Genomic DNA, 45,851 nt, shown 5'->3' on the forward strand with positions numbered 1-45,851 from the left:
AGAGCCTCGGTGTAGAAGCGGATCGCCTCGTCGTAGTCGCCGACGACGAGGGTGACCAGGGCGACGCGTCGCATGGGGGCCTTTCGGTGGAGCGGTTAGCGGAAGAGGTTATACGTAAAACTCGCAGGACGCCAGCCGGCCTTTCCCACGGGCGGCTTTCCGGAAAGTGCGCCGAGCGGGGCGCCCGGACGGAGGGACGGGGAGCTGCGCGGCCGGCCACACCGCACCCGCATCCGACGAACGGCCGCTCCCCTACCGCTCGGCTTCCCCCTGCGCGACCTCCACCCGGTGATGGAAGTCGACCACCCCGGTCGCGGAGGCGACACACGACACCGCGGCGCAGGCCACCAGCACCACCGCGACCCATCCCCCGGCCCGCCGCCCCCGCGGCGCCAGCAGCGCCTCGACCCGCTGCGGCACCGGCCCGGACGCGGCGCCCGACACGAACGCCGGCCGCTCGGCGACGCCGCCCTGCCCCGCCAGCGCGGCCCTGGCGATCGCGCGGGCCGTCAGCCGGCGGTCCCCCACCGCGCGCGCCGCGGCCTCGTCGGCGGCCCGCTCCACGGCCAGCCGGACGACGTCCCGGACCCGCCGCAGTGCCGGGTGGCAGTGCGCGGCGAGTTCCGCCGCGGCGAGGAAGAAGTGGTGGCCGCCCGTGTTGTGCGCCCGTTCGTGGGCGAACAGTGCCTCCCGCTCGGCGCCGTCGAGGCTGCGCAGCATTCCGGTGGTGACGACGATCCGGTGCGGACGTCCGGGCAGGGCGTACGCGTCCGGGCACGGCGAGTCGACCACGCACAGGTCGCCCGCGGCAGGCCGGCGCCCCGCCTCCGTGCGGGCCGCGCGGAAGGCGCGGGCCTGCCGGAGCACCGACCGCGCGAGCGTCCAGGCGCACCCGGCGAGGCCGCCGGCCGAGAGGGCGGCGAGCGGCAGCACGAACCGGTCGGGGGCGGTGTGCAGGGGCTGGACCAGCTCACCGAGCGCGGCGAAGTACGGCAGCCTGAGGAGCCCGGCGAGGAAGCACGCGCCGAGCGCGGCCAGGGAACAGCCCGCGAGGGCGACGGCCGAGGACGTGATCACCCAGAGCGCGGTGCGCGGCGCCAGCCGGTCGAGGGCCCGTCGGGACAGCGCCGGCAGCGCGAACGGCACCAGCAGGGGCAGGAGCAGCAGCGCGGTCATGACGGACCGGGTTGTTCGCCGGGTTCGAGGAGGGTCCGCAGCACACGTTCGTCGTCGGGACTGAGCTGGGCGACGAACCGGGCGAGCACGGTCTCCCGGTCGCTGTCGCGGTCGAGTTCGGTGTGCATCCGCTTCGCTGTGAGGCCCTGTGCGTCCTGGACGGGGACGTAGGCGTAGCCGCGCCCCTGGCGGTGCCGCCCGACCACACCCTTGTCGTGCAGCCGGGTCAGGATCGTGGTCACCGTCGTGCGGGCCAGGTCGGTGCCGAGGCTGCGCTGCACCTGTCCGGGGGTCTGGGGCGCACCCGCGGCCCAGAGAGCCGCCATGACGCTCGCCTCCAGTTCGCCGGCGGGCCGGCGTTCGTCCTTCCCGTCGGCCATGGAAGGTTCCTCACCCCTCACTTCGTCCGCGGCCAGCAGACCGTCTACGGCAGTGTAGTCAGCCGGGTGACGGCCGGCACCCGTGAACCCATTATGCGAAGCCCCTTCCGGGAGAGGTTCCGTCGCCGGCCGGGGAATCGCCCGGGACCCGGGTACCGGCACCCCGGGACCCGGGCCGGGCGGAAAGTCAGCCGGCCTTGGCGTGGAGGGCGTTCAGCCGGGTCAGCTCGTCCTCGGTGAGCCGGATGGCACCGGCCGCCACGTTCTCGGCCAGGTGGTCCGGGTTGCCGGTGCCGGGGATGGCGAGGACGTGCGGGCCCTGGTGCAGGGTCCAGGCGAGGCGGATCTGGGCGGGGGTGGCGCCGTGGGCGCGGGCGACGGCCAGAACCTCGTCGTCGTGGCTCGCGGTGGCGCCGAGCGCCCCGGCGTCGCCCGCGACGGCGAAGAACGGCACGAAGGCGATGCCGCGCTCGCCGCAGAGGCGCACGACCTCGTCGGTGGCCGGGTTCGCCGCGTCGAGTCCCCACCGGTTCTGCACGCACACCACGGGCGCGATGGCCAGCGCCTCGTCGAGATGGCGCGGTTCGACGTCGGAGACGCCGAGGTGCCGGATCAGCCCGGCCTCGCGGAGTTCGGCGAGGGCGCCGAAGTGCTCGGCGATCGACTCCTGGCGCATCCGGCGCAGGTTGACGACGTCGAGGTGGTCGCGGCCGAGCTGGCGCAGGTTCTCCTCGACGTGCCCGCGCAGCTGGTCGGGGCGGGCGGAGGTGCCCCATTCCCCGGAGTAGTCGCGGTAGGGGCCGACCTTGGTGACGATGACCAGGTCGTCGGGGTACGGGGAGAGCGCGGTGTTGATGAGTTCGTTGGCCGAGCGCAGGGCGGAGAAGTAGAAGGCCGCCGTGTCGATGTGGTTCACGCCGAGCTCGACGGCCTTGCGCAGGACGGCGATCGAGCGGGCGCGGTCGCTCGGGGTGCCGTGGTGGAAGGCGGCGCTGCCCGTCAGCCGCATCGCGCCGAAGCCGAGGCGGTGGACGGGCAGGTCGCCGAGTTTCCAGGTGCCGGAGGCGTCCGCGGTGATCGTTTCGGAGGTCATCGACGGAGTCTGGCACACGATCCTGACGGCGGGGTCAGCAGTAGAGGTTGGCGCCGGCCGGGACGCCGAGGATCTGGGTGAACCTCTGGTAGGCGCTGACCCGGCTCTGCACCTGCGCCGGGTTCTTGCCGTCGCACTCCAGGGAGCCGTTGATGGAGCGGATGGTCTGGCCGAAACCGGCACCGTTGACCATGGCGTTGTGGCCGGTCATGGTGCCGGGGCCCTTCTGGGTGTTCCAGTACCACAGGCCGGTCTTCCAGGCCACGGCAGAGTTATTCCGCACCTGCCGGGAGTTGTCGAGGAGGTCGATGCCGAGCGCGTCGCCCGCCGCCTTGTAGTTGAAGTTCCAGCTGAGCTGGATGGGGCCGCGCCCGTAGTAGGCGGACTGGCCCGCGGGACAGCCGTAGGACTGGCTCCGGTCGCAGTAGTGCGAGCGCAGCCGGCGGAGCCTGCCGGTGCGCCACTCGAGGGGCTTGGTGCGGCCGGTGCGGAAGGTGGCGCGCAGCCGGGCCGCGATGTCGGCGGGCTGCTCGAGATCACACCTGGTCAGCCGGTGAGTTCGTCCCGCCGCCGTGCGAGGTGTGTCCGTTCGGGCAGGCGGCAGGTGAGCGCGATGGCCGCGTCGTACTCCGCCGCCGCCTCGCGGTCCCGGCCGAGCCGGCGCAGCAGGTCGGCGCGGACGGCGTGCAGCACGTGGTATCCGGGCAGGTCGAGGGCGTCGACCAGCTCCAGGGCCGCGGCCGGCCCCTGGACCTCGGCCACCGCGACCGCCCGGTTCAGCGCCACCACCGGACTCGGGGCGGCCGACATGAGCTGGTCGTACAGGGCCAGGATCTGACCCCAGTCGGTGGCATCCGCGTTCGGTGCGTCGCTGTGCACGGCGTTGATCGCGGCCTGGATCTGGTACGGGCCGGGCCGGTTGCGCCGCAGGCAGCGCCGGACGAGGTCCTGCCCCTCCGAGATCAGCTGCCGGTCCCAGCGCCCGCGGTCCTGCTCGGGCAGCGGCACCAGTTCGCCGTCCGCCGGCTCCCGGGCGGGCCGCCGGGCCTCCACGAGCAGCATGAGCCCGAGAAGCCCGGCCACCTCCGGCTCGTCCGGCATCAGTTCGTACAGCAGCCGGCCCAGGCGTACGGCTTCGGCGCAGAGCGCGGGATCGCCGCCGTAGCCCTCGTTGAAGACGAGGTAGACGACGGCCAGCACCCCGTTCAGCCGGTCGGGGAGGTCGGCGTCCTTCGGCACCCGGTACGGGATGCCCGCGTCGCGGATCTTGGCCTTGGCGCGTACCAGGCGCTGGGCGAGGGTGGGCTCGGGGACCAGGAAGGCGCGGGCGATCCGGGCCGTGCTGAGCCCGCAGAGCAGGCGCAGGGTCAGGGCCACCCGGGACCGGAGGGCGAGGGCGGGGTGGCAGCAGGTGAAGATCAGCCGGAGCCGTTCGTCGCGCACGGGGCCCTCCTCGGCCGGTGCGTCGGGCGCGTACAGCCGGGCGGCCTCGGCGTGCCGGGCGGCCCTGGTGGACTCGCGGCGCAGCCGGTCGATCGCGCGGTTGCGGGCGGCGGTGATGATCCAGCCGGCCGGGCTCGGCGGCACCCCGGTGCGCGGCCAGCTGTCCAGCGCGGTGGTGAAGGCGTCCTGGACCGCCTCCTCGGCGAGGTCGATGTCGCCGAGGAAGCGGACGAGGACCGAGACCGCGCGCCCGTACTCGGTACGGAAGGCGGCCTCGACGTCGGCGGGCTCCGCCATCAGTGCTGGTCCACGAAGGGCCGTACCTCGATCGGGAGGGTGGTGGCGAGAGCTGCCCTGCGGCCCCACTCCAGGGCCGCGTCGAGATCCTCGGCGCGGATGAGGCAGAGGCCGCCGAGGTACTCCTTGCCCTCGGCGTAGGGACCGTCGGTGATCAGTACGTCGCCGTCCTTGGGCCGCAGTGTCGTGGCGGTCTCCGGGCCGTGCAGTCCGCCGGCGAAGACCCAGGCGCCTGCCGCACGCAGTTCGTCGTTGAAGGCCTCGACGTCGCGCATGATCGTGGCGAGCGCGTCGGGCGCGGGCGGGGTGCCGTCCGCCGGCTGGACCACGCTGAGCAGGTAGTGCTTCATGAGGTTCTCCTCGGTCGTCGTGAGGTGTGCGTCGTGAGGTGTGCGCCGCGACGGTGTGCGTCGCGGGGGTGTTCTCGCCTTCTACACGAACGGCAGGCCCCCGGATCGACACCTCGCACCGCGGAACCGAAAGAATCCTCTCCATGACCATCGCCGTGCATCCGCTCGTCGCCCGCGCCCGGGAACTCGCCGACGGCCTCCTCTCCCCCGCCGCCGAGCGTGTCGACCAGGAGGGCGTGCCCGCGAGCCACATCGAGGCGGTCAAACGGTCGGGCCTGCTGGGACTGAACGCCCCGGTGGCGTACGGGGGCTCGGCGGCACCCGCGGCCGTGGTGCGGGAGACGGCGGAGATCCTGGCCGGGGCATGCTGCTCGACCTGGTTCGTGCAGACGCAGCACCACACGCCGGTGCTGACCCTGGCCGGGTCCGGTCTGCCGGTGCGGGAGCGCCTGCTGGGTCCGCTGGCGCGGGGTGAGCTGCTGTCCGGGGTGGCGTACGCGCATCTGCGGTCGTACCCGAGGGTCCCCGTGCGGGTCAGGCGGGAGGCGGGCGGATGGCTGTTCTCCGGCACCGTGCCCTGGTACACCGGCTGGGGGCTGAACGACGTGCTGCTGCTGGCCGGGGTGACCGAGGACGACGAGGTGCTGTTCGCGTTCACCGAGGCACGGGAGCAGCCGGGTCTGCGGCCGTCGGAGCCGATGCGCCTGGCCGCGCTCACCGCGGCCCGGACGGTGTCCCTGGACCTGGACGATCTGCGGGTCCCCGACGAGGCGGTCGCGCTCCGGACGCCGTTCGAGGAGTGGGCGACGACGGACCGCCCGCGGCCCCGCAACGCCAGTCCGGCGGTCTTCGGGATCGCGGAGGCGGCGCTCGCACTGGTGGCGGAGGAGTACGCGGCCGGCCTGCGGGGCAGCCTGGCCGAGATCCGCAGCCGCGCCTACGCCCTGGCGGACCATCCGGTGCCGTACGAACACGCGGAGGAGCGGCTGGCGCTGCGGGCGGAGGCGTTCACGCTGATGCGGGCGGCCACGACGGCGGCCGTGGTGGCGGGCGGCGGCCGGGCGATGTCGCTGGACCACCGCGCCCAACGGCTGGCCAGAGAGGGCCTGTTCCTGCTGGTCCAGGGCCAGACGAGCGAGTCGCGCACGGCGCATCTGAAAGCCCTCGCAAAGCGGCACGGATCCGGCGGCCGGTGACGGGTCCAGCCCGCAGGCGTGTTGCACATCGTAGAGAGTGGTGCGCCAGATAGAACGCGACCTCTTGACCCGTCACCCCCCTTGGCTGGACGATGTTGCGTATCACTCACGTCGTTGCGCGATGCGCACCAGGAGGGTGTCATGTCTCCTCGACCGCAGCCCGGCCGCGAGTTCGTCCTCACCCTGTCCTGTCCCGACCGGGCGGGTCTGGTCCACGCCGTCACCGGGTTCCTGGTCGGCCACGGCGGCAACATCCTGGAGAGCCAGCAGTTCGACGACCGGCTCCAGGACCGCTTCTTCATGCGGGTGCACTTCGACGTCCCGGACGACGCCGCCGCCCTGGAGGAACTGCGCACCGGTTTCGTCCCGGTCGCCGAAGAGCACCGCATCACCTGGCGGCTGACCGACGCGTCGACCCCGACCCGCACCCTCATCATGGTGTCGAAGTTCGGTCACTGCCTGAACGACCTGCTGTTCCGCAGGTCCACGGGCGCGCTCAACATCGAGATCCCGGCGATCGTCTCCAACCACCGCGACTTCGAGCCGCTGGCGCGGACGTACGGCATCCCCTTCCACCACATCCCGGTGACGCCCGACACCAAGGCGGAGGCGGAGGCCCGGCTGCTGCGGCTCGTCGCCGGGCTGGACGTCGACCTGGTGGTGCTCGCCCGCTACATGCAGATCCTCTCCGACGACCTGTGCAAGCAACTCGACGGCCGGGCCATCAACATCCACCACTCGTTCCTGCCGAGCTTCAAGGGGGCCAGGCCGTACGTCCAGGCGCACCGGCGGGGCGTCAAGCTGGTGGGTGCCACCGCGCACTACGTGACGCCCGACCTGGACGAGGGCCCGATCATCGAGCAGGACGTCGTCCGGGTGAGCCATGCGCACGCCCCGGACGAGCTCGTCGCGCTGGGCCGTGACGTGGAGGCCCAGGTGCTCGCCCGCGCCGTGCGGTGGCACAGCGAGAGCCGGGTCCTGGTCAACGGCCGCTGCACGGTGGTCTTCCGCTGACACCGACCACCGGATGCGGGCCGCCCCCTTCTCGGTGGCGGCCCGCTCTCAGTGGTGCCTCACGCGTGTTCCACGGCCGCGTCCAGCAGCCAGTCCGCCAGGTAGCCGGCGAAGGAGGAGCGCACCAGGACCCAGAAGCCCGCCCTGGTCTCCTCGCGCGCGACCAGGACGACCTGGGTGCGGGCCAGCATGGTCTGGGCGCAGCGGCCCGGGCCGAAAGCGCGGGGGTGCAGGTCCAGGGCGCAGCCGTGGGCGAGCAGGTCGCGGGCGCGCGGGCCGCCGACGAGGAGGGTGGTGCGCTGGGCGGAGACGTCCGTGACGGCGACGGCGCCCGGTGCGTCCCCGGCGGCCGCGCGGATCCGGCTCTCCAGGTCCCGCTCGGTGCCCGGCCGGCCCACCACCAGCCATTCGTCGGGGCCGAGCCAGACCGCGGTCACCTCCCCCGCGTGCACCACGGTGCCGGGTTCCAGGGGCAGTGGGAGTCCCAGGGTCAGTCCGACGGCGTCCGCCGCCGGGCTCTTGGCGTCGAGGCGGACGTTCACCTGGGCCAGGAAGGGCAGTTCGGCAAGCCGGAGTGCGCCCCGGGAGGAACGGGTCACCGCGGCCAGGCGGGGCGCGGCGTCGGCCAGGGGGCTGCGCCGGGATGCGGTGGAAGCGGTGTCAGCCATCGCGGCGGGCTCCCTCGGGGTCGTAGAGGACGGGGCTTGCGACGGTCACCGGCAGGAGCTGTTCGCCCACCGGGGCGTAGAGACGTTCGCCGATGCGGTCCCGGCCGCCCTTGACCAGGGCGAGCGCGAAGGTCCGGCCGAGCGCGGCGCTGCGGTAGCTGGAAGTGACGTGGCCGAGCATCGGCACGGGCGGGGCGGGCAGTTCGCCGTCGGCGACCAGCTGCGTGCCCTCGGGGAGGAGGGCGGCGGGGTCGTCGGTGAGCAGGGCGACGAGATGCTTGCGGTCGGGGCGCACGGTGTCGGCCCGCGCGTAGGAGCGCTTGCCGAGGAAGTCGGGCTTCTTCTTCGAGACCGCCCAGCCCATGCCGAGGTCCTGCGGGGTGACGGTGCCGTCGGTGTCCTGGCCGACGATCGGGTAGCCCTTCTCGGCGCGCAGCACGTGCATGGTCTCGGTGCCGTACGGGGTGATGCCGTACGGGGCGCCCGCCTCGTACAGCGCGTCCCAGAGCGTCACCGCGTGCCACGGCGACACGTTGATCTCGTAGGCGAGTTCGCCGGAGAAGCTGATCCGGCACACGCGGGCGTCGAGGCCCGCGACGATGGTGTCCCGCCAGGCCATGAACGGGAAGTCGTCGTTGGAGAGGGCCAGTCCGGGCGCGAGCGAGCCGAGGACCGCGCGGGAGGCGGGGCCGACCAGGGCGACCGTCGCCCAGTGCTCGGTGACCGAGGTGCAGTGCACCCGCAGGTCGGGCCACTCGGTCTGCAGCCACTCCTCCATCCAGTCCAGGACGGCGGCCGCGTTGCCGGTCGTGGTGGTGACCAGGAACCGGTCGGGGGCGAGCCGGATGACCGTGCCGTCGTCGAACACCATGCCGTCCGGGCGGCACATCACGCCGTAGCGGATCATGCCGGCCTTCAGGGTGCTCATCATGTTCGTGTAGAGCAGGTCCAGGAAGTGTGCGGCGTCCGGGCCCTGGACGTCGATCTTGCCGAGCGTGGAGGCGTCCATGAAGGCCACGCCCTCACGGGCGGCGCGGCACTCGCGGAGCACGGCGGTCGCCATGTCCTCGCCGTCCCGCGGGTAGTACCAGGGCCGCTTCCACTGCCCGACGTTCTCGAACAGCGCGCCGTGCCCGACGTGCCGGCCGTGCAGGGCGGTGGTGCGGACCGGGTCGTGCAGAGCGCCCCGGTTGCGCCCGGCGAGGGCCGCGAAGGAGACGGGGGTGTACGGCGGCCGGAAGGTGGGCAGGCCGAGCGCCGAGACGTCCACGCCGAGGAGTTCGGCGACGACGCCGCTCGCCAGGAGACCACCGGTCTTGCCCTGGTCGTTGGCGGTGCCGGCGGTGGTGTAGCGCTTGGTGTGCTCCACCGAACGCAGGCCCGCGCCGGTCGCGCGGGTCAGGTCGGCCACGGTGACGTCGCGTTGGAGGTCGACGAAGCGGGGGGCCTCGCCGGGGACGGTGAAGACCGCCATGGGCGGGGTGTACGGCTGTGGGGCCACGGCGGGGAGGGTGGGGCTCTCGGCGGTGCAGCCCTCCGCCTCCACCGCGCGGGTGCCGGCCGCCGTGCCCTGCACGAGGGCCGTGGCCAGGTCGAACGCCCCGTTCGCGGCGCCCACGACCGCCACCGCCTGTCGGCAGCCGTCGGGCACGAACGTGCCCAGTGCCTCGTCGTGGCGGAGCCTGCCGCCCGCCTGGCTGAACAGGTGGGCGACGGGGTTCCAGCCGCCGGAGACGAGGAGAAGGTCGGCGGCGAACTCCTGCTGTGCGCCGGTGCCTTCGTACGGGGCGACGGTCACGGCGGTGAGACGCTCGCGACCCGCCGTGCCGGTGACCGCGTGGCCGGGCAGCACCTCGATCCCGGCGGACCGGGCCCGCTCGGCCCAAGTGCCCGGTTCGGGCCGGGTGTCGACGATCGCGGCGATGCCGACTCCGGCCGCCGCGAGGTCGAGGGCGGCGGCGTAGGCACTGTCGTTGGTGGTGAACACGACGGCGCGGCGGCCGGGCAGGACGGCGTAGCGGTGGAGGTACGTGCGGGCCGCGGCGGCCAGCATCACGCCGGGGCGGTCGTTGTCGCCGAAGGCGAGGGAACGCTCGTGGGCGCCGGTGGCGAGGACGACGTGCCGGGCGCGGATCCGCCAGACGCGTTCGCGGGAGACGTGCGGTGGGGCGTCGGCGCCGAGGTGATGGGTGCGGCGCTCCACGGCGAGGAGGTGGTTGTCGTCGTAGTGGCCGAAGACGGTGGTGCGGGGCAGGACCCGTACCTCGGGGGCGGCCTCGAGGCGGGCGCGGGTCGCCGCGACCCAGTCGAGGTGCTCCCCGGTGCCGAGGAGGCTGCCGCCGGGCTCGGGCTGGTCGTCGGCGAGGATGACGCGGGCGCCGGTGGTGGCCGCGGCCGCGGCTGCCGCGAGGCCGGCCGGGCCCGCGCCGACCACCAGCAGGTCGCAGTGGGCGTGCACGGCGTCGTAGCGGGCCGGGTCGGGGGTGGTGGCGAGGCGGCCCTGGCCGGGGAGGCTGCTCGCCACCAGTCCGTCGTGGAGTTCGACGGTGGTGGCGGGGAGCATCGGTTCGGGGAAGGGGGCCTCGATCTGGACGACCGCGTTGGGTTCCTCGACGCCGGCGGAGAAGATGCCGCGGGGGCGGCCGAGCCTGATGCTGGTGGCGGCCTGGATGACGCCGTTGGCGAGCAGGGCGGAGGCGAGGGTGTCGCCTCGGTAGCCCTGGTATTCGGTGCCGTCGAAGGTGAAGGTGAGGGGGGTGGTGCGGTCGATTCGGCCGCCGGTGGGGGTGCGGTAGGGGTGGTCGCCCCCGCCGCCCCTGCCCGTCCCGTCCCGAAGGGGCGCCGCCCCTTCCACCCCGCTGGGGGCTGCGCCCCCAGACCCCCCTTCGGCCTGAACGGCCTCGTCCTCAAAAGCCGGACGGGCCGGAAGGGGCGGAGTCGGCACAGAAGTCCCCGCCGGACGCGGTTCGCCCGTCCTGTACACCGTCAGGATCTCGTTCGTCGACGTGTCGCGTACCGCGTTGAACCACCGCCGGCACCCTGCCGCGTGGCTCCAGCGCTCCGCGAACGGGCCCTTGGGGTTGTCGCGGAAGAACAGGTACCGCGCCCACTCCGCGTCGGTCAGGGACGCCGGGTCCTCCGGGTACGGCACGTGGGCCTGGCCGCCGTAGTGGAACTCGGTCTCGTCGCGGGGCCCGCACCACGGGCAGGGGATGAGCAGCATGGGTGGGCTCCCTAGTGGGCCACCGCGGCCGCGCCGTGCTCGTCGACGAGCGCGCCGGTGGTGAAACGGTCGAGCGAGAAGGGGGCGTTGAGGTGATGGGGGCTGTCGTGGGCGATGGTGTGGGCGTAGACCCAGCCGACCCCCGGTGTGGCCTTGAAACCGCCGGTTCCCCAGCCGCAGTTGAGGTAGAGGCCGGTCACCGGGGTGAGGCCGACGATCGGCGAGGCGTCGGGGCTGACGTCGACGATGCCGCCCCAGGTGCGCAGCACGTGGGCGCGGGCGAAGACCGGGAAGAGTTCGAGGGCGGCGGCCATCTGCTCCTCGATGACGTGGAACGCGCCGCGCTGGGTGTAGGAGTTGTACGCGTCGATGCCCGCGCCCATCACCAGTTCGCCCTTGTGCGCCTGGCTGACGTAGACGTGCACCGCGTTGGACATGACGACGGTCGGGTGGACGGGCTCCAGGAGTTCGGAGACCAGGGCCTGGAGCGGGTGGCTCTGGAGGGGGAGTTCGATGCCGGCCATCGCGGCGAGGACGGAGGTGTGCCCGGCCGAGCACAGGGCCACCTTGCCGGCGGCGATCGGGCCGAGGGTCGTCCGCACGCCGACGACCCGGCCGCCCACCACGTCCAGCCCGGTGACCTCGCAGTTCTGGATGATGTCGATGCCGGCGGCGTCCGCCGAGCGGGCGAAGCCCCAGGCGACGTAGTCGTGTTTGGCGATGCCGGCGCGGGGCTGGTAGGTGCCGCCGAGGACCGGGTAGCGCACGTCGGGTGAGGTGTTGACGATCGGGCAGACGTCTTTGACGCCGCCCGCGTCGAGCCACTCGGCGTCGACGCCGTTGAGGCGGTTGGCCTCGACCCGGCGGACGCTGTCGCGGACGTCCTGGAGGCTGTGGGCGAGGTTCAGGACGCCGCGCTGGGAGAAGAGGATCGGGTAGTCGAGTTCCTCCTCCAGCCCCTCCCAGAGTTTCAGCGCGTGTTCGTAGATGCCGGCGCTCTCGTCCCACAGGTAGTTGGAGCGGATGATCGTGGTGTTGCGGGCCATGTTGCCGCCCGCGAGCCAGCCCTTCTCCAGGACGGCCACGTTGGTGATGCCGTGGTTCCTGGCCAGGTAGTGGGCGGTGGCGAGACCGTGCCCGCCGCCACCGACGATGACGACGTCGTACGACCGCCCGGGCTCGGGGGTGCGCCAGAGGAAGTCCGGGTGGTCGGGGAGGTCGGCGCCTGGGGTGCGGGGGCTCATCGGACGTCTCCGTGGTGCGAGAGGTGCGGGTAGAGCGGGTGTTTGGCGGCGAGCGCCTCGGTGCGGGCGCGCAGGGCGGCGAGGTCGGGCTCGGGCTGGAGGGCGCGTGCGATGACGTCGGCCACCTCGGCGAAGTCCTCCGCGGTGAAGCCCCTGGCGGCCAGTGCGGGGGTGCCGATGCGCAGGCCGGAGGTGACCATCGGCGGGCGCGGGTCGAAGGGGACGGCGTTGCGGTTGACGGTGATGCCGATCTCGTGGAGCAGGTCCTCCGCCTGGCGGCCGTCCAGCGGGGACTCCCGCAGGTCGACCAGGACCAGGTGGACGTCCGTGCCGCCGGTCAGCACCTGCACGCCGGCCGCGGCCGCGTCCGGCCGGGTCAGGCGCTCGGCGAGGATGCGGGCGCCGGCCAGGGTGCGGGCCTGGCGCTCGGCGAACTCGGGCGATGCCGCGACCTTGAAGGAGACGGCCTTCGCGGCGATGACGTGCTCCAGCGGGCCGCCCTGCATGCCGGGGAACACGGCCGAGTTGATCCGCTTGGCGAGGTCGGCGTCGTTGGTGAGGATGACCCCGCCGCGCGGGCCGCCGAGGGTCTTGTGCGTCGTGGTGGTGACCACGTGCGCGTGCGGGACCGGGCTCGGGTGCAGCCCCGCCGCCACCAGGCCCGCGAAGTGCGCCATGTCGACCATGAGCAGGGCGCCCACCTCGTCGGCGATCCGGCGGAAGGCCGCGAAGTCCAGCTGCCTGGGGTACGCCGACCAGCCCGCGATGATCATCTTCGGGCGGTGTTCCTTGGCCAGCCGCTCCACCTCGTCCAGGTCGACGAGGTTGTCGGTCTCGGAGACGTGGTAGGGCACGACGTTCAGCATCTTGCCGCTGTAGTTGAGACGCATGCCGTGGGTGAGGTGGCCGCCGTGCGCGAGGTCGAGACCGAGGATCGTGTCGCCCGGCTGGAGCAGGGCGAAGAAGACGGCGGTGTTGGCCTGGGCACCCGAGTGCGGCTGCACGTTGGCGAACCCCGCCCCGAAGAGGGACTTGACCCGTTCGATCGCCAACCGCTCGGTGACGTCGACGTGTTCGCAGCCGCCGTAGTAGCGGCGGCCGGGATAGCCCTCCGCGTACTTGTTCGTCGCCACCGATCCTTGCGCCTCCATCACGGCGACGGGCGCGAAGTTCTCGGAGGCGATCATCTCCAGGGTGGACTGCTGCCGGTCCAGCTCGGCACCGAGCGCGGCATGGACCTCGGGGTCCAGCTCGGCCAGGGGTGTGTTCAGCGCGTTCATGCTGGTTCCGCGATCCTTTCGACGACCTCAGCGCCCCGAAGGGGCGCGGGGAACTGCGCGACCAGCCACGACGAGCCCGCAGCCGACCCACGACACCACACGAATTGCTCACCCACGGAGCCGGCTCATCCCCGGGTCGAACAACGGCTCCTCGGCCACCACCGCCTCGACGCGCTGGTCGAAGTACCCGATCTGGACGCCGGTCCCCGGCACCGCCAGCTCCGCCGGCAGCCACGCGTAGGCGATCCCCCTGCCGATCGTGTAGCCGTAGGCCGCGCTGGTCACGTAACCCACCGCGCGCTCACCGTCGTACACCGGCTCCTTGCCCATCACGACGGCCCGCGGGTCGTCGATCGTGAGGCAGCTCAGCCGGCGCCGCACCTCGGCCTTGCGCCGCTCCAGCGCGGCCTTCCCGACGAAGTCGCCCTTGTCGAGCTTGACGGCGAAGCCGACGCCGGCCTCGTAGGGGTCGTGCTCGTAGGTCATGTCGGTGCCGAAGGAGCGGTAACCCTTCTCCAGGCGGAGGCTGTTGAAGGCGCCACGCCCTGCGACGATCCCGCCGAGCGGCTCGGCCGCCCGCCAGAGGGTGTCCCAGAGTTTCTGCCCCTGGTCGGCGGTGGTGTACAGCTCCCAGCCGAGTTCGCCGACGTACGACAGCCGCATCGCCGTGACCGGCACCGAACCGACGTAGGCGCGCTTGGCGCGGAAGTACTTCAGGCCCTCGTTCGAGAAGTCGGCGTCGGTGAGCGGCTGGATGACCTCGCGGGCAAGGGGGCCCCACAGGCCGATGCAGCAGGTGCCGGGGGTGATGTCGCGGACCTGGACCGTGCCTGCGGCGGGCAGGTGGCGGGTGAACCAGTCGAGGTCGAGATTGCCGTTGGCGCCGACCTGGAAGAGGTCCGGGGCGAGGCGGGCCACGGTGATGTCGCTGCGGATGCCGCCGTCGTGGTCGAGCAGCAGCGTGTACGTCACCGAGCCGACGGACTTGGCGACCTTGCCGGTGACCAGGCTCTCAAGGAAGTCCGCAGAGCCAGGGCCGCTGACCTCCAGACGCTTGAGGGCGGTCATGTCGTACATCGCGACGGTCTCGCGGGTGACCTGGGCCTCGGCTCCGACGATCGGCGACCAGTAGCGGGCGGCCCAGTCGTTGGGGGTGGGGATCGAGCGGTCTTCCAGCAGGCTCGCGTTCGCCTCGTACCACTGCGGGCGCTCCCAGCCGTTCGCCTCCAGGAAGAACGCGCCGTGTTCCTGCTGGCGGGCGTGGAAGGGGCTGGTGCGGATCGGGCGCGGCTTCCCGGCCGGCTGGAGGGGGTGCAGGATGTCGTAGACCTCGACGAAGTTCTGGCAGTCGCGGGCCAGGACGTACTCCGGGGCGAGCTGGTGCGGTTCGAAGCGGTTGACGTCGCACTCGTGCAGGTCGAAGGACGAGCAGTGGCCGTCGACCAGCCACTCGGCGACCGCGCGGCCGACGCCCGCGGAGTGGGTGACCCAGACGGCCTCGGCGACCCAGAAGCCCTTGACGTCCGGGGACTCGCCGAGCAGCGGGTAGCCGTCGGTGGTGAAGGAGAACAGGCCGTTGATGCCCTCCTCGATCTTGGCCTCGCGGGTCGCGGGGAGCAGGGACCGGGTCTCGGTCCAGGCGTCCTCGAAGTCCTCCTCGGTGAACTTCAGGACGGAGGGCATCTGGTCGGCCTCGTCGACGGAGAGGATGTCGTCGGCGGAGACCGGCATCGGGCGGTGGCCGTAGGAGCCGATGCCGAGGGTGTCGAAGCGGTCGCGGTAGTAGAGGTCGGCGTCCTGGTGACGCAGGATCGGGCGGACCGCCTCCTCGGTCTGGCCGGCCAGGGCGGGGACCGGGCCGGTCCAGGCGAGCTGGTGGGCGAGCGGGGTGAGCGGGAGGTTCATCCCGACCATGCGGGCGATCCTCGGGCCCCAGATGCCGGCGCAGCAGACGACGATGTCGGCGGGGAGTTCGCCCTGGTCGGTCAGGACGCCGGTGACGCGGCCCTCGCTCCGCAGCACGTCCAGGACCTCGTGGCGGGCGAGGAAGCGGACGCCTCGCTCGGTGGCGCGGCGGATCTGGGCCTCGACGGCGAGGACGGCCTTGGCGAGGCCGTCGGTGGGGACGTGCAGGCCACCGAGGACCCGGTCGGGGTTGACCAGCGGGTGCAGCTCGACGCACTCCTCGGGGGTGAGGATCCGCGCCTCGACGCCCCAGGCGGTGATCCAGCCGTGCCGGCGGTGGAGTTCGGCGAGCCGCTCCGGGGTGGTGGCCACTTCGAGTCCGCCGACCTGGAGGAAGCAGGGCCGGCCGTCGACGTCGAGGGAGCAGAACTTCTCGACGGTGTAGCGGGCCAGCTCCGTCATGGTCTTCGAGGGGTTCGTCTGGAAGACCAGTCCCGGGGCGTGCGAGGAGGAGCCGCCGGTGGCCGGGAGGGGGCCCTGGTCGACCACGGTCACCTCGGTCCAGCCGCGTGCGGAGATCTCGTCCGCGAGGGCCGCTCCCACGACGCCCGCTCCGATGATGACCACTCGGGGTCCCGCCATCGCCCAACCTCCGAACTTGAGACCGGTGCAGTTGCTTTGTGCGCAACGTGATTCAGGCTGCGCAACTCAATGTGCCCGCCGCCGATGAGGGGTGTCAAGGGGGTGGCGACCCGGCGCAACGGCCCGCGCGGCAGCCTCGGGAACGGTCCCGGCGAGGGCCGGAGAACGGCAACGCCCGGCGGACGGCGCGCACAGCTGCGCACCGCCCGCCGGGCGTCCCGGAACGGCTCCTCCCGCGGCCTTCGCTACTGCAACCAGGCCTTCACCTTGTCGGGATTGGCCTCGACCCACTTCTTCGCCGCCGCGTCGTCCGACATCTTGTCCACGGCGATGTACCTGGCCACGGTGTTCTGGTCGTCGTTGGTCCAGTGGAACTTCTTCACCAGGTCGTACGCCGGGCTGCCGGACTTGGCGAAGCTCGCGCTGACGATCTTGTCGAGGTCGTAGACGGGGTAGTCGCAGGCCACCTTCGCCGCGTCGGCGTCGCAACCCGTCGTGTACTTGGGCAGGTTGACCTTGACCAGCGGCACCTCGGACAGGAACCACTGCGGTTCGTAGAAGTAGCCGATCAGCCACTGCTTGTTCTTCTCGGCCGTTCTGAAGGCCTGGATGAGCGCGGTCTCGCTGCCCGCGTACACCACCTTGAAGTTCAGCTTCAGGTTTTTCACCAGCGCGGCGTCGTTGGTGACGTACGACGGGTCGCCGTCGAGGAGCTGGCCCTTGCCGCCGGACTCCGAGGTCTTGAAGCCCGCGGCGTACTTGTTGAGGTTCTGCCAGTCGGTGATGTCCGGGTGCGCCTTGGCCAGCCACGGCGGCACGTACCAGCCGATGATGCCCTTGTTGCCGGTCGAGCCCGCCTCGACGGCCGTCTTCTGGCCGGTGATGTACTTCTTCTTCAGATCGTCGTGGCCCCAGTTCTCCAGGACGGCGTCGACCTCGCCGGTCCCGAAGCCCTGCCAGGCGATCTCCTCCTTGAGGTCCTTCTTGTCGACCGTACAGCCGAGGTCGTGCTGCGCGACGTACGCGACGACCGCCGCGTCCGCCTCATAGCCCACCCAGGGGTTGACGGCGAGGTTGAAGGTGCCGCACTTGCCGCCCGAGGACGTCGAGCCGGCGGAACTGCTGCCGACCTTCGCGCCGCCGCAGGCCGTGAGGGTGAGGCCGAGGACGGCCAGGCCGGCCGCGCCGGCTCGCCAGTGTTGTGCCATGGTGTCGAGCTCCTTATGCCCTGGTGCGTCGTGCCGCAGCCTGAGTGATCCGGTCGAACATGACTCCGAGCAGTACGATGGCGAGCCCTGCCGCCAGCCCCTTGCCGTACAGCTCGCCCTGCGAGAAACCGGCCACGACGTCGTAGCCGAGGGCGCCGGCCCCTACCAGGCCGCCCACCACAACCATCGACAGCACGTAGATCAGCCCCTGGTTGGTCGCGAGGGTCAGGGCGCTGCGTGCCATCGGCAGCTGGACCTTGGTGATGATCTGCCAGGTGTTGCACCCGGCCGAGGTGGCCGCCTCCACGGTGGGTGCGGACACGTTCCGCACCCCGTCCGCGATGATCTTGACGGCGACGGGTGCCGCGTAGACGACGGCGGCGACGATCGCGGTGAAGCGGGTGGCGCCGAAGAGCGCCAGGAACGGCACCAGATAGACGAACGGCGGCATGACCTGCGCCGCGTCCAGGGTGGGCCGGACCAGCCGGTCCACCAGCGTGCTGCGGCCCATCCAGACGCCGAAGACGACGCCGACCAGCATCACCAGGACGGTGGCCACGGCGGTCGAGGCGAGGGTGGTCATGCTGTCCGACCACAGACCCGTGCCGACCAGCAGCCCGACGCACACCGCCGCCGTCACCCCGGCCCGCCAGCCGCCGAGGACCGCGCCGAGCCCGGCCAGGACGGCGCCGACCAGCCACCACGGGGAGTCGGTGAGCAGGGTCTGGAACGGGTTGAGCAGGCCGTTGGTGAGGGCGTCCCGCAGGGCGTTGGTGAGCCCGGAGAGGTGGTCCTGCAGCCAGGTGGTCGCGGTGTCGGCGGCGCTCGCGATGTGGCTGCCGACGGTACCGTCGCCGGGGAACTCGGCCGCCCAGACATAGGTGTGGGAGAGGTAGGCCAGGACGACGGCCGCGATCCCGCCGGCTCCGAGCAGCGGGCGGCGCCACGTCGCGAACCGCCCGTCCGTGCGGCGGGTCTCGGTGCGGGCGGCGGCCGCCGTGGTGACCCGGTCGAGCACGATCGCCATGACGACGATGGCGAGCCCTGCGTTGAAGGCGGTGCCGACGTCGAGCGACTGGAGGGCCTGGACGACGGTCTTGCCGAGGCCGGGCGCGTCGATCAGGGCGGCAATGGTGACCATGGCCAGGGCGGCCATGATGGTCTGGTTGACGCCCATGACGACCGTGCGCTTCGACATCGGCAGCAGCACCTTCACCAGTTGCTGGGTGCGGGTGGTGCCCATCGAGTCCGCGGCCTCGACGGTGGTCTCGGGGACCGAACGGATGGCGTGCGCGGTGATGCGGATCGCGGGCGGGGCCGCGTAGATGACGGTGGTGATGACGGCCGAGGCGCCCCCGATCAGGAAGATCAGGGTCAGCGGGGCGAGGTAGACGAAGGTCGGCATCGTCTGCATGAAGTCCAGGAAGGGCGTCATGATCCGGTCGACCCGGTCGGAGAGCCCCGCCCACACGCCGAGCGGGATGCCGATGAGCAGGGCCACCAGGACCGCCGACAGGGTCAGCGCCAGGGTGTCCATGCTCTCCTGCCACAGGCCCTGGAGCCCGAAGAAGGTGAACCCGGCGACGGCCAGCAGGGCGACCCGCCAGTTGCCGACGGCCCAGGAGACGTAGCCGGCGAGGCCGACGACGCCGAGCCAGCCGATCTGCGGCACCGGGCGGCCGCCGGTGGGCTGGGAGATCAGCGACTGGACGAAGGTGACCAGGTTGTCGATGGCCAGCCGGATCTCGTTGAAGAAGTACAGGAAGACCGGGTTGGAGTTGCGGTTGGCGCCGATGCTGTCGTTGACGTCGTTCAGCCAGCGGTGCAGGCCGGTGAGGTCGGCGGCGGCCAGGGTCAGCGTCTGGCGGCCCCGGAACGCGGCGAAGAGCACCAGCCAGAGGACCAGGATCGCCGCCACCACCACGGGGCGGCCGACCTTCCTGCGGAGCGTCGCGACCGGTGCGGTCGCGTCGGCGACGGCGGCCATCAGGCGCCGCCGTCCTGTCCGGCGACCACGGCGAGGATCTCCTCGTCGCCGACGATGCCGAGCAGCTTGCCGTTCTCGACGACCTTGACCGGCCTGTCGGCGGCGAGCACCGCGCGGGTCGCCTCGCGTACCACGACGTCCGGGCCCAGCTCCGGCCCGTCCAGGGCGTCGTCGGGCGCGGCGGGCCGCATGATCCAGCGCAGGGTGAGGACGTCGCCGCGCGGCACGTCCTTGACGAAGTCCCGCACGTAGTCGTCCGCCGGGGCGCCGACGAGTTCGTCGCCGGTGCCGCACTGGACCGTCTTGCCGTCCCGCATGATCAGGATGCGGTCGCCGAGCTTGAGCGCCTCGGAGAGGTCGTGGGTGATGAAGACCATGGTCTTGCCGACCTCGTGGTGCAGGCGGACGACCTCGCTCTGCATGTCGCGGCGGATCAGCGGGTCGAGTGCGGAGAACGGCTCGTCGAAGAGGAGGACGTCGGGGTCGCCGGCCAGCGCCCTGGCCAGGCCCACCCGTTGCTGCATACCGCCGGAGAGCTGGTCGGGGTAGGAGTGCTCGTAACCGGCGAGGCCGACGAGTTCGACGGTCTCCATCGCGCGTTTCACGCGTTCGGCCCTGCCCATGCCGCGGATCTCCAGCCCGAACGCCACGTTGTCGACGACCTTGCGGTGCGGCAGCAGGCCGAAGTGCTGGAACACCATGGAGAACTTGCTGCGCCGCAGCTCCCGCAGTCGCCGGGCGTCGGCGTCCCGGATGTCCTCGCCCTCGAAGACGATCTCGCCCGCGGTGGGTTCGATCAGCCGGGTCAGACATCGCACCAGGGTGGACTTGCCGGACCCGGACAGGCCCATGACGACGAAGACCTCGCCGGGCGACACCTCGAAGCTGACGTCCCGCACGGCGGCGGTGCAGCCGGTGCGGTCCATCAGCTCGCGGCGGGTGAGCCCGCACAGCTCCTCCGAGCCCGGCACCTCGTCGGCCCTGGGCCCGAACACCTTCCACAGCCGGCGCACGGAGATGACCGGGGTGCGGTCCCGGGGTTCCTCGGACGTGTCGCGCCGCTGCGACGCCTCGGTCTGGGCTGGGGGCATGGTGGGGACCTCTCTTCGGCGTCAGCCGCGGAACCAGTGCTGCGGCCGGGGTTGGATGTTCTGCCAGACGTGCTTGGGCTCTCGGTACTCGTCCAGGCCGGTCGGTCCCAGCTCGCGGCCCACGCCCGAGTGCCCGAAGCCACCCCATTCCGCCTGCGGCACATAGGGGTGGTAGTCGTTGATCCACACGGTGCCGTGCCGCAGCCTGCGGGCGACCCGCTGGGCCTTGCCCGCGTCCTGCGTCCAGACGGCCCCCGCGAGGCCGTACTCCGTGTCGTTGGCGATGCGGACGGCGTCGTCCTCGTCCCGGAAGCGCTCGACGGTGAGCACGGGCCCGAAGGACTCCTCGTGCACCACGCGCATGTCCTGGCGGCACTCGTCGAGGACGGTGGGCGGGTAGTAGAAGCCGTTCGCGAGCGCGGGGTCGCCGGGGCGGCTGCCGCCGCAGCGCAGTACGGCGCCCTCGGCGAGGCCTGCGGCGACGTACGCCTCGACCTTCTCGCGGTGCTGCGCGGAGATGAGCGCACCGGTGTCGGCCTCGGGGTCGAACGGGTCGCCCAGGCGGATGAGTCGGGCCCTGCGCACGACCTCGTCGACGAAGGCGTCGTGGAGGGAGTCCTCGACGATCAGCCGCGCCCCGGCCGAGCAGACCTGCCCCGAGTGCAGGAAGACGGCGGTGAGCGCGAAGTCGACGGCGGTGTCGAAGTCGGCGTCGGCGAAGACCACGTTGGGGTTCTTGCCGCCGAGTTCGAGGGCGACCTTCTTCACGGTCGCCGCGGCGGTGGCCATGATCCGCTTGCCGGTCTCCAGACCGCCGGTGAAGGAGACCATGTCGACGGCGGGGTCCTCGGAGAGCGCGGCTCCGGCCTCGGGTCCGGCGCCCAGCACGAGGTTGCCGGCACCCGGCGGGAGTCCGGCCTCCTCCAGGGCCCTCATCAGCAGGACCGCGGTCGAGGGAGTCAGCTCGCTGGGCTTGAGGACGAACGTGTTGCCCGCGACCAGGGCGGGTGCGACCTTCCAACTGGCCTGCAGCAGCGGATAGTTCCACGGAGTGATCAGTCCGCACACGCCGACCGGCTCGTACCCGACGCGGCTGACGGCGTCCGCACGTCCCGTGTCGATCACCCGGCCGGCGTCGGTGCCCGCGATGCCGCCGTAGTAGCGGAGGCAGGAGACGACGTCGGCGATGTCGTACTCGCTCTCCACCAGGCGTTTGCCGGTGTCCAGGGACTCGGCGCGGGCGAACTCCTTGGCGTCGCGTTCGATGATGTCGGCGGTGCGGAGCAGCAGGGCGCCGCGCTCGCGCTCGGGGGTGTGCGGCCAGGGTCCCTCGTCGAACGCCCGCCGGGCGGCGGCGATCGCGGCCTCCGTGTCGGGGCGGGTCGCCTCGCAGACCGTCGCGACGAGGGTGCCGTCCGCCGGACAGCGGATCTCGCGGCGGCCGCCGGCCACTGCCGCGCGCCATTTCCCATCCACATACAGATCTGCCACGGCCGCGCCCTTCGAGCCCGAATTCGTTGCGCATTGTGCATTGGATTGCTTTTGGTGGAACACCCTGACCGAATGTACTGACAGCCGTCAAGGTCTCCGCGTATCCCGATTCGGCCGCGAAAGCGGCGCCCTCGGGGGCCGGTCAGCCGCCCAGCCGGTCCAGCAGCGCGCGGCGCCACCGCTCGGTCTCGGCAACCTGGTTGAAGGTGAACAGGTGGAGGCCCGCCACGCCCGCCGACGGCGCGGTGAACGCCCCCGCGCCGCGGGTGAGCAGCCGCTCGGGGTCGTAGCCGCCGGGTGCGGCGAGGCGCAGGAACCAGGAGGCGTGCCCGGTGAGGAAGCGCGTCGACTCCCCCACCCCGATCTTCGTGGCCATCGTCAGCAGCTTGGCCCGCTGCACCGGTCCGGCGACGCCGACGTACACGGGCAGGGTGACGTCACGGCGCCGGATCCGGGTGAGCCAGTCGCCGAGCACACGCGGGTCGAAGCAGAGGTTGCTGACGATGTAGGTGGCGTGCGCGCGCTTGTCCCACATCGCCTGGACGGTGAGGTCGTCGTGGATGAGGGGATGGCTCTCCGGGTAGCCGGTGATCCCCATCTCCGTGAAGGGCCTGCCCAGTTCGGTCAGCCGGCGCAGCACCGGCAGGGCTCCCTCGTACGTCCCGGCGGGCGGATCGGCGTCGCCCGCCGGGACGAAGAGGTCGTCGACGCCCGCCGCGCGCAGCCGCTCGACGACGTCCTTGAGGTGCGTGTCGTCGCGGAGCAGGCGCGCGGGCACGTGCGGGACGACCCGGTAGCCGTGCGCCGCGAGCCGCTCGGTGAGGCCGAGGGTCGGTTCCAGGCCCTTGACCGGCGACGCCGTGACCGTGACCGCGATGTCGCTCGGTACGTGGGCGAGGACCTTCTCCTCGGTCGCCCGTGCCGGCAGCACCTCGTAGCGGACACGGACGAGCAGCGCCCGCAGCGCCTCGGCGTCCACGGCGGTCTACCCGGCCTGCTGCTGGGCGTCGCGGAGCCGGTAGTACACGGCCTTGGACGGCGGCAGCGGCTCCTTGCCGAGGATGAGGTCGGCCGCCTTCTCGGCGATCATCATCACGGGGGCGTAGATGTTGCCGTTGGTGACGTACGGCATCACCGAGGCGTCCACCACCCGCAGTCCCTCCACGCCGTGCACCCGCATGCTGGTCGGGTCGACGACGGACATCTCGTCGGTGCCCATCTTGCAGGTGCAGGACGGGTGCAAGGCGGTCTCGCCGTCCTTGGCGACCCAGTCGAGGATCTCCTCGTCGGTCGCCACGGACGGGCCCGGTGAGATCTCCCCGTCGTTGTAGGGGGCGAGGGCGGGCTGGTTGAGGAGGTTGCGGGCGACTCTGACCGCCTCGACCCACTCGCGCCGGTCCTGCTCGGTGGAGAGGTAGTTGAAGCGGAGCGCCGGGTGTTCGCCGGGGTCCTTGCTGCGGATCTTCACCGAGCCGAGGGCGTCGGAGTACATGGGGCCGACGTGGACCTGGTAGCCGTGGCCGCCCGCGGGCACCGAGCCGTCGTAGCGGACCGCGACGGGCAGGAAGTGGAACATCAGGTTGGGGTAGTCCACGTCGTCGTTGCTGCGGCAGAAGCCGCCGGCCTCGAAGTGGTTCGTGGCGGCCGGGCCCTTGCGGAAGAGCCACTGCAGGCCGATGAAGGGAGCCCGCCACTTGGCGAGGTACGGCTGCACGGAGACGGGCTGCTTGCAGGCGTACTGGATGTACACCTCCAGGTGGTCCTGGAGGTTCTCGCCGACGCCGGGCAGGTCGTGGACGACGTCGATACCGAGGGCGCTCAGCTCCTTCGCGTTGCCGACGCCGGAGAGCTGGAGCAGTTGCGGGGAGTTGATCGCACCGCCGCAGAGGATGACCTCCTTGGCCCGGACCTGCTGGAGGGCGCCCCTGCCGCGCCGGTACTCGACGCCGACGGCCGTCGTGCCCTCGAAGAGGACGCGGGTGACCAGGGCCCGGGTCTTCACCGTGAGGTTGGGGCGCTTCCTGGCGGGCTTGAGGTACGCCTTGGACGCGGAGAGGCGGCGACCGCGGTGGACGTTGCGGTCGAACTTGGCGAAGCCCTCCTGCCGGTAGCCGTTGACGTCGTCGGTGGGTGCGTGACCGGCCTCCTCGGCGGCCTTGAGGAAGGCGGAGAACAGCGGGTTGGTGGCCGGGCCGCGCTCCAGGACCAGGGGGCCGTCGTGGCCGCGGAACTCGTCGTCCGGGTCGGCGGCGAGGCAGTTCTCCATCCGGCGGAAGTACGGCAGGCAGTGGGCGTAGTCCCAGCTCTCCATGCCGGGGTCGGCGGCCCAGCGCTCGTAGTCCATCGGGTTGCCGCGCTGGAAGATCATCCCGTTGATGCTGCTGGACCCGCCGAGCACCTTGCCGCGGGCGTGGTAGATCCGGCGGCCGCCCATGTGGGGCTCGGGCTCGGACTCGTACTTCCAGTCGTAGAAACGGCTGCCGATGGGATACGTGAGCGCCGCGGGCATGTGGATGAAGACGTCCCACGGATAGTCGGGGCGGCCTGCCTCCAGGACGAGCACCCGGTTGCCGGGGTCGGCCGAGAGCCGGTTCGCCAGCGCGCTGCCGGCCGAGCCGCCGCCGACGATGACGAAGTCGTACTGCAAGGGAGCCATGGTGCCTCGTCTCGCTCGCGCCGTCGATTGCGCGGCATGCTAGTACGGGTATCGCTATACGCACCAGGTTGCGAACAACGCAACTTGTAAGATCTTTGTTCACATCGCGTTACTTGGAGTGCGTTGTTTACTGCGCGTATAGTTTCGCTATGAGCAACTTCAGTCCGGATACCGAAACGAACGGCTCATCCTCCGGGGGCGTGCAGTCCGTCGACCGCGCCATCAGCGTCCTGGAGATCCTGGCCCAGCGCGGCGAGGCCGGCGTGAGCGAGGTGGCCGCCGAGATCGATGTCCACAAGTCGACCGCGTTCCGTCTGCTCGGCGCCCTGGAGGCGCGCGGCCTCGTGGAGCAGTCGGGCGAGCGGGGCAAGTACTCGCTCGGCTTCGGCATCGTACGCCTGGCAGGCGCCGTGACGGGACGCATCGACGTCACCCAGCAGGGCCGCGCGGTGTGCGAGCGGCTGGCCGAGGAGATCGGCGAGACGGTCAACATCGCGGTGATGCAGGAGCACTACGCGATCAACCTCTACCAGGTGCGCGGCGCCGCGGCCGTCAGCGCGCACAACTGGGTCGGCCAGCTGACCCCGCTGCACGCCACCTCCAGCGGCAAGATCATGCTGGCCCACGTGCCCGCCGGGGAGCGCGCCGCGCTGATCTCGGACGGGGGCCTGAAGAAGCTGACCCCGCACACCATCTCCTCGAAGGCGAAGCTGGAGAAGAACCTCGCCGAGGCCCGGGAGCGCGGTTACGCCTGGACGCTGGAGGAGCTGGAGATCGGGCTGCACGCGATGGCCGCGCCGATCCGGGACCGGGACGGGGTGGTGATCGCCTCGATCAGCGCGTCCGGGCCGTCCTACCGGTTCACCGAGGAACGCATGCACGAGCTGGCTCCGGTGCTGGTCAAGGGCGCGGAGGAGATCAGCCACCGCATGGGGTACCTGGGCTGAGCGCCCGCCGGCCGGCCGTCGTAGGGCCCGCGTCCGGCCCTTGGCGCGGGCCACGGCGTCACTCCGGCCGGCGGGTGCCGAGCCGCTCCTGGACCCAGTCGTGGAAGGCGCCGATGTGGTGCTCGCTGGGCACCAGCACCCCGCCCTTGGCGTACAACCGTGAGCTCATGCCGGGCTGCGTGCGCTCGCAGGCCTCGAAGTCCTGGCGGTTGACCCGGTCGAAGAGCTCCACGGACCGGCTGACGTCCTTGCCGCTGTCGACGACGTGCGGGAGGTAGAGCCAGTCGCACTCGACGATCGTGCGGTCGACGGCCACCGGGTACATCCGGTGGAATATCACGTGGTCCGGGACCAGATTGATGAACACCTGCGGTTTGACGGTGATCGCGTAGTAGCGCCGGTCCTGGTCCGCCGAGACCCCCGGGATGCGGTCGAGCCCCTCGGAGCCGTCGACGGTGAACCCCTGGACGTCCGCGCCGAACTCCGCGCCGTGCCCCACGTAGTACTGCGCCGCGTAGCCGTCGGCGAACTCGGGCAGCACCTCGGTGAGTTCGGGATGGATCGTGGCGCAGTGGTAGCACTCCATGAAGTTCTCGATGATGAGCTTCCAGTTCGCCCTGACGTCGTAGACGATCCGCCTGCCGACGGAGAGGTCCTCGACGCCGTACCGCTCGATCGACTCGACGTCGCCCAGGCGCTCGACGGCCGCCCCGATCACGTCCTCCTCGAAGGACGGCGGGTTCTCCGCGAGGCACACCCACACGTAGCCGAGCCACTCCCGGACGGCCACGTTCACCAGGCCGAACTCGGTCCGGCCCACGTCGGGCATCTTGGTGAGGTTGGGCGCGGCGACCAGCTTGCCGTCGAGGCCGTAGGTCCAGGCGTGGTAGGGGCATTGGAAGGCGCGTGCGACCTCGCCGGTCTCCTCGGTGCAGAGCTTGGCGCCCCGGTGCCGGCAGACGTTGAAGTACGCGCGGACCGACCGGTCCCGGGCCCGGGTGACGAGGATGCTCTCGCGGCCCACGTCGACGGTGCGGAACGCGCCGGGCTTCGGCAGATCGGCGGCGCGGGCCACGCAGAACCACATCGTCTCGAAGATGCGCTCCTGCTCCTGGGCGAAGATCCCCGGATCGGTGTAGGCGGAGCCGGGGAGGGTTGCGATCAGGCTGTCCGGCAGGCTGGTCGAGGTCACGGTGCACTCCTCGCAGGACGTCGTGGATCGGACGGGTGGCGCGGGCGCCGGGTCAGGACGCGGCGGTGCCGAACTGCTTGCGGGCCCGGGTGAACAGCCGCGGCTGGTTCATCCCGAGCACGGCGACCGGCCGGCCCGCGCGCCGGTACACGGCGAGGAAGCTGCGGTCGTCGGTCGAGCCCTCCTCGACCGTGACGCTGTCGGCCCCGGTGGCGTGGCCGACGAACTGGATCTTCACGCCGTACTGGTCGGACCAGAAGTACGGCGGCCGGGGCGTGCCCGGTTCCCGCGCGCCGTGCGCGAGCAGGGTGGCGACGGCGGTTTCCGGCCGCTCCAGCGCGCCGGTCCAGTGCTCGATCCTGCGGTGGGTGCCGGTGTGCGGGTCGTACCAGTTGGCGCAGTCGCCGACGGCGACCACCCCGGCCACGCTGGTGCGGCCGTCGGCGCCGCACTTGACGCCGTTGTCGAGTGCGACGCCGGAACCCTGCAGCCACTCGACGCAGGGACGGGCCCCCACGCCGACGACGACGGTGTCGGCGGCCACGCGGCGGCCGTCCTCCAGGAGCACGCCCTCGACCTGGCGCTCACCGCTCAGCCCCTTGACCCCCACCCCGCACAACAGCCGTACGCCGTGGTCGGCGTGGAGTGCGGAGACCACGGCGCCCATGGCCTCGCCGAGCGGCCCGGCCAGCGGGGTCGGGGCCGCCTCGATCACGGTGACGTCGAGACCGAGGGCGTGCGCGGTGGAGGCGACCTCGGCGCCGACGAACCCGCCGCCGATCACCACCAGGCGCCCGCCGCGGGCGAGGTCCGCCCGCAGCGCGCGGGCGTCGTCGAGGGTGCGCAGCGTGTGGACGCCGGCGAGGCCCTCGGTGCCGGGCAGGGTACGGGCGGCGGCGCCGGTCGCGAGGACCATGCCGTCGGCCCGGACCTCACGGCCGTCGGCGAGCCGGACCGCCCGCCGGGTGCGGTCGAGACCGACGGCCCGGGAGCCGAGCAGCCACTGCGCCCCGAGGTCCTCGCCGTCCCGCTCCAGCGCCAGGTCCGCCTCGCCGAGGGTGCCGGCCAGGAACTCCTTGGACAACGGTGGCCTGTCGTACGGGCGGTGGGGCTCGTCGCCGACGACGACCAGCCGGCCGTCGTACCCCCGCTGCCGCAGCGAGCGCGCGGCCGACAGTCCGGCCAGCGAGGCGCCCACCACGGCGACGGTCCTCACGCCGCGCCCCCGGCGAGGCGGGCGGTGACGCACGGCGGCAGGTTGGGCGCGGCGGCGGAGAGCCGGACGTAGACCGTGCCGTCCTCCACGACGACCTCGTGGGTGCGGACCGGGAGCTTGGCCGGGGGTGCGTCCACGGCGCCGGTGCGCAGGTCGAACGTGGAGGCGTGCAGGGGGCATTCCACCTCGCAGCCCTCCAGCCAGCCGTCGGCGAGCGAGGCGTCCTGGTGGGTGCAGGTGTCGTCGATGGCGAAGAGCTCGCCGTCCTCGGTGTGGAACACCGAGACGGGCGGGTCGATGTCGAGCCGGTGGGCCTCGCCTCGCGGCAGATCCGCGAGACGGCACGCGGGAATCATCATGACACCTCGGTGCGTATAGCGAAACGGATTGCGGTTAGCGCAACGTCAGTCTGGGGGCCGCCGCGAAGCGTTGTCAAGGAGTTCACGCGCCGGTTCGCACCGGTCGCGGCGATGGTCCCCAGGGCCTGCGGGAGCGCCCTCGAAAGCAGGCGTGAGCAGGGCGAACAGCCCCCGCGTGAGGTGCGGGTACGGCCCTGCCCCGGTGCCGTCACCGGGGCAGGGCCGCGTCGCCTGCGGTCGGTCAGAGACCGCGAACGCCCGTCACAGGAGCACCACCGAGCGCAGCACGTCACCGTGGTGCATGCGCTCGAAGGCCTTCTCGACCTCGTCGAGTCCGACGGTCTCGGTGACGAAGGCGTCCAGGTCGAGGCGGCCCTGGAGGTACAGGTCGACGAGCATCGGGAAGTCGCGAGAGGGCAGACAGTCCCCGTACCAGGACGACTTGAGCGCCCCGCCGCGGCCGAAGACGTCGAGGAGCGGCAGTTCCAGCTTCATCTCGGGGGTGGGCACGCCGACCAGGACGACGGTGCCGGCGAGGTCGCGGGCGTAGAAGGCCTGCCGGTAGGTCTCCGGGCGGCCGACCGCCTCGATGACCACGTCGGCGCCGAAGCCGCCGGTCAGTTCACGCACCGCCTCGACGGCGTCGGTCTGCCGGGAGTTGACCGTGTGGGTGGCGCCGAGCCCGCGGGCGGTGTCCAGCTTGCGGTCGTCGATGTCCACGGCGATGACCCGTGCCGCGCCGGCCAGGTTCGCGCCGAGGACCGCTGCCGCCCCGACGCCTCCGCAGCCGATCACGGCGACGCTGTCGCCGCGGCCGACGTTGCCGGTGTTGAGTGCGGCGCCGAGGCCCGCCATCACGCCGCAGCCCAGCAGCCCGGCGGCCGCCGCCGGCGCGCGCCGGTCGACCTTGGTGCACTGCCCGGCCGCCACCAGCGTCTTCTCGGCGAAGGCGCCGATGCCGAGGGCGGGCGCCAGTTCCGTGCCGTCGGTCAGGGTCATCTTCTGTGCGGCGTTGTGGGTGTCGAAGCAGTACCAGGGCCGCCCGCGCAGGCAGGCCCGGCAGGCCCCGCACACGGCACGCCAGTTGAGGATCACGAAGTCACCGGGTGCCACGTCGGTGACGTCGTCGCCGACCGCCTCGACGACCCCCGCCGCCTCGTGTCCCAGCAGGAAGGGGAAGTCGTCGCCGATGCCGCCCTCGCGGTAGTGCAGATCGGTATGGCAGACCCCGCAGGCCTCGATCCGCACCAGCGCCTCCCCGGGACCGGGGTCGGGCACGACGACGGTCTCCAGGCTGACGGGGGCGCCCTTGCTGCGCGCGACGACGGCACGGACCTGCTGGGACATGGCCGCTCCTCCACTGAAAGAGGTGGCGAGATGTTGCCCAATACGGCACGCATCTCGTGTTCCGCAACACAGCATCGCGGAGGCCGTACCGGGGGTCAAGAATCCGTCGGCGACCCGGCACCGGGCGCGTCCGGCCCTGCTCCGGCCGTCCGGGGCGGCGCCCCACCCGCAGGTATCATTTATTACGCAAACAGCACAGACCACCACGTCCCGAGTCCGGCACGGATGTGCCCGAGGTGAGGATGCGCGACATCACCTTCGACGACCGCGGCGAGCTCCCGGAGCCCGGGGGCGAGGCGGAGGCACTGCTGGACGCGTGGGGCCGGGTGGCGGCCTGGGGGCCGGGCGCCGAGGCACTGCTCGGGCACCCGGTTCGGGAGGTGCTCGGTCGGCGCGTGGACGACCTGCTCCATGACCCCGCCGAGGCCGCGCATCTGGTCCGGCGGTGGCAGGAGGGGGTCCGCGAGGGACCGCTGGTGCTGCGGCGGCGCGACGGGGAACGGGTCGAGGTCCAGGTCTGGGTACGCTCCCTCACCACCGCGGACGGCGAGCGGCTCTGGCTCGTCCAGGCGGCCGGTGCGCAGTCGTACCGCACGTTCGAGTTCGGCCGGGCCCTGCTGCAGGGGCTGTTCACCGACATCCCCTTCCACATCGACCTCTTCGACACGCGGCAGCGGTTCATCGCCCAGAACCTGGCGAAGCGGCGCGCCGGGGTGTTCCGGGACGCCGAGTACTCCGGGCACACGATGCGCGAGATGGCCCCGCCCGGCCTGCTGGACATCGACGCACTGGAGGAACGGCAGCGGCGGGTGCTGGAGTCCGGCGAGGCGCTGCTCGACACCGAGGTCGTCGGTCACCCCGTACCGGGTTCGCCCGACGACTACGTGTGGTCGGAGTCGATCCTGCCGCTCAGGGACCCGTCCGGTGCGGTGATCGCGCTGGCCCACGTGATCACCGACGTGACCCACCGGGTCCGCTCGCGCGAGCGGCTGGTCCTGGCCAACGAGGCCGGTACCCGGATCGGCACCAGCCTGGACCTGTGGCAGACGGCCCGGGAGCTGGCCGAGGTCGCGGTGCCGCGGTTCGCCGACACCTGCCACGTCGACCTGCTGGACTCCGTCTTCTCCGACGGTACCGACGCGGACGACCGGGAGCCGGCCGACGACGCACGGCCGCGCCACCCGCTGCTGCGCCGGGCCGCGTCCGACGGAGTGTTTGCCACGGGCCCGGGCACCGGCGGGGTCCGGGCGGTGCGGGTGGGCGACCTCGACACGGCGGCGACGGCACCCGGCTCGCCGTTCCTCGACGCGCTGGCGAAGGGCGGGGCCGTCCTCCTCGCGGACGAGCAGCTGCGCCCCGCCGCCACAGACCCCGCACGGGCCCCGGGCGCCGGACCGGACGTGCACTCCTGGCTGCTCGTGCCCATGCTCGCGCGGGGTGTCGCCCTCGGCACCGCCCTCTTCATGCGCTCGCGCAGCCACCGCCGGTTCGAGCCCGAGGACGTGCTGCTCGCCGAGCAGATCGTCACCCGCACCGCGGCGTGCGTCGACAACGCCAGCCGCTACCACCGGGAGCGGACGACGGCCCGGACCCTGCGGCGCAGTCTGCTCCCCCAGCGACTGCCGTCGCCGTCGGCGGTGCGGACGGCCTCCCGCTACCTGCCGGCCAGCGAGCACACCGGGCTGGGCGGGGACTGGTTCGACGTGATCCCGCTGTCCGGGGCACGGGTGGCGCTCGTGGTGGGCGACGTGGTCGGGCACGGACTGCAGTCGGCGGTGACCATGGGCCGGCTGCGCGGCGCCGTCCGCACCCTCGCGGATCTCGACCTGTCCCCCGCTGAGCTCCTCGCCCACCTGGACGACCAGATGAACCGGTTCCTCGACGAGCGCGGCGACGAGGCCTCCCTGGTGACCGGGGCGACCTGTCTGTACGCGGTGTACGACCCGGTGTCACGGCTGTGCCAGCTGGCGCGCGCCGGTCATCCGCCTCCGGCGGTCGTCTCGGCGGACGGCGCCGTCGACTTCGTGGACCTGCCCGGCGGGCCGCCCCTCGGGCTCGGCGGTGTCGTGTTCGAGGAGCGCGAGATCGCTCTCGCCGACGGGGACCTCCTGGTCCTCTACACGGACGGGCTGCTGGAGTCACGTGCGCAGGACTTCAGCACCGGGCTGCGCCGGATGCGCGCCACGCTCTCCCGCACCCCCGCCTCGGCCGCTCCGCAGGAGGTGTGCGACACGCTGGTCGGTGAGCTGCTGCCGCCGGGCCACCAGGACGACGTCGCGGTCCTGGTGGCCCGGATGAGCGGTCTGACCCCGGACGCCCATGTCACCTGGCCGATCGAGGCGCGCGAGCAGAGGGTCGGCCTGGCACGAGAGCTGACGGAACGTCAGCTTGCGCGGTGGGGGCTGGCCGAGGAGTCGTTCACCACCGAACTCATCGTGAGCGAGCTGGTGACGAACGCCCTGCGGTACGGCGGTGCGCCGATCTCGCTGCGCCTGATCCGGGACCGGAGCCTGATCTGCGAGGTCTCGGACGGCAGCAGCACCTCGCCGCACGTGCGGCGCGCCCGGGACACGGACGAGGGCGGGCGCGGCCTCTACCTCGTCACCCGGCTCGCCCAGAACTGGGGAACGCGGTACAACGCGCGCGGCAAGACCATCTGGGCCGAGCAGTCACTTCCCCGCTGAAGCGCGCGCCGCGGCGGGCTGCCGATCGTCGTCCGGGCCGGGCTCGACGACCAGGAAGGCGTCGGAGCCGAGGTCCATCACCACGGTCGCCCGGCCGCCCTCGGCCCGGCGCCGGGCCGCGTACTCCTCGGCCGGCCACGAACCCCGGGGAGCCCCGGCGGGAAATCGCTCCAGCACCCTCGCACTCATAGTGGTCCTGCACCTCCCGAGTCGGTCTTCGCCTTTCCCTGCGGCTGCCCCCGATCGACGCGGACATGCCGGAAACGCCCGGAAGGGCACCGGTCGCCGATCCGTCGCGGGAGCCCGGGAAGGTGACGAGGACGCCGAGGCGTGGCGGGCGGGGCGCACCGGCTACCCGGTCGTGGACGCGGCGATGCGCCAGCTGCGCCACGAGGGCTGGATGCACAACCGGGGGCGGCTGCACCGGCACCGACACCCGCCCCAATCGGGTCCTGAACCCGGTGACCCAGGCGAAGCGTCACGACCCCGACGGCGCGTACGTCCGGCGCTGGGTGCCGGAGTTGGCGGGGCTGCCGGGGGCGAAGGCGCGCGAGCCGTGGAAGCTCGGCGGCCCGGACCGGGCGGCGCTCGGCTACCCGGAGCCGATCGTCGACCTGCGGACGGTCTCGCCCGGTTCCGGCAGGCGCGGGAGCGCGGCTGAGCCCGGAACCGCACCCCCGGAACTGCACACCCAGAACTACACATAAAGAAGAAATAAGAGCAGAATGCTATCAAGCGGCGTTTACCGCACGCACCAGACGCGGTCAGGCCTGCAAGTCGAGAAGGAGACGAGTCATGGCCAACGTCTCGCACGGCAGAAGTGACATAACCAGCCACCCCGATGTCTCCGAGATGCGGGAGCGCTACGCCCGCATGCTCGGCGGCCGTGATGTGGCGCTCGTGGACGGACCGGTGTTCCTGCTCGGTCTGTACTGCGCGGCGTCCCCGTGGATCCTCCACTACACGGCGAGCCAGCCCGCGCTCGTGACCCACAACCTGATCATGGGCATCGCGATAGGCCTGCTGGCACTGGGCTTCACCAGGGCACCGGAGCGCATGTACGGCCTCAGCTGGGCCATGTGCGCACTGGGCATCTGGATGATCATCGCCCCCTGGGTGGTCGGCAGCAGCCCGGACACGGGCGTCATCATCAACAACGTCATCATCGGCGCGCTGGCCCTCTGCCTCGGGCTGGTGTGCGCCGCTTCGGCGGCCAGGCGGACGCCCATGACCTAGGCACACCGGACATCCCCTGGAAGGGAGGACGCGGGGCCGGTCCGAAAACGGCGGACCGGCCCCGCCGCGCGTGCGCTCAGCGGCCGGGGACCAGCCAGGGCTCCTGCGGGAGCGGGCTGCCGGTCTCGATGAGGGACTTCAGGTTGGAGAGCACGGCCGGCCAGCCGGCCGAGATGCCCTGCAGTTCGCCCTCGTCGTTGAGGTCCTCGTGGGTGACGGTGAGCTTGACGATGTCGGCGTGCGGGCGGATGTCGAAGGTGACCCGGGAGTGTCGGCCGGGGTCGCCCTCGTCCGCGGGCGCGGCCCAGGTGGCGACCAGCCGGGTCGGGCGGTCGCTCTCGACGACGGTGCCGACCACGTCGGCGATGCCGGAGCCGTCGGTGCGCACGTGCTCCCAGCGGGAGCCGGGCCGCCAGTCGGAGACGTTGGAGTGCCCCCAGTAGACGGCGGTCAGGCCGGCGTCCGTGAGGGCGTCCCAGACCTTCTCGGGGGTGCTGGCGATGTAGGTGACGTAGACATAGCTGGGCTGGTCGCTCATGGCTTCCTCGGCTCGTCGCTTCAGGTCGCCGAGCGCGCGCAGGCGCGGGCGCTCGAACTTGTCGATCCACCGCTCCTGGATCTCGTGGAGCGGCACGGGATTGAGGTAGTGCAGCTTCTCCCGCCCCCGGCGCACGGTGCTGATCAGGTTGGCGGCCTCCAGGACGGCCAGGTGCTGGGTCACCGACTGCCGGGTCATCGCGATGCGCTCGCACAGCTCGCCCAGTGTCTGGCCGTTCTGCTCGTGCAGCCGGTCCAGCAGCCGTCTGCGGGTGTCGTCGGCCAGCGCCCTGAAGACCTGGTCCATCCCGCTGTCGTCCTCTGATCGCACTACTCAACGTTATGCAGGCGATTGCCTGCATGTCAATGCGGGCCGCCGGCACGGTGCGGTTCAGCGAGCCGTGCCGAACGAGATCCACCCGTCGGGCGGCAGCTCCGGCATGCCCGGCACCGGCCGGGTCTCCTCCGTCCAGGCGCCGCCCGCGGCCTCGGCCGCGACCCGTCGCCAGAAGGCGACGGCGCCCGGGTTCTCGTACTGGAACGCGATCTCCCAGCGCCCCGGATGACGGGCGAGGACCTCGCGGACGGCAGCCAGCCCGATGCCCGTCCGCCGCGCGCCGCGCACCACGAAGAAGCTGTTGAGCACCCGCACGGGCGCGTCCAGCGCCCGGACGAACGCGAAGCCGACCGGGTGCCCGCCCCGGACGAGGAGATAGGGCGCCCAGCCGGGCGCCACGAAGGCGTCCTCGACACGCTCGTCGCGGAACGAGCCGTCGGGCCTCGGCAGGAGTCCGCGGAACTCGGACAGGTCGTGGCGGAACATCAGCCACAGACGGGCGACGGCGGGGCGGTCCCCGGGGACGGCGAGGCGGACGACGACGTCCGCTGCAGTGGGTACGGTCATGAAAAAGCCTCGTCCGGCGGCGGTTGGCCGCCGGATGAGGCTGACGTGTGATCGGGACACTACACCACGGCCGGCTCCTGTGGCGTCAGGTACTCCTCGCTGATCTCCTTCACCCCGAACGGCCACACCTTCTCCAGCCGCGCCCAGATGAGGAACGCCACGCAGCCGAGGGCGAGCCAGGCCAGGGACCACTCGATGGGGTGGCGGCCCGGGGAGTTCCGGTCGGCGTAGCCGTAGATCACGCACCAGCCGGCGAAGGCCACGATGCTCGGCAGCGGGTAGAGCCACATGCGGTACGGCCGCTTCAGCGCCGGCTGCCGGCGGCGCAGCACCGTGAGCGCCACGATCTGGGCCAGCGCCTGGACGATCACCATCACGGTGGTGAGCAGCTGGATCAGGGTCGCCAGGTCGGTGTGCCGGCCGATCAGGAAGCCGATCGCGGTGATCACGCCCATGGTGGCGAGCCCCAGCATCGGGAAGCGGTGCTTGGGGTGCAGCTTCTCGTAGGGGCGGAAGAAGACCCGGTCGCGGGCCGCGTCGTAGGGCACCCGGGAGCCGCCGAGCAGGCCGGTGAAGACCGAGGCGAAGGCGGTGATCAGGATCAGCACGGTCACCGTGTCGGCGGCGCCCTTGCCCCAGGTCTTCTCAAGGACCGCCGAGGCCACCGAAGTCGACGCGATGTCGTCCGGGTTCGTCATGCGGTGCCAGTCGACGACGCCGAGCGTGCCGATCTGGAGCAGCAGGTAGATCGCCATGATGCCGAGGATCGAGAAGAGGATGGAGCGCGGCAGGACGCGGCCGGGTTCCTTGATCTCGGCACCCATGTACGCGGTCGTGTTGTAGCCGAGGTAGTCGTAGATGCCGATGGTCAGGCCCGCCGCGAAGCCCAGCCAGAAGTGGTCGCTCGTCAGGTCGAAGGCGTGGGCCGGGTAGGTGAAGGCCAGGTGCGGGCTGAAGTCGGTCGCCGCGGCGACGATCACCAGCAGCACCGAGGCGATCATCACCGTCCACATGACGGCGGTGATCCTGGCGATGTGCTCGATGCCGCGCCAGAGCAGGAGCACCACGAGGGCGATGACGCCGAGCCCGATGAGGTCGCCGGAGGTCTGCCCGAGGCCGGGGGCGAGGTAGCCCAGGTACTGGACGAAGCCGACCACGCCGGTGGACATGATCAGCGGGATGAAGAGCATGGCCGTCCACACGAACAGGAACGGCATCAGGCGTCCGGTGCGGTACTGGAAGGCCTGGCGCAGATAGACGTAGCTGCCGCCGGAGCCGGGCATCGCGGCGCCGAGTTCGGCCCACACGAGGCCGTCGCAGAGCGCGAGCACCGCGCCCGCGACGAAGCCGATCACGGCCTGCGGGCCGCCGAACGCGGCGACCATGAGCGGGATGGTCACGAACGGACCGATGCCGCACATCTGGCTCATGTTGATGGCGGTGGCCTGGAACAGGCCGACGCGGCGGACGAACCCGCCGGCCGGCGGCGCACTGCCCGAGACGAGGGGACTACCGGGACCTGCAGACATGAGGGCTCCTGGGCGGGACACGGGGAGGCGGGCGGGGACGCGTACGACGGGCGGGGGCCGACTCGGCGGGATGGCCGATAAAGTTAAGGAGCCTTACTAGATGCGTCAAGTATGCGTCGGGAATCGGTGAGAATGGTGCGATGGCCGCCAGCGACGTCGTAGAGGAGCAGGACCAGCCCTGGAGCCGGCGGCGCCTGCGCAGCGCCAACGAGCGGCTGCTCCTTGACCGGCTGCGCCTGCTCGGTTCGGCCTCCCGCGCCCAGCTGGCCCGCGAGACGGGCCTGTCGAAGCCGACGGTGTCCAGCGCGCTCGCCGCGCTGGAGTCGGCGGGCCTGGTGCACGAGGTCGGCACCCACGTGCCGGAGCGCGGCCGCACGGCCGTCCTGTACGCGCCCGACCCGGCGGCCGGGTTCGCGCTCGGCATCGACGTGGGCCGCAGCTGGCTGCGGGTGGCGGTCGCCGACCTCGACGGCACCCTGGTCGCCCGCTCCGACGTGCGCAACCGGGCCCGGGGTTCGGGCGCGATGGCCGACCTGCTGGTCGCCACCGCCCGGCAGGTCGTCGCCAACTCCGGGGTGGATCCGGCCGCGGTGGTGCACGGGGTGGTGGGCACGCCGGGCGTGTACGACGAGCGGCAGCGCCGGGTGCGGTACGCGATGCATCTGCCCGGGTGGGGACGCGCCGGCCTGTTCGACCGGATGCGCGAGGAGCTGGGGGTCCCGCTGGAGGTGCACAACGACGCCAATCTGGCGGCCCTCGGCGAGTTCACGTACGGCGTCGGGGCGGGCAGCCGCCTGTTCGCGTACATCATGATCGGCACCGGCCTCGGGATGGGTGTGGTCAGCGAGGGGCGGCTGTTCACCGGGGCGCACGGGCTCGCCGGGGAGATCGGCTTCCTGCCCTGGCCGGGGCGGCAGCGGGAGCCGGAGCGGCTGGAGGACGCGGTGTCGGGGGTGGCCGTGGTCGAGACCGCGCGGCGGCTGGGGATGACCGGGCAGCTCACCGCGAAGTCCGTGTTCGACGCGGCCCGCCTGGGCGATCCGGCCGCCGCCGAGGCGGTACGCCTCGAGGGCGAGCGGATCGCGCACACGGTGGCCGCGGCCGCGGCGGTGCTCGACCCCGACCTGGTGGTGCTCGGCGGCGGCGTCGGCCACAGCGTCGACCTGCTGCTGCGCCCGGTGCGCGAGCACCTGCGCACCCTCACCCCGCTGCGCCCGCAGCTGGCACCGAGCCGGCTCGGTGAGGACGCGGTGCTGCTCGGCGCGGTGGCGACAGCCCTGGGCACCGCCCGTGACCTGGTGTTCGACCGCAGGTCGGGCGACTCCTGAGCTCCGCGCCACCAACTCGCGCGGGCGCCAGGGTGATTGACACGGTCTTCGTGGCACCCTAGCTTGAGCCGGGTTAGTAAAGTTTCCTAACTTTACGAGCCTGGAGACCATCGTGTTCCCTCGCCGCGCCCCCGGACACCGCCTCGCCACGGCCGCCGTGGCCCTGGGACTGCTCTGCTCACTCAACACCAGCGCCTGGGCCGGGGCCCGCGACCCGGCCCACGGGTCCGCCCGGATCACCCGTGTGCCGTCCGCCGCCGGGTCCGCGACCCCGCTGTCCGGCTTCGCGATCCGGTCGACGGCGGACGTGGGCGACTCCGCGGCGGCGGTCTCCTCCCCGGGCTACCCGGCGAAGGGCTGGTATCCGGCGGGCCCCCGCTCCACGGTCCTGGCCGCGCTGCTCGCCGACGGCGTCTACGACGACCCGTTCGTCTCCACCAACCTCCAGAAGATCCCCAAGTCGCCCTTCCAGGTCCCCTGGTGGTACCGCAGCGACTTCAGCGTCACGGACCCCGCGCACCGCACCTACCTGGACTTCAGCGGGGTGATCTCGGCTGCCGACGTGTACGTGAACGGCCGTCAGGTCGCCACCACCGCCGACGTCACCGGCGCCTACACCCGGCACGAACTGGACGTCACCTCGCTGGTGAAGGACGGCACGAACACGGTCGCCTTCCGGATCCGGCCCAACAACCCGAACAAGAACCTCACCATGGGCTGGCTCGACTGGCTCCAGCCCCCGCCCGACCAGAACATGGGCATCGTCCGTGACGTGCTGGTCCGGCGCGGCGGTCCGGTCGCGCTGCGCGACGCGCACGTGGTGACGAAGCTGGCGGTGCCGTCCCTCGCGACGGCCGACCTGACGGTGAAGGCACAGGCGCGCAACGACTCGGACGTCCCCGTCACCGCCGAGGTCTCCGGCACCGTCGCCGGGGTGACCCTGACCAGGTCGGTGGAGCTCGCGGCCCACCAGACCAGGACCGTCACCTTCGCCCCCGCCGACACCCCGGGGCTGCACCTGACCTCCCCGAGGGTGTGGTGGCCCGCGGGCATGGGCGGCCAGCCCCTCTACGACCTCGACCTCACCGCGACCGTGGGCGGCACGGCCTCGGACACCGCCCACGAGAGCTTCGGCATCCGGGACGTCCGGGCGCCGCTGAACCCCGACGGCGCCCGCCAGTACTCGATCAACGGCCGCCGGCTGCTGATCAAGGGCGGCGGCTGGTCACCGGACGAGTTCCTGCGCTGGGACCGCACGTACGCCGCGGACCGGCTCGAGTACGCCGTGGACCTGGGCCTCAACGCCATCCGGCTGGAAGGCCACATCGAGCCCGACGAGTTCTTCGACCTCGCCGACCGCCTGGGCGTCCTCACCCTGCCCGGCTGGGAGTGCTGCGACAAGTGGGAGGGGCAGACCAACCCCGGAGAGAGCGGCGAGAAGTGGACCGCCGCCGACTACCAGGTCGCCCAGGCCTCGATGGCCGCCGAGGCCGCCCGGCTGCGTGACCACCCGAGCGTGGTCTCCTTCCTGATCGGCAGCGACGCCGCGCCCGACGCGACGATCGAGAAGAACTATCTGGACGCCCTGGACGCCGCCGACTGGACCGTCCCGGTGGTTCCCGCCGCCTCCGACAAGTCGGCTCCCCAGCTGGGCGGTTCGGGCATGAAGATGACCGGCCCCTACGACTGGGTCCCGCCGGGCTACTGGTACGCCAAGCGCGAGGGCGGCGCCACCGGCTTCAACTCGGAGACCAGCGCGGGCCCGGACATCCCCACCCTCGACACCCTGCGCCGGATGATGACCCCGGCCGAACTCGACACACTCTGGAAGAACCCGGACGCCAAGCAGTACCACCGCTCGCCGTCCGCGACCTTCGGCACCCTGAAGGTCTACGACGCCGCCCTCACCGGCCGCTACGGTGCCCCGGAGAGCCTCACCGACTACGTCAGGAAGGCCCAGCTCGCCCAGTACGAGAACGTCCGCGCCCAGTACGAGGCGTACGAGCGCAACCAGACCGACACCTCGAAGCCCTCGACCGGGGTCGTGTACTGGATGTTCAACAGCGGCTGGACGTCCCTGCACTGGCAGCTGATGGACCGTTACCTCGACCAGGGCGGCGCCTACTTCGGCGCGAAGAAGGCCAACGAGCCGCTGCACGTGCAGTACTCCTACGACGACCGCTCGGTGGCCGTGGTGAACAACCGGCACACGCCGGTCTCCGGGCTCACCGCGCGGGCCACCCTGTTCAACCCCGACGGCACCCAGAAGTACGACAGGACCGTCACCGGTGTCTCGGTCCAGGGCGACGGCGCGCACAGCACCGCGCTCGCACTGCCGGCGTCCGTCAGCGGGCTGGCGTCCACCTACCTGGCCCGGCTGACGCTGACCGACGCCGACGGCAGGGAGGTGAGCCGCAACGTCTACTGGCTCTCCACCAAGGCCGACACCCTCGACTGGGCGAGGACCGACTGGTGGCACACGCCGACGACGAGCTACGCGGACCTGACGGGGCTGTCCTCGATGGCCCAGGTCCCGGTCACGGCGACGGCGTCGACGACGGAGGCCGACGGCACGTCGACGACCACGGTCACCGTCCGCACCACGGGCGCCGGCAAGACCCCGTCCCTGCTGACGGACGTCCATCTGGTCGACGCGAACGGCAGGCCCGTGCTGCCGGTCCGGTGGTCGGACAACGCGGTCAGCCTGTGGCCGGGCGAGTCGGCGACCCTGACGGCCACCTACCGGACCGCGGACCTTCACGGTTCGTCGCCCCAGGTGCGGGTCTCCGGCTGGAACGCGGTGGAGCGGACGGTTCCGGCGGGCGCGCCGGAACCGTCCGCCCCGGTCAGCTCACGTTGAGCGCGGTGTCGTCGATGACGAAGGACGTCTGGAGCGTCGAGCCCTCGGCACCGGAGAACTTGATGGTGGCCGTGGTGCCGGCCAGAGAGGACACGTCGAAGCTCTTGAGGACGTATCCGGAGGCCGCGTTGAGGTTGGAGTACGTGGCCAGGGTGGTGGATCCGGCGGTCACCGTCAGCTTGTCGTAGGCGGTGCTGGTGGTGGTCTCCGCGGTGTCCACGTGCAGATAGAAGCTGAGCGTCGCGGAGCAGCCGGACGGGATGGTCACCGACTGGGAGAGCGTGTCGGTGTGGGCGGACCCGTACCCGTCGAGCCAGGCCTTGTAGGAACCGGTGCGCGCCGCCTCGCTGCTGGAGTTGGTGATGACCCCGCTGCTGGCGGTCCAGGTGGTGTTGCCCGACTCGAAGCCGGGGTTGCCGAGGAGCTGGGCGGAGGTGCAGGTGCCACCGCCGCCCCCTCCGCCGCCACCGCTGCTGCCGCTGGACGCGCCGGTGAGCCAGGCGGTGGCGTTGAGGGCGAGGGCCGCGTTGGTGGCGCCGCTGTCGTTCCAGCCGTCGTACAGCGTGTTGCCGGACTGGCCGGTGCCGTCGTCGATCGGGGAGCTGTCGCCCCAGAACGCGACCCGCCCGCTGCCGAAGGTGCTGGTGGCGAAGAAGGCACCGGTGTTGCCTGAGTAGCCGCTGCGGTACACCAGGCCCTTGACCGCGGAGTTGTCCGAGGGCTTGAGGGTGGCGGTGGTGCCGTCGGCGATCAGGCTCTTGGTGACCGTGCCGAAGGAGCCGTTCAGCACCGGGTTGCTGCTGTCGCTGATCGCGGCCGGGTAGCCGGAGCTGATGTCGAGCGAGTCGATCGAGAAGCCGAACGGGTCGGTCGAGTCGACGCTGTTGTTGGTCATCAGGTCGTTGAGGATCTCGACCGCGTCGTAGCCGTCGTTGTTGCGGTCGGCCCCGGTGTGGTCGGAGATCATGAACAGCCCGCCGCCGTTCTTCACGAAGTTCATGATCGCCGTCTTCTCGGCGGTCGTGAACAGCGTGTTCGGCTCGGGCAGGACCAGTGCGTCGAAGTTCGACAGATCGGTCGTCGACGAACCGCCGTAGGTGAGCGCGCTGGTCGCCGTCTTCATGCTGTAGCTGCCGGTCTTCTGGAGGGCCACGCCCCACGACGACAGCGCGCCGGTCCAGTCGGTCTCCGAGGACGGGGAGGAGTCCTGGGCGAGCGGGTCGGGCTTGCTGGTGGAGATGATCCAGTCCGCGTTGCCGGCCTCCTCGGCGTGGCCGTCGTCGAACAGGACCTTGTAGGTGGTGGCCGCGTGGGCGGGGGCGGCCGCGGTGCCGACCTGGAGGGCGGCTCCCGTGACGAGCAGTCCGAACCCGGCCAGGGCGGTGGTGAATCTGTGGCGGGATCTGCTGGATCCAAGCATCCGGCGAACCTCCGTGAGGGGGTGGGGTAGAGGCGGTGCGGGCGCCAACTCTGCGCGCGTAGAACGTGCTTGAGATTTCTACACGCGTCAACTCATTGAAAGGTACATGGCATGTCAGGTCGGTGAACAGAAAACCGCTGTAACAACCGGACGGGACTGCCGCCGGATTCAGCGGGCAGATTGGACAGCAGCGGGGTACCGACGAAGAGGGGCGGAAATGGAGATCTCGGGCATCATCAGCGCCATCATCATCGGACTCATCATCGGTGTGCTGGGGCGCCTGGTCGTCCCCGGCCGCCAGCACATCGGCATCCTGTGGACCATCGTCGTCGGCATCGTGGCGGCGCTCCTGGGTTCGGCGCTCGCGGCGGGCTTCGGCGTGGCCGACACCAAGGGCCCCGACTGGATCGAGTGGTTCATCCAGATCGCCCTGGCTGCGCTGGGGATCGCGGCACTCGACCGCAGCAGGGCACGCCGGTGACCTGAGCACGCCTCGGTGCGGGGGGGGGGGGGGGGGGGGGGGGGGGGGGCCCCCCGCGCGGGGGGGAGGGGGGGGGGGGGTTGCGCCCTTCTTGGGGGCTGGGGGGGGGGGGGGGGGGGGGGGGGGGGGGGGGGGGGGGGGGGGGGGGGGGGGTGTTGGGGGGGGGGGGGGGGGGCAGGGGGGGGGGGGGGGGGGGGGGCGGGGAGTCCCCCCCCCCCCCCCCCCCCCCCCCCCCGCTCGGGCGCGCCCGGGATCCGGTCGTCCCTCCTCTGCGGCTACTGCGGGGAGAGGTACGGCGTGGTCGTGGTCAGGGCGTGGAAGCCCAGCCGTTCGAGGATCGGCCGGCTCGTGGGCAACGCGTCCACCTGGAGGTACCGGCAACCGTGAGCGGCGGCGACCCGGGCCCGGTGGGCCACGAGGGCACGGTACACACCGCGTCCGCGCCACTGCGCCACCGTGCCGCCGCCCCACAGACCGGCGAACCTCGCCCCGGGCACCAGCTCCACCCGGGCGGCGCTGACCGGCTCGTCCCCGGCGAGCGCGACCAGGGCGACCATGCTGTCCGGCTGGTCGGCGAGCCGCGTCAGCAGCTGGTGGCGCAGCCGCGAACCGTCGGTGCCGAAGGCCTTCTCGTGCACGTCCACCACGAGTTCGATGCCCGCCCGGTCGGTGGCGGGCACCACGCGCACGCCGTCCGGCAGTTCGGCGTCGAGGCTCAGCCGGGCGACCTCGCCGATCATCAGCGTCTCCTGCGGCTCCGGCCTGAACCCGGCCGCGGTCAGCCGGTCACCGAGGTCCGACGGCAGGTCGTGGCCGTAGACCTTCCACTCGAACTCCTGCCCGCGGGCGGCGAAGAACTCGACCTGCCCGGCGATCGCCCGGTCCGCGGTCGCCTCGTCCAGGTCCGACCAGAGCACGCCGTTCCATCCCCCGGCGTCCGAGACCTGGCGCACCACCGCGCCCACGCGTTCGACCCGGTCGCCGGGCCCGTCGGGCCGGGCGCCCTCGCGCATGTCACGGTCGTACAGGGCGAGTACGGCTTGGTGATCCATCCGGGCACTCCACCATCCGGGCGCGACGGCGGCAACACCTTTTCCCGTGGCCGCCGGGTGCCCGGGCCCGCGGGGTCAGCCCAGTTCGAGGGGTCAGCCCAGTTCGAGCGTCGTCACCCCGAAGACCCGCTCGCGGGCGTGGTCGCGGACCGGGCCGGTGTACATGCGGGCGGTCTCGAACGAGGGCGTGAACCCGGCCTCCTCCACGAGGGCGACCCCCGCCGTGCTGGTCGCGGGTACGTCGATGGCGACCTGGCTGCCCGCCGCCTCGGCGGTGAGGGCGGTGAACAGGGCGTGGGCGTCCTCGGCGGTGTCGGCGAAGAGGGGGCCGATGCGCAGCGTGTCGCGGCCGGGGCGGATCACGCCGTAACCGGTGAGGCGGTCGCCGTCGTGGCGCACGAGCGCCCGGTGCCCGGGGGTGGCGAGCCACGCGGCCACGAAGCGCGGCCGGTCGGCCGGGCAGCAGGCGCTGTCGTACGCCGTGACGGCGGCCAGGTCGGTGGCGCGCGCGGGCCGGACGCCGGCCGGGGTCCCGGCGGCGCGGGCCTCGCCCACGAACCGGGCGGTGCGGTAGGCGAGTTCGAAGCCGGACTGGCGGTAGTTTTCCTGCTGGGCCACCACGCCGTCCAGGCCGACGGTGCGGTTGCCTGCGTGGGCGAGTGCGGTCTTCCACGTGATGAGGCCGTGTCCCTGGCCGCGCAGGTCGGGGCGGACCAGGTACCAGCCCAGGAAGGCGTAGTCCGCGCCGTGGTTGACGACGGAGATGGCCGACACCGGTTCGCCGTCGACCCGGCCGACGAAGAACCCGTCGGGGTCCTGGGCGAAGAAGGCGGCGGTGTCCGACAGCCCGGGGTTCCAGCCCTCGTCCGCCGCCCAGCCGACGATCACCGGCCAGTCGTCGGGCGTGGCCCGGGTGACGACGAGGTCCCGCGGGGCCGGAGAGGTCATCGATGGCTCCATTCCGTGACGGGGTCCGACCGCGCGGCGACCGGCGCCGCGCGCCCGCAGCATCCTTCCCGATCACCGGGCGCCGCGCCACGACGGGATCAAGCCGTTGACGTGCCACGTGCGGTTCCGGTCCGCCGGACAGCCGGCCTGATCGGCCTGCCGGTCCGCCGGTCCGCCGGTCCGCCGGTCTAATCGGTCTGCCGGTCTGCCGGTTTTTCCGTCTGTCGGCCTGCCGGTCTGCCGGTCCGCCGGCCGAATGCTCAGCGCCTGGTGCCCCGCGGAAACGGCGGAGGCCCCACCGGTCGGGTCCGGTGGGGCCTGCCGGTGCGCGGTGCGTCAGTCCGCCCCCATATCACGCCGGCCGGTCAGCGCGTCCGGCCCGGGCGGAAGCGCCGGTGCAGGGCGGTCCCGGCGAGCAGCAGCGCCGCGCTGCCCGCCGCGGCGGCACCGGTGAGGTCCGTGCCGGTGTGGGCGAGGGTGGCCTGGGCCGACGGCGCGGCGGGGTGGTGCGCCTTGGGTTCCGTGTGCGCCTTAGGCGGGGCCGGCGGCTTGACGGTGGGCGGCTCCGAGGTGGAGGTCTTCGGCGGACTCGGGTGGTCGCCGGAGGTGTTCACCGAGGTGTTGCCGGTGGCCGGGTTCAGGGCGCCGACCACGTTCACGCTGTTGCCGCTGACGTTCACCGGGAGGTCGACCGGCAACTGGATGCCATTGCCGGAGATCACCCCGGGCGAGCCCTCCTCGGCGCCCCGTGCGGTCGCGCCGCCGGACGTGGCCGAGCCGCCGGGCGCGCCGTCGGTGGCGTCGCCGCCCTCGTTCGCGCAGGTGTTGCCGGCCGCCGGGTTCAGGAGCCCCACCACGTTCACGGTGTTCCCGCACACGTTCACCGGGAGGTCGACCGGCAACTGGATGCCGTTGCCGGAGATCACCCCGGGCGAACCGGCCGCGGTACCGTCCGCGCCCGCGTCGGCCCAGGCCGGAACCGCCACGGCCATCGCCCCTGAGGCGGCAGCGACGGCGATCACACCGTTTCGGGTAACCCGTTTCATAGGTTCCCTGCCTTCCAGACATGATTGCGGGCGCTCGCCCGCAACGGTTAAAACGCAGGCGAACCATGTGAGTTATGGCTTATCCACATTTCACCCCATCGAGCGACACTGATCTCGAACCGTCAGTAAAAGTATGCAAGGGCATCGAAACGGGACGACCCCGCGGAGGGCGGGCGGCGGACAGGCGGAGACCAGGGCACCCCGGCCCGGCCCCCTCGCCGGGAGGCGGGTCCCGCGGAGCCCGCTTATGGTGAGCGAAAGCCCTGTACCCGGTCCGCCACGGAGCGTCCCTGGAGGCCCTCGATGCCTGCCGTGCCCCGTACCCGGCCCGCCCTGCGGCGCTGGGGGGGGGGGGGGGGGGGGGGGTGGGGGGGGGGGGGGGGGGGGAGGGACACGGCCAAGGCAAACGAGGAGGGGGGAA

General features: G+C 72.2%; 37 protein-coding genes and 2 pseudogenes (1 of these 39 cut by a window edge). 9 read left to right on the forward strand and 30 right to left on the reverse strand.

The window, feature by feature from the left end:
- The 7 genes and pseudogenes from ACZ63F_RS36395 to ACZ63F_RS36425 form a co-directional block, all read right to left on the reverse strand.
- Window positions 1-74, reverse strand: the beginning of a protein-coding gene (locus ACZ63F_RS36395; RefSeq protein WP_469717782.1) for a VOC family protein. The gene continues 319 nt to the left of window position 1, outside the view; only the first 74 of its 393 coding nucleotides appear in the window; its start codon is at window positions 72-74; its stop codon lies beyond the left edge, outside the window.
- A gap of 178 nt (window positions 75-252) precedes the next feature.
- A complete protein-coding gene (locus tag ACZ63F_RS36400) occupies window positions 253-1,176 on the reverse strand; it encodes a M48 family metalloprotease (RefSeq protein ID WP_469717785.1) in 924 nt (307 codons plus the stop codon).
- A complete protein-coding gene (locus ACZ63F_RS36405; protein WP_469717786.1) occupies window positions 1,173-1,556 on the reverse strand; it encodes a BlaI/MecI/CopY family transcriptional regulator in 384 nt (127 codons plus the stop codon). The genes ACZ63F_RS36400 and ACZ63F_RS36405 overlap by 4 nt, the downstream gene beginning before the upstream one ends.
- Window positions 1,557-1,743: 187 nt before the next feature.
- Complete coding sequence (locus ACZ63F_RS36410; RefSeq protein ID WP_469717788.1) at window positions 1,744-2,649, reverse strand: oxidoreductase; 906 nt, start codon at window positions 2,647-2,649, stop codon at window positions 1,744-1,746.
- A 34-nt stretch (window positions 2,650-2,683) separates the two neighbouring features.
- Window positions 2,684-3,079, reverse strand: a pseudogene (locus tag ACZ63F_RS36415) (chitinase); the annotation flags it as partial.
- 116 nt (window positions 3,080-3,195) lie between these two features.
- Window positions 3,196-4,389, reverse strand: a complete 1,194-nt coding sequence (locus tag ACZ63F_RS36420) for an RNA polymerase sigma factor (RefSeq protein WP_469717790.1) — start codon at window positions 4,387-4,389, stop codon at window positions 3,196-3,198.
- Window positions 4,389-4,739 carry a YciI family protein gene (locus ACZ63F_RS36425; RefSeq protein ID WP_469717791.1) on the reverse strand — a complete coding sequence of 117 codons (351 nt, stop codon included), beginning with the start codon at window positions 4,737-4,739 and terminating at the stop codon, window positions 4,389-4,391. Before ACZ63F_RS36425 ends, ACZ63F_RS36420 begins: the two co-directional genes overlap by 1 nt.
- Before the next feature lie 143 nt (window positions 4,740-4,882).
- On the opposite strand from ACZ63F_RS36425, the gene ACZ63F_RS36430 reads away from it, so the two are divergent.
- Both ACZ63F_RS36430 and purU read left to right on the forward strand, forming a co-directional pair.
- Window positions 4,883-5,935 carry an acyl-CoA dehydrogenase family protein gene (locus tag ACZ63F_RS36430; RefSeq protein WP_469717792.1) on the forward strand — a complete coding sequence of 351 codons (1,053 nt, stop codon included), beginning with the start codon at window positions 4,883-4,885 and terminating at the stop codon, window positions 5,933-5,935.
- Between the two features lie 141 nt (window positions 5,936-6,076).
- Window positions 6,077-6,949: a formyltetrahydrofolate deformylase gene (gene purU, locus ACZ63F_RS36435; RefSeq protein ID WP_469717794.1), complete on the forward strand. Its 873-nt coding sequence runs from the start codon at window positions 6,077-6,079 to the stop codon at window positions 6,947-6,949.
- Window positions 6,950-7,008: 59 nt separating this feature from the next.
- Here purU and ACZ63F_RS36440 read toward each other — a convergent pair whose 3' ends face one another.
- The 11 genes from ACZ63F_RS36440 to betA form a co-directional block, all read right to left on the reverse strand.
- Window positions 7,009-7,617 carry a sarcosine oxidase subunit gamma gene (locus ACZ63F_RS36440; protein WP_469717796.1) on the reverse strand — a complete coding sequence of 203 codons (609 nt, stop codon included), beginning with the start codon at window positions 7,615-7,617 and terminating at the stop codon, window positions 7,009-7,011.
- Entirely contained in the window at window positions 7,610-10,840 is a 3,231-nt protein-coding gene (locus ACZ63F_RS36445) for a sarcosine oxidase subunit delta family protein (protein ID WP_469717797.1), read from the reverse strand. The genes ACZ63F_RS36440 and ACZ63F_RS36445 overlap by 8 nt, the downstream gene beginning before the upstream one ends.
- A gap of 11 nt (window positions 10,841-10,851) precedes the next feature.
- Window positions 10,852-12,084 (reverse strand): sarcosine oxidase subunit beta family protein, encoded by a 1,233-nt coding sequence (locus ACZ63F_RS36450; protein WP_469717799.1) that lies wholly within the window; start codon window positions 12,082-12,084, stop codon window positions 10,852-10,854.
- Entirely contained in the window at window positions 12,081-13,364 is a 1,284-nt protein-coding gene (glyA, locus tag ACZ63F_RS36455; protein WP_469717802.1) for a serine hydroxymethyltransferase, read from the reverse strand. The genes ACZ63F_RS36450 and glyA overlap by 4 nt, the downstream gene beginning before the upstream one ends.
- A 108-nt stretch (window positions 13,365-13,472) precedes the next feature.
- Complete coding sequence (locus ACZ63F_RS36460; RefSeq protein ID WP_469717804.1) at window positions 13,473-15,911, reverse strand: GcvT family protein; 2,439 nt, start codon at window positions 15,909-15,911, stop codon at window positions 13,473-13,475.
- A gap of 245 nt (window positions 15,912-16,156) precedes the next feature.
- Complete coding sequence (locus tag ACZ63F_RS36465; protein WP_469717805.1) at window positions 16,157-17,119, reverse strand: ABC transporter substrate-binding protein; 963 nt, start codon at window positions 17,117-17,119, stop codon at window positions 16,157-16,159.
- Between the two features lie 13 nt (window positions 17,120-17,132).
- Window positions 17,133-19,106 carry an ABC transporter permease gene (locus ACZ63F_RS36470; RefSeq protein ID WP_469717807.1) on the reverse strand — a complete coding sequence of 658 codons (1,974 nt, stop codon included), beginning with the start codon at window positions 19,104-19,106 and terminating at the stop codon, window positions 17,133-17,135.
- Window positions 19,106-20,197, reverse strand: a complete 1,092-nt coding sequence (locus ACZ63F_RS36475) for a quaternary amine ABC transporter ATP-binding protein (RefSeq protein ID WP_469717809.1) — start codon at window positions 20,195-20,197, stop codon at window positions 19,106-19,108. The genes ACZ63F_RS36470 and ACZ63F_RS36475 overlap by 1 nt, the downstream gene beginning before the upstream one ends.
- 21 nt (window positions 20,198-20,218) lie before the next feature.
- Window positions 20,219-21,688 (reverse strand): aldehyde dehydrogenase family protein, encoded by a 1,470-nt coding sequence (locus tag ACZ63F_RS36480; RefSeq protein ID WP_469717811.1) that lies wholly within the window; start codon window positions 21,686-21,688, stop codon window positions 20,219-20,221.
- Between the two features lie 142 nt (window positions 21,689-21,830).
- Window positions 21,831-22,667 carry a methylenetetrahydrofolate reductase gene (locus ACZ63F_RS36485; RefSeq protein WP_469717812.1) on the reverse strand — a complete coding sequence of 279 codons (837 nt, stop codon included), beginning with the start codon at window positions 22,665-22,667 and terminating at the stop codon, window positions 21,831-21,833.
- A 6-nt stretch (window positions 22,668-22,673) separates the two neighbouring features.
- Complete coding sequence (betA, locus tag ACZ63F_RS36490; RefSeq protein WP_469717814.1) at window positions 22,674-24,344, reverse strand: choline dehydrogenase; 1,671 nt, start codon at window positions 24,342-24,344, stop codon at window positions 22,674-22,676.
- A 149-nt stretch (window positions 24,345-24,493) separates the two neighbouring features.
- On the opposite strand from betA, the gene ACZ63F_RS36495 reads away from it, so the two are divergent.
- Window positions 24,494-25,291, forward strand: coding sequence for an IclR family transcriptional regulator (locus tag ACZ63F_RS36495; RefSeq protein WP_469717815.1), 798 nt, complete (start codon window positions 24,494-24,496; stop codon window positions 25,289-25,291).
- A 58-nt stretch (window positions 25,292-25,349) separates the two neighbouring features.
- On the opposite strand, the gene ACZ63F_RS36500 is transcribed toward ACZ63F_RS36495, so the two are convergent.
- From ACZ63F_RS36500 to ACZ63F_RS36515, 4 genes are all read right to left on the reverse strand, one after another.
- A complete protein-coding gene (locus ACZ63F_RS36500) occupies window positions 25,350-26,483 on the reverse strand; it encodes an aromatic ring-hydroxylating oxygenase subunit alpha (RefSeq protein ID WP_352358220.1) in 1,134 nt (377 codons plus the stop codon).
- Between the two features lie 52 nt (window positions 26,484-26,535).
- The gene (locus tag ACZ63F_RS36505) at window positions 26,536-27,699 is read right to left on the reverse strand and encodes an NAD(P)/FAD-dependent oxidoreductase (RefSeq protein ID WP_469717817.1); all 1,164 of its coding nucleotides are present in this window, start codon (window positions 27,697-27,699) and stop codon (window positions 26,536-26,538) included.
- A complete protein-coding gene (locus ACZ63F_RS36510) occupies window positions 27,696-28,058 on the reverse strand; it encodes a bifunctional 3-phenylpropionate/cinnamic acid dioxygenase ferredoxin subunit (protein ID WP_469717819.1) in 363 nt (120 codons plus the stop codon). Before ACZ63F_RS36510 ends, ACZ63F_RS36505 begins: the two co-directional genes overlap by 4 nt.
- 261 nt (window positions 28,059-28,319) lie before the next feature.
- Complete coding sequence (locus ACZ63F_RS36515; protein WP_469717821.1) at window positions 28,320-29,405, reverse strand: S-(hydroxymethyl)mycothiol dehydrogenase; 1,086 nt, start codon at window positions 29,403-29,405, stop codon at window positions 28,320-28,322.
- 242 nt (window positions 29,406-29,647) lie between these two features.
- Here ACZ63F_RS36515 and ACZ63F_RS36520 point away from each other — a divergent pair, with 242 nt between their 5' ends.
- Window positions 29,648-32,089: a SpoIIE family protein phosphatase gene (locus tag ACZ63F_RS36520; RefSeq protein ID WP_469717823.1), complete on the forward strand. Its 2,442-nt coding sequence runs from the start codon at window positions 29,648-29,650 to the stop codon at window positions 32,087-32,089.
- On the opposite strand, the gene ACZ63F_RS36525 is transcribed toward ACZ63F_RS36520, so the two are convergent.
- Window positions 32,075-32,278, reverse strand: coding sequence for a hypothetical protein (locus ACZ63F_RS36525; protein ID WP_352358230.1), 204 nt, complete (start codon window positions 32,276-32,278; stop codon window positions 32,075-32,077). The genes ACZ63F_RS36520 and ACZ63F_RS36525 overlap by 15 nt on opposite strands.
- A 115-nt stretch (window positions 32,279-32,393) precedes the next feature.
- Between ACZ63F_RS36525 and ACZ63F_RS36530 the strand changes: the two are divergent.
- Window positions 32,394-32,750, forward strand: a pseudogene (locus ACZ63F_RS36530) (FAD-binding domain-containing protein); the annotation flags it as partial.
- A gap of 134 nt (window positions 32,751-32,884) precedes the next feature.
- Complete coding sequence (locus ACZ63F_RS36535) at window positions 32,885-33,325, forward strand: SPW repeat protein (RefSeq protein ID WP_352358232.1); 441 nt, start codon at window positions 32,885-32,887, stop codon at window positions 33,323-33,325.
- A 76-nt stretch (window positions 33,326-33,401) separates the two neighbouring features.
- On the opposite strand, the gene ACZ63F_RS36540 is transcribed toward ACZ63F_RS36535, so the two are convergent.
- The 3 genes from ACZ63F_RS36540 to ACZ63F_RS36550 all read right to left on the reverse strand — a co-directional run bounded on the left by ACZ63F_RS36540 (window position 33,402) and on the right by ACZ63F_RS36550 (window position 36,295).
- Window positions 33,402-34,169 (reverse strand): ArsR/SmtB family transcription factor, encoded by a 768-nt coding sequence (locus tag ACZ63F_RS36540; protein ID WP_469717937.1) that lies wholly within the window; start codon window positions 34,167-34,169, stop codon window positions 33,402-33,404.
- A gap of 84 nt (window positions 34,170-34,253) precedes the next feature.
- Entirely contained in the window at window positions 34,254-34,766 is a 513-nt protein-coding gene (locus ACZ63F_RS36545; protein ID WP_469717825.1) for a GNAT family N-acetyltransferase, read from the reverse strand.
- Window positions 34,767-34,825: 59 nt separating this feature from the next.
- Complete coding sequence (locus ACZ63F_RS36550; RefSeq protein WP_469717826.1) at window positions 34,826-36,295, reverse strand: APC family permease; 1,470 nt, start codon at window positions 36,293-36,295, stop codon at window positions 34,826-34,828.
- 140 nt (window positions 36,296-36,435) lie between these two features.
- Here ACZ63F_RS36550 and ACZ63F_RS36555 point away from each other — a divergent pair, with 140 nt between their 5' ends.
- Entirely contained in the window at window positions 36,436-37,623 is a 1,188-nt protein-coding gene (locus ACZ63F_RS36555) for an ROK family transcriptional regulator (RefSeq protein ID WP_469717828.1), read from the forward strand.
- 112 nt (window positions 37,624-37,735) lie between these two features.
- Entirely contained in the window at window positions 37,736-40,483 is a 2,748-nt protein-coding gene (locus tag ACZ63F_RS36560; RefSeq protein WP_469717829.1) for a glycoside hydrolase family 2 protein, read from the forward strand.
- Here the strand turns inward: ACZ63F_RS36560 and ACZ63F_RS36565 are convergent.
- Window positions 40,470-41,903, reverse strand: coding sequence for a hydrolase (locus ACZ63F_RS36565; RefSeq protein ID WP_469717830.1), 1,434 nt, complete (start codon window positions 41,901-41,903; stop codon window positions 40,470-40,472). The two genes, ACZ63F_RS36560 and ACZ63F_RS36565, sit on opposite strands and share 14 nt — an antisense overlap.
- 217 nt (window positions 41,904-42,120) lie before the next feature.
- Between ACZ63F_RS36565 and ACZ63F_RS36570 the strand changes: the two genes are divergently transcribed.
- On the forward strand, window positions 42,121-42,384 hold the full coding sequence (locus ACZ63F_RS36570; RefSeq protein WP_351961003.1) for a GlsB/YeaQ/YmgE family stress response membrane protein: 264 nt from the start codon (window positions 42,121-42,123) through the stop codon (window positions 42,382-42,384).
- 275 nt (window positions 42,385-42,659) lie between these two features.
- Here the strand turns inward: ACZ63F_RS36570 and ACZ63F_RS36575 are convergent, their stop codons facing one another.
- The 3 genes from ACZ63F_RS36575 to ACZ63F_RS36585 form a co-directional block, all read right to left on the reverse strand.
- The gene (locus tag ACZ63F_RS36575) at window positions 42,660-43,436 is read right to left on the reverse strand and encodes a GNAT family N-acetyltransferase (RefSeq protein WP_469717832.1); all 777 of its coding nucleotides are present in this window, start codon (window positions 43,434-43,436) and stop codon (window positions 42,660-42,662) included.
- 93 nt (window positions 43,437-43,529) lie between these two features.
- Window positions 43,530-44,384, reverse strand: coding sequence for a GNAT family N-acetyltransferase (locus ACZ63F_RS36580; protein WP_469717834.1), 855 nt, complete (start codon window positions 44,382-44,384; stop codon window positions 43,530-43,532).
- A 365-nt stretch (window positions 44,385-44,749) separates the two neighbouring features.
- Window positions 44,750-45,430 carry a chaplin gene (locus ACZ63F_RS36585; protein WP_469717835.1) on the reverse strand — a complete coding sequence of 227 codons (681 nt, stop codon included), beginning with the start codon at window positions 45,428-45,430 and terminating at the stop codon, window positions 44,750-44,752.
- Between the last annotated feature and the right edge of the window lie 421 nt (window positions 45,431-45,851).

The organism is Streptomyces sp. NPDC104761 (genome assembly GCF_055583445.1).

Excerpts from the sequence above, each read along its gene's own strand:
- ACZ63F_RS36400 (WP_469717785.1), bottom strand. The coding sequence starts at position 1,176 with ATGACCGCGCTGCTGCTCCTGCCCCTGCTGGTGCCGTTCGCGCTGCCG.
- ACZ63F_RS36405 (WP_469717786.1), bottom strand. The coding sequence starts at position 1,556 with ATGGCCGACGGGAAGGACGAACGCCGGCCCGCCGGCGAACTGGAGGCG.
- ACZ63F_RS36410 (WP_469717788.1), bottom strand. The coding sequence starts at position 2,649 with ATGACCTCCGAAACGATCACCGCGGACGCCTCCGGCACCTGGAAACTC.
- ACZ63F_RS36420 (WP_469717790.1), bottom strand. The coding sequence starts at position 4,389 with ATGGCGGAGCCCGCCGACGTCGAGGCCGCCTTCCGTACCGAGTACGGG.
- ACZ63F_RS36425 (WP_469717791.1), bottom strand. The coding sequence starts at position 4,739 with ATGAAGCACTACCTGCTCAGCGTGGTCCAGCCGGCGGACGGCACCCCG.
- ACZ63F_RS36430 (WP_469717792.1), top strand. The coding sequence starts at position 4,883 with ATGACCATCGCCGTGCATCCGCTCGTCGCCCGCGCCCGGGAACTCGCC.
- purU (WP_469717794.1), top strand. The coding sequence starts at position 6,077 with ATGTCTCCTCGACCGCAGCCCGGCCGCGAGTTCGTCCTCACCCTGTCC.
- ACZ63F_RS36440 (WP_469717796.1), bottom strand. The coding sequence starts at position 7,617 with ATGGCTGACACCGCTTCCACCGCATCCCGGCGCAGCCCCCTGGCCGAC.
- ACZ63F_RS36445 (WP_469717797.1), bottom strand. The coding sequence starts at position 10,840 with ATGCTGCTCATCCCCTGCCCGTGGTGCGGGCCCCGCGACGAGACCGAG.
- ACZ63F_RS36450 (WP_469717799.1), bottom strand. The coding sequence starts at position 12,084 with ATGAGCCCCCGCACCCCAGGCGCCGACCTCCCCGACCACCCGGACTTC.
- glyA (WP_469717802.1), bottom strand. The coding sequence starts at position 13,364 with ATGAACGCGCTGAACACACCCCTGGCCGAGCTGGACCCCGAGGTCCAT.
- ACZ63F_RS36460 (WP_469717804.1), bottom strand. The coding sequence starts at position 15,911 with ATGGCGGGACCCCGAGTGGTCATCATCGGAGCGGGCGTCGTGGGAGCG.
- ACZ63F_RS36465 (WP_469717805.1), bottom strand. The coding sequence starts at position 17,119 with ATGGCACAACACTGGCGAGCCGGCGCGGCCGGCCTGGCCGTCCTCGGC.
- ACZ63F_RS36470 (WP_469717807.1), bottom strand. The coding sequence starts at position 19,106 with ATGGCCGCCGTCGCCGACGCGACCGCACCGGTCGCGACGCTCCGCAGG.
- ACZ63F_RS36475 (WP_469717809.1), bottom strand. The coding sequence starts at position 20,197 with ATGCCCCCAGCCCAGACCGAGGCGTCGCAGCGGCGCGACACGTCCGAG.
- betA (WP_469717814.1), bottom strand. The coding sequence starts at position 24,344 with ATGGCTCCCTTGCAGTACGACTTCGTCATCGTCGGCGGCGGCTCGGCC.
- ACZ63F_RS36495 (WP_469717815.1), top strand. The coding sequence starts at position 24,494 with ATGAGCAACTTCAGTCCGGATACCGAAACGAACGGCTCATCCTCCGGG.
- ACZ63F_RS36510 (WP_469717819.1), bottom strand. The coding sequence starts at position 28,058 with ATGATGATTCCCGCGTGCCGTCTCGCGGATCTGCCGCGAGGCGAGGCC.
- ACZ63F_RS36515 (WP_469717821.1), bottom strand. The coding sequence starts at position 29,405 with ATGTCCCAGCAGGTCCGTGCCGTCGTCGCGCGCAGCAAGGGCGCCCCC.
- ACZ63F_RS36520 (WP_469717823.1), top strand. The coding sequence starts at position 29,648 with ATGCGCGACATCACCTTCGACGACCGCGGCGAGCTCCCGGAGCCCGGG.
- ACZ63F_RS36525 (WP_352358230.1), bottom strand. The coding sequence starts at position 32,278 with ATGAGTGCGAGGGTGCTGGAGCGATTTCCCGCCGGGGCTCCCCGGGGT.
- ACZ63F_RS36535 (WP_352358232.1), top strand. The coding sequence starts at position 32,885 with ATGGCCAACGTCTCGCACGGCAGAAGTGACATAACCAGCCACCCCGAT.
- ACZ63F_RS36540 (WP_469717937.1), bottom strand. The coding sequence starts at position 34,169 with ATGGACCAGGTCTTCAGGGCGCTGGCCGACGACACCCGCAGACGGCTG.
- ACZ63F_RS36545 (WP_469717825.1), bottom strand. The coding sequence starts at position 34,766 with ATGACCGTACCCACTGCAGCGGACGTCGTCGTCCGCCTCGCCGTCCCC.
- ACZ63F_RS36550 (WP_469717826.1), bottom strand. The coding sequence starts at position 36,295 with ATGTCTGCAGGTCCCGGTAGTCCCCTCGTCTCGGGCAGTGCGCCGCCG.
- ACZ63F_RS36555 (WP_469717828.1), top strand. The coding sequence starts at position 36,436 with ATGGCCGCCAGCGACGTCGTAGAGGAGCAGGACCAGCCCTGGAGCCGG.
- ACZ63F_RS36565 (WP_469717830.1), bottom strand. The coding sequence starts at position 41,903 with ATGCTTGGATCCAGCAGATCCCGCCACAGATTCACCACCGCCCTGGCC.
- ACZ63F_RS36570 (WP_351961003.1), top strand. The coding sequence starts at position 42,121 with ATGGAGATCTCGGGCATCATCAGCGCCATCATCATCGGACTCATCATC.
- ACZ63F_RS36575 (WP_469717832.1), bottom strand. The coding sequence starts at position 43,436 with ATGGATCACCAAGCCGTACTCGCCCTGTACGACCGTGACATGCGCGAG.
- ACZ63F_RS36580 (WP_469717834.1), bottom strand. The coding sequence starts at position 44,384 with ATGACCTCTCCGGCCCCGCGGGACCTCGTCGTCACCCGGGCCACGCCC.
- ACZ63F_RS36585 (WP_469717835.1), bottom strand. The coding sequence starts at position 45,430 with ATGAAACGGGTTACCCGAAACGGTGTGATCGCCGTCGCTGCCGCCTCA.